This is a genomic window from Eubacterium sp. AF17-7 (assembly GCF_003461285.1).
Lineage (GTDB): Bacteria > Bacillota > Clostridia > Lachnospirales > Lachnospiraceae > Eubacterium_U > Eubacterium_U album.
Genome location: NZ_QTWU01000009.1, coordinates 57,672 through 99,274, shown reverse-complemented (window position 1 = coordinate 99,274; position 41,603 = coordinate 57,672). Strand labels below are relative to the sequence as shown.

The window sequence follows — 41,603 nt, the reverse complement described above, 5'->3', positions numbered from 1 at the left end:
GCTCCATCACTTATCATAGAATGTCTATTTACAGACTTTATTTCACAGACTCTTATTTTTAGATATTTCATCTGTCTACTTGACAGGGAGCATATCACATTTTAGTACTGTCGGATTTTTCTATATTAAACTATCTAAAACTTTACCGGATAATAAAAACCATGGCTTTATCAACCACAGTTTTATTTATTGCATTCAATTTATGTATACTAATTACTCTTTTATATAACCTATGCTTTAGGATGTGCCCTATCATAAGCTTCCCTTATCTGCCTGTTTTCAGCATTCAAATACATATGGGTTGTTGACACATCTGAATGTCCAAGCATAACCTGTACAGACTTTAATGCTGCACCATTATTAATTAAATGCGTTGCAAATGTATGTCTTAACACATGCGGAGTGATTTCCATATCTATTTCCGCTTTATTACCATACTGTTTTATAATTTTCCAAAAGCCCTGTCTGCTCATTGTTTTTCCTGAGCAATTAAGGAACAGGCAATCACTTTCATTATCGCCAAGCAAATAATCTCTTCCATTTCTCAGATACATTACTAATGCTTTTTTTGCATCGCTACCAAATGGAATCATTCTTTCTTTTGTTCTGTCATGACAAACTACATATTCTAACTCAAGATTAACATCTTTTAATTCTAATGTGATAATCTCTGTAACTCTCATTCCTGTAGCATAAAGTAATTCTAGCATTGCTTTATCTCTCAATTCTTTTGGAGTATCTCCACTAGGTGCACTTAAAAGTGCATCAACCTGATTTAAAGTCAATACATTAGGTGCATGTTTTTCTATTTTAGGAGCTACTAATTTTAAGGCATAGTTTTTCTCGACCAATCCCTCGTTAAACAGATAGTTAAAAAAGGATTTTATACTTACTATTGATCTTGTTATAGTAGATGATTTACGTCCTAATTTATGCAAACATTCAACATATCCAACTAAATCACTCTCATTTATCTGTTTAAAATCATCTATTCCTTTATTTTCTAAATAATCCACAAGTTTCTTCAAATCTCTTCTGTATGATAATTCAGTATTTTCAGAAATATCTTTTTCTTTATGCAATTTTATTATAAATTTTTCAATTTCCAAATGCATATTCCGTCTCCTAATTCATCCTAAAACAACATCACACAAAAGATTTTATAGTCGCATATTATGTGTCATTTTATAGTCGATTACTATTAATTATATATTTCTTTTACGATAAAATCAAACACATTTTTGCATCTATTTACATTCAAAATTATATAAATATATTATTTTTGCAATAAATACACTATATATCGTTTGATTCATTTTTAATCAACTACATATTGGTCAAAATATTTTATTAAAAAAATATAATTTTAAATATAAATGCAATAAAGGAACTAAGAATTCCTATAAATCCTATATTTATGAAAAGGAGATTTCCCATAATAACGCATTTATATTTTATGTTTGTTTTTGTTTGTTGTTCATAATTAATCATATATTTTTCGATAAAAAGAACATAAAGCAATTGAAGACTTTTTTCCAATATATATATAAATACTGATACTATGAAAATAAACCCAGGTCTTTTCAACAACATACATAACTGAATCATAAAAGTTAAACCAACATAAACAATATATATATCTATAAAATATTTTCTATATTTCGTTATTCCAATAAAATTTAGAAATATCATTTTTTTCATTTCGTAATATATAGTAAAAAAAATCATACTATCTAATTTTATTTGAACAAACTTTCTATCTATCAACAAACTTTCACAATATTTATTTACAAAATAAGAATCTGTCCATAAATACCTAAACATCATAAATCCTATAATATTTCCGAGTATAAATGCACAGATTCTAAATTTAGTTTTTGAGAACTGCCATCTTACCATATAATCACTCTTCATTAAAGTGTATTATATAATATGCAATTACATTTATTTTATCACTTATTACAACAATACTTATTATAATATGTTAAAATTGCCGAAACAGTTTTGGCATCGTTAATTTCATTTTTCATAATCTTTTCTAATAATTCCTCTACAGAATATATTTCTAATGTAATATCTTCGTCTTCATCGAAATTCTGCTGAGACACTTTTAAATTAAAAGCAACATATACATCTATTTTTTCCTGAGAATATGCTATTGCAGGAATTAATGTCTGTAAAAATTCGATTTTTTCAGATGTATAACCTGTTTCCTCTTCAAGTTCACGGGCTGCACATACTTTAGTAGGTTCATTTGCTCCATCTAAACCTCCTGCCGGAATTTCCAATGAAAACTTGTCTACTGCATTTCTCCACTGTCTCACCATAATTATTCTTCCATCATTCGTTACAGGAATAATTGCTGCAGCACCTTTATGTTTTATCAAATCCCATTTCACAGTATGATTCTTCGGTGTAATAATTGTATCCTTACAAAAATCAATTATGGCACCTTTATAAACAATTTCTCTATTTATTCTATTAAACTCCTTCATATATTTCTCCACTCCATATTTCAAAAATCAAATAGACATTTATAAAAAACGACAAATTATTTTATATTTTCACACTTATCAAAACAAGCTTCTGTTGCTTTCATAATTGCACTTCTAAATCCATTATCTTCTAAAACCTTAACAGCATCTATTGTTGTTCCTGCCGGCGAACAAACCATATCTTTTAAGATTCCCGGATGTGCCTTTGTTTCTAAAACCATCTTTGCTGAGCCGTAAACTGTCTGAGCTGCAAATTCATATGCATCCTGTCTGCTCATACCACATCTTACTGCTCCATCTGCAAGTGCTTCAATAAACATAAATACATATGCTGGTGAACTTCCACTAGCACATGTAACTGCACTCATAAGTTTTTCATTAACAATTTTCATCTTACCAATTGCTTTAAATATCTTTTCAATAATATGTTTTTCCTCCAGATTAAATTCTGTAGGATTATAAGCAACTCCTGTCATACCTTCACCAACTAACGCCGGAGTATTGGGCATTGCTCTAACAATTCTTGCATCAAATCCAATTCTGTCTTTCAATTGTTTAATTGTAATTCCCGGTGCGATGGAAATAACAACATTTTCTTTTTCTATTTCATCTGCTATATCTTTTAAGACATCATTATAAAACTGAGGTTTAACCGCAAGTATTAAATATTTAACACTACGTACAACATGTACATTAGAATCAAGATAATCAACTTTAGTTTCATTAGAAACCTGCTTCATTCTATCTACATTTACATCATAAAATACAATATCCTGTACATCAAATTCACGTAAAGCACCCTTTAACATTGCATATCCCATATTACCCATTCCGATAAATCCAATTTTAGCCATATATATTTACCTCCAACATCTTTTCTGTAAAAGTATATCATAATAAAAAAAAAGTGCAATTAACTTGCACTTTTTTATAATTTTATAAAGTATTATTTCGTATAGCCGAATGATTATGTAATTAAAATCTATTTAGCATAATCTGTTACTCTGCTTTCACGAATTACATTAACTTTAATCTGACCAGGATATTCTAACTCAGCTTCTATCTGTTTAGAAATATCTCTTGCCATGAGTACCATATCAGCATCAGATACTTTCTCAGGTACTACCATAACTCGAATCTCTCTTCCTGCCTGAATAGCAAAAGACTTCTCAACTCCTTCAAATGAGTCCGTAATATCTTCTAACTGTTTTAATCTGTTTGTGTATGTTTCAAGTGTTTCTCTTCTAGCACCCGGTCTTGACGCTGAAATCGCATCAGCTGCCTGAACTACACAGGCAATAAGGCTTTCAGGTTCAACATCACCATGATGTGCTTCAACTGCATTAATTACAATTGCAGATTCTTTGTATTTTCTACAAATATCAACACCTAACTGAATATGTGTTCCTTCCATATCGTGGTCAACAGATTTACCTATATCATGTAATAAACCTGCTCTCTTAGCAACTCGAACATCTAATCCGATTTCAGCTGCTATCAACCCTGATAAATGAGCAACTTCAATTGAATGCTTTAAGGCATTCTGTCCATAACTTGTTCTGAACTTCATTCTTCCTAAGAGTTTTATAAGTTCAGGATGTAATCCATGTACTCCAACTTCTAAGGATGCTGCTTCACCCTCTTCTCTAATCATTGTTTCAACTTCTTTTTGAGCTTTCTCAACCATCTCTTCGATTCTGGCCGGATGAATACGTCCATCTACAATCAGCTTTTCAAGTGCAATTCTTGCAACTTCTCTTCTAATTGGATCAAAACTTGAAAGAATTACTGCTTCAGGTGTATCGTCTATAATCAAATCAACACCAGTGAGAGTTTCTATTGTCCTAATATTTCTTCCCTCTCTACCAATAATTCTACCTTTCATTTCATCATTAGGAAGATTTACAACTGAAATTGTAGTTTCTGAAACATGATCTGTTGAACATTTTTGAATTGCATTAACAATTATGTCCTTAGCTCTCTTTTCAGATTCTTCCTTTACTCTTGCTTCATTTTCCTTGATTAATTTCGCTGTTTCATGTTTTACTTCTTCTTCAACAGTTTTCAATAAATAATCTTTTGCTTGTTCGGAGGTTAATCCAGAGATTCTTTCTAATTCCTGTACACGCTGCTCATTAAGTGATTCAACTTTAGCTTTCATAACAGCTAACTCTTCCTCTTTAACCTTAAGTGCAGCTTCTTTCTTTTCATAGCTATCCATCTTTTTATCAATGGTTTCTTCTTTGTTAAGAACTCTTTTTTCGTAACGTTGAATCTCAGCTCTGCGTTCTCTTACTTCCTTGTCTAACTCATTCTTTGTCTTGAGATTTTCTTCCTTTGCTTCTAATAAAGCTTCTTTCTTCTTAGATTCTGCTGTTTTAATTGCCTCATCTATGATTTCTCTTGCTTTGCTTTCAGCATTTCCAATCTTCTTTTCACTTACATTCTTTCTATATAACGAAGTGATAACTGAGGAAATAATAGAGAATACAACTGCGACTGCAACTACTATAATAGCCACTAATTCTGGTTTCACAGGAGCACCTCCTTATTAAATTTTCATTGTACAAACACAACAAATTAATTTTACTCCCAAATCAATGTTATGTCAAGTAAAAAGGGGTACTTATCCTGTCACATATACCATCATTTCTTACTACATATTGTATAAATATTAATTGAACAAACTAACATTTGTGCATTACCATTCCGTATCATAGTTGGTGTACTTAAATAGTGCTTCCTGTATTTCTCCATAAGAAAATCCTTTTCCTAACAGATATCTGCACATCTTGTTATACTGTGTTTTATCATTCAAATCATATTTTTTTATAATCTTTTCTATTAATTTATTTAATGCCTCTTCATTAGATAAATCCATTTCTAAAAGAACTTTACTGACATTTTCCTTATTAACTCCTTTTTTATATAATTCAAGTTCTATTTGTTTTATACTTTTCGAATTTTGTTTAGAGGATATATAGAGTTTCGCATATCGTATATCATCTACATAACCATATTTCTTTAAAAATTCAATTGCATTATTTATTATATCTTCCGGGTAATCACCTAATTTTAACTTATCTCTTATCTGTTTTTCTGTCTTATCCATATCTTTTAATAAAAATAATGAGCGCTCACGCGCTCTCTTATTTAAGATATTATACATTTCATTATAAGACTCATTCGAAAACTGAGAATCTGCTTTTATTCCCAGTTTTCGAACTTCTCCTTTATATAATTGAACTACGATATCGTCATCGATTATAATTCTACATTTCTTTCCTATATCTTTTATTTCAGTAATATAGTGCATGTTATTCCTCTACCTTACCATTATCCTGCTTTTCTGATTCACTTTCCTCATCATGTGAAGAAAAATGTTCACGAACTTTCTTTTCTATTTCGTTCATAGCAGCTTCATGTTCTCTTAGATATATCTTGGCATTTTCTCTACCCTGACCAATCTTCTCACCATTATATGCATACCATGCGCCACTCTTTACAATAACTCCAATTTTAGATGCTAAATCTAAAATATCTCCTTCTTTAGATATTCCTTTACCAAACATAATATCAAACTCAGCTTCTTTAAACGGAGGAGCTACTTTGTTCTTAACAATCTTTACTTTAGCACGGTTTCCAATCATCTCTCCACCTGCTTTTAATGTTTCAACTCTTCTAACATCAAGTCTTACAGATGAATAGAATTTCAATGCTCTACCACCTGTTGTGGTTTCCGGATTACCAAACATAACCCCAACTTTTTCTCTTAACTGGTTAATGAAAATAACAGAACAATTCGTCTTATTTATAACACCTGTTAATTTTCTTAATGCCTGTGACATAAGTCTTGCCTGAAGTGCTACATGTGTATCACCCATCTCGCCATCAATTTCAGCTTTAGGAACTAATGCCGCAACTGAATCAACAACAATTATATCAACTGCTCCTGAACGAACCATTGTATCGGCAATTTCTAATGCCTGTTCACCAAAATCAGGCTGTGAAATATATAAATTATCTATATCAACACCAATATTCTTAGCATAAACCGGATCAAGTGCATGTTCAGCATCAATAAACCCTGCAACTCCGCCCTGTTTCTGTACTTCAGCAATCATATGTAATGCAACCGTTGTCTTACCACTTGATTCAGGGCCATATATTTCAATAATTCTTCCCTTAGGAATCCCTCCAATTCCAAGTGCTATATCAAGGCTTAATGAACCTGTAGGTGTTGAATCTACATTCATCTGCGCCCTTGAATCCCCAAGTTTCATAATTGATCCTTTACCATGATCTTTCTCAATCTTAGCAATCGCTGCATCGAGTGCTTTTAATTTATCTTCTTTATTCATTTCGTTCCCTTTCTGTTCGAACTTATGTTCGTTATGTTATTATCTTATTATAACATTGAACCAATGTCAACCTTTTTTTATTACGGACGCTATTATAATATCACATTTTATATTTAAATTGCAATATTAAATTTATTGTTTAAATATTTTTATTAAAACTTTATCGTCACAATCAGCATTTTAAATATATATTACAGACAATTAACAATTTAAGTATATATTTGAATAGTTACAAACCAATCCTAATCAAACCATAAGATTAGTCTCTCCAATGCATGACAACTAACGATTCCATCTTCAAACATTCGTCCGGATACAATTAAAGCCGTATGAAAATTATGTTGCATTCTATCGCACTAATTACTCATACGGCTTATTTATATATTTATTTTTAGATTTATTTTTTATCATAAATTATCAAAAATAATAATTGCATAATGACATCAAAAGCAAACTTAATCCTAATATTTCAAAATATTATTATTTTACTTAGTTTCAAGCAATTTTTCAATTGCTGCAATTTTTGTACAAACAATCAATATTTTACTTGCATCGATCAATTCTTCAGGTGAAGGATATGATGGTGCAATTCTAATATTGCTATCTTTAGGATCTATTCCATATGGGAAAGGTGCTCCTGCCCCTGTGAGAACCATTCCTGCTTCTTTGCACATATTTACTACTTTCTTTGCACAGCCTTCCATAACATCAAAAGATATGAAATATCCACCATTTGGCTTTGTCCATGTAGCAATTCCATATCCATCTAATTCAGCATCAAGCATTTTCAATACTGCTTCAAACTTTGGTCTTAATTTAGCTGCATGTTTAGCCATATGTTTTTTTACACCTTCAGCATTCTTGAAATATTTTACATGACGAAGCTGATTCATTTTATCAAATCCGATTGTCTGTACTGACATTCTCTTCTTAATTTCATCAACATTTGCTACAGATGAAGCTATCGCAGCTATCCCTGAACCTGGGAATGTAACTTTCGATGTTGATGCAAATTCGTACACCATATCTTCATTTCCTGCTTTTTTACATTCATCAATAATATTTAATATAGTATCCTGTTTTTCTTCTTCATCGTATAAATGATGAATAGCATATGCATTATCCCAGAAAATTCTAAAGTCTTTAGCTGCCGGTTTAAGTGCTGCCATTCTTTTTACAACTTCATCTGAATAAGACAATCCTGTTGGATTTTCATATTTTGGTACACACCAAATACCTTTTATAGATGCATCTTTAGAAACTAATTCTTCAATCATATCCATATCAGGTCCATCTTCTTTAAGTGGAATATTTATCATTTCAATACCGAAATGTTCTGTAATACCAAAATGTCTGTCATATCCAGGCACCGGACATAACCATTTTACTTTATCTAATTTACACCAAGGAGTTTCACCCATAATTCCATGTGTATATGCTCTCGAAATTGCATCATACATTAAATTAAGACTTGCATTTCCGCCAATAATAACATTTTCCGGATTACACTCCATAATATCAGCCATCATTTTTTTAGCTTCCGGAATTCCGTCTAAAACACCATAATTTCTGCAATCGAAACCGTTTGATGCCTTTAAATCACTTTCTGAATTAAATACATCTAACATATCCATTGACAAATCTAATTGGTCAGGTCCCGGTTTTCCTCTTGACATATCCAAACTAATTCCGGATTCCTTAATCTTATTGTACTCTTTGTAAAGTCCTTCTAATTCTTCCTGCAATTTTTCTTTGCTATATTCATTATAAAACATTAGTGGGCCTCCTATCCTTTTTTCGTCTATAAGATTCTATAATAAAATTAAGTATTATTCAATCATTTTTTATAATATTTTGTTTTGTATAGCATTTACTTAACTTTTTAAAGTCATTTTATTTAAGGCAATTTCCAAAATTTTATCTGCAGCCTGAGTACGTACTTCATATCTATCTCCTTTAAATATATGCTTTTCACAGGAAACTTCTCCATTATAATAGCATCCAAAATAAACTAACCCTACAGGTTTATCAGGTGTTCCTCCTCCCGGTCCCGCAATTCCGGTTGTGGATAATCCAAGCTGGGCATTTGCTGCTTTTGCGCATCCAATTGCCATTTCCATTGCACATTCTTTACTTACAGCTCCTTCATTGTCCAAAATTTCTTTACTTACCCCTAATAATTTTGCTTTTGATTTATTAGCATAAGTTACATATCCTTCGTCAAATACTTCAGATGCTCCTGAAACATTTACAATCTTTCCAGCCACTAAGCCTCCTGTACATGATTCTGCTGTAGAAACTTTTTCGTTTCTATCTAATAACATTTTAACTAATCTTTCCTCTAAATTCATTTTATTCCATCCATTTCAATTATCTTATATATTAATTGAATACTCCTTTCTCCCGGTCAGTTGTGGGATTTTATTATTAGCATACTGCATTAAAACCAGCCAAATATATTTATATAAAAACATAGATGCCTACTTAAGCAGACACCTATCCTTTTATTTTTACTTAATTTATTTTAAGCTTAATGCCTGACTATTTCAGACAACGTATATTTGTTGTACATATAAATATTTTTAAAATATTACCCCTTTAGTACATCTACATTCTTATATACATAATCTACCATTGAAATAATCGTGAGAGCTAATGATATATATATTAAAGCAGTTCCTATAACTCCCATAAATGTATAAGGCAAATCAATAATTAATACAATAATCATAATCATTTGGAATGTTGTTTTAAATTTACCCCACCAACCTGCAGCAAGAACAACTCCTTTATCTGCAGCAAGTGTTCTAAATCCACTGATAAATAATTCTCTACTGATAATTATAATTACAATCCATACTGGAATTTTACTTTCTGATAAACAAATTAAAGCAGCGCTTACCAACAATTTATCTGCTAATGGATCCATAAATTTCCCAAAATTTGTAACAAGATTGTATTTTCTTGCAATCTTTCCATCAAGTAAGTCTGTTAAACTTGCAACAATAAATATTCCAACAGCGATATATTTGTCTATACCTCCAAAAATATCAGCCAACATAAAACATACAAAAAACGGTATTAAAATCACCCTGAAAACCGTTAGTTTATTTGGTAAATTCATCTTTTTATCTCCTTCTCATCTATTTGTATTGAAGTTCACCTATCAAATCATAATCATTTGAGCCTGTAATTAATACATTTACAAAATCACCCGTCATTAATTCTTCATCGGTAATTACAAAAACATTACTGTCGACACCCGGTATGTCCATATATGTTCTTGCAATATATGCGTTTTCTCCTGAAATTTTTCCTTCAATATAAGCCTTCATAACCTTTCCAATCATTTTTTCAGAAAAATCAAAGGCAATTTCCTGTTGAAGTTCCATAATTTCATCTCTACGTTCTTCTTTAACTTCTTCCGGAATCTGATTTTCCATCTTTTCAGCAGGTGTTCCTTCTTCTTTTGAATATGTGAATACACCTAATCTTTCAAATTCCATTTCATCCACAAAATTCATAAGAATTTCATGATCCTTTTGTGTTTCTCCGGGAAATCCAGTAATTAAAGTTGTACGAAGTACTATGTCAGGTATTTCTTTTCTTAGTTTTGCAATAACATCCCTTAATTCCTGATTAGTTGTTCTTCGTCCCATCCGTTTTAATACATTATCACTTGCATGCTGAATAGGAATATCTAAGTAATTACATATCTTATCTTCACTTGCAATGGTATGAATCAATTCATCATATATTTCTTCCGGATAACAGTATAACACTCTAATCCATTCGATGTCTTCAATCTTGCATAATTCCTTTAATAAAATATGAAGTCTTTTTTCTCCATATATATCTTTTCCATACATTGTTGTTTCCTGGGCAACCAAAATCAACTCGCGTATGCCTGACTTAGCTAAATCTTTTGCTTCAGCAATTAAATCTTCCATTGGCACACTTCTATAGTCTCCTCTGATTTTTGGAATAATGCAATATGTGCAATGTTTATCACAACCTTCTGCAATTTTTAAATAAGCATATCTGTCTGTTCCAGCATTACCACGTGGTGCTTTTGTACCGGCTAATAGATTTATATTTTTAATATATTGCTTTTTTTCATTCTTATTAAAATAATCTTCTACTATAGTTACAATATCATCAATAGCCGTAGTACCAACAACAATGTCTATTTCAGGAATTTCATCTTTAATTTCTTCATGATATCTTTGCGCAAGGCATCCTGCTAAAACCAAAGCTTTACAATTTCCTTCTTCTTTCATTCTTGCCATATTAAATATTGTTTCAATGCTTTCTTCTTTTGCATCTTTAATAAAACTACAACTATTTATAATTATAATATCAGCCTCAGTTTCATCAGAAGTAAATTCATAACCTGCTTTTTCTAAAAGTCCTATCATGTGCTCTGAATCAACTAAGTTTTTATCACAACCTAATGAAATAAATAAGATTTTCATTTTATCTCCTACAAAACAAGAGACTTTTGTAAAATGAATCATTCTATATGTCATTCTACAAAAGCCTCCCTTATTTTCTAATTTTCGCTTTCGTCGTCTCCTAAGATTTTAATCTTAGATTTGTATAATTCTTCTACTGCGATAGAAAGTGGTTTCTTATCATCAGCATCATCAATAAGTGGTGCATCACCTGCAATTATCTGTCTTGCTCTCTTTGATGTAGCCATAACAATTGAATATCTGCTTTGTACTACCGGATGTTCACCTTCCTCAACGTCGCTGTTTGCTATTGCCATTAAATCTGAATATGATGGATGTAACATAATTTATTCTCCTTTCGAAAATTTTTTAATATCATTTTTAATTTCTTCAACTTCTTTTTTTGAAGCTGTTCCTGTTGTATCGTTATTCACAACTAAATTGATTTTTTCGACACAACCTTCTATTTCATCGTTAACAACGAAATATTCATAATTATCCATAAATATTGTTTCTTCAGCTGCTTTCATGAGTCTTTTATTTATTACTTCCATAGACTCTGTGTTTCTGCCGACCAAACGTTTTTTTAACTCCTCTGCACTTGGAGGAAGAATAAAAATCATCATTGCTTCAGGCATTATCTCTTTTACCTTCAAAGCGCCCTGAGTTTCAATTTCTAGAATAACATTAATGCCCTCATTTAACTTTTCATTAACAAATTCAAGCGGAGTACCATAATAATTGTCAACATACTGTGCATATTCTAACAATTTATTATTAGCTATCATATCTTCAAATTCTTCTTTACTAACAAAGAAATAATTTACCTTATCAACTTCTCCAACTCTTGGTTTTCTCGTTGTAGCTGAAATTGAAATTGTGTAATCATCGTATTTATCTATTAATTTATTAACTACAGTTCCTTTTCCAACACCTGAGAAACCTGAAATAATTAATAATTTACCCTGTTTACTCATTACTCTTACTCCAAATTCTGTATTTGTTCTCTAATCTTTTCGATTTCAGTCTTTAATTCGATTGCCACATCTGCAATTTCATGATTAGACGTCTTTGATAAAGTAGTATTAGCTTCTCTATTCATTTCCTGAGTAATAAAATCCAATTTTCTACCTATAGCTTTATTGCTATTAAGACTGTCTCTCATAGCCTTAATATGACTAAGCAGTCTTATTATCTCTTCGTCTACACATATCTTATCTGCATAAATTGTTACTTCCTGTGCAATTCGGCCTTCATCTATCTGATTATCCTCAAGTAATTCATGCAATCTTTCATTAATTTTTTCACGATATTCCGCAACAATTAAAGAGGACTTTTCCTGAATAAATAAAACATTTTTTTCTATATTGTCTAACTTATTCATTAAATCAGCTTTAAGTCTTTCGCCTTCTGCATTTCTTGCCTGAACCAACTTATCACATGCCTGTATCATTGCATCTTCAACAATGTGTAATAATTCATCCTCATCTTCACTCTGCTCCTCCATCATTATAACTTCAGGGCAACGTCCTAATTTAGATGTTGTTATATCATTGTCTATTCCTAACTCATCACTCATTTTCTTAAATATATTGTAATATTCAGCTGCAAGTTCAGAATTATACTTCAAGCAGACATTTCCTTCACCTGTGTTTTCATAAGTAATAAAAACATCTACTTTTCCTCTTTCAATCTTAGATTTTAATATTCTTCTAATATCTCCATCTAAATAATTTAATTTTTTTGGAAGTTTTATGCCTGCCTCAAGAAATCTATGATTAACTGATTTAATTTCAACAGTAACCTTTCTCTCTCCTACTGACACTTCACTTCTTCCAAATCCCGTCATACTACATAGCATATCATTCACCATTCATTTCTTTTTAAGCATACAATGCCATAATTCAACTTATTATAATTCATTTGAAATATTCAGTCAAGGTTGACTTGAAATTCATAAAATAATAAAATGAAAAATACATTATTATATTATCAGTAACTTTAAAATTTCGATATACGAAAGGAATTTCAAATTATGGCATTTGACGGAATAACTGTTGCTGCTTTGGCACAGGAATTTAAAAATAAATTTACAGATGGAAGACTGTATAAAATTGCCCAGACAGAAAATGACGAGCTCACATTAACTATTAAAAATGGCAAAGCTCAATACAAACTTTTAATTTCAGCTAATGCAAGCCTTCCATTAACATACATAACTGAAGAATCTAAACCTAGTCCAATGACAGCTCCTAACTTTTGTATGTTACTCAGAAAACATATAAATAATGGACGAATCATAAACATTACACAGCCGGGACTTGAACGAATCCTGGATTTTGAAATACAGCATTTAGATGATTTAGGAGACATAAGACAAAAGCATTTAATTGTCGAACTAATGGGCAAACACAGCAATATTATTTTCTGTGATGAAAATAATATGATATTAGACAGCATAAAACATGTATCAGCCGTTATGAGTTCTGTAAGACAGGTTCTCCCCGGAAAAGACTATTTCATTCCTGATACAATGGATAAATTTGACCCATTATCAGTTTCAAAAGAAGAATTCTTTAACACAGTATTCTCTAAACCGATTAATCTTTCAAAAGCAATTTACACTTCCTTTACCGGAATTAGTCCAACTATTGCTGAAAGCATATGTTATGCTGCAAAATTTGATTCATCAATTCCTGCAAACGTATTAGAACATGGGAATCAAAACTTAATCTGGATTCAATTTTATGAATTAATGAACAAAATTAAAAAAGGTGAATTTACACCTGTTATATATGAAAAAGATGATTTACCTGTAGATTTTTCAGCTGTACGTCTTTCTACTCATTCAGACTGTAATGAAATTATTTACGACGACATGAGTTCTTTGTTAAGGAACTATTATGCCAAGAAAAATTTGCATACACGTATGAGGCAAAAATCTTCTGACTTAAGGCGTGTCGTAACAAACGCATTAGAAAAAGACAGAAAAAAATTTGCTATTCAGGAAAAGCAAATGAAAGATACATTAAAAAAAGATAAATATAAAGTATATGGTGAATTACTTACAACTTATGGTTATTCAATTGAACCCGGCGCCAAGAAATTCGATACAATTAATTTTTATACTAATGAGCCAATATCAATTCCGCTTGACCCTACTATTTCACCAATTGAAAATGCGAAAAAATTCTTTGACAAATACGCAAAATTAAAACGTACTAATGAAGCATTATCAGATATTATTATAGAGACAAAAAAATCTATTGATTACCTTGAAACTGTCAGTGCTTCAATTGATATTGCTACAAGCGAAAATGACTTAAAAGCGATTAAGGATGAATTAATTCAGACCGGATATATTAAATTTAAGCGAACAGGAAAAAAAGAAAAAATAGTAAATAAGCCTTTACATTTCATTTCCTCTGATGGATTTCATATGTATGTTGGAAAAAACAACATTCAAAATGAAAACCTTACATTTAAAGTTGCAAACGGTAATGACTGGTGGTTCCATAGCAAAACCTTCCCGGGTTCTCACGTAATTGTCAAATGTGAGGGTAAGGAATTACCTGACGCTACATTTGAAGAGGCTGCAAGACTTGCTGCTCATTTTTCTAAGGGATGTAATCAGGATAAAGTCGAAATTGATTACATTCAAAGAAAACAGGTAAAAAAAGTTGCCGGTGCTATGCCAGGATTTGTTATTTACCATACAAACTATTCTATGGCAATCACTCCTGATATAACAGGTATACAGGAGATTATTTAATATGTACATTTTCCGCCATCAAAAAAGATGGCGGATTTTTTTAATTTGATAAATTTAATTTAAAACATGTTTTTATTAAAGTATTTTTACTACTTTATTTGTATACTAAATTAACTTTACTACTGAAATATAGATTTTACTGACTGAATTTCCTGTTCTGATGCCTGTGCTGCCGGAACATAATAATTCTTTGCTGTAGCAATTTGTGCTAACTGTTCCTGTGACATTTCACATTTATTTCTCATCTCTTTTAATGTCTGTTTTAATTCTTTATTTTCCGTCTGAGGAATCATATTCCCAAACTTCTCAATCTCAGAATTAATTCCTTCTAATGAATCAATAACCATATATTTTTCCTGCATTTTATTACTTCTCCTATCCTAAAAATTTCATTAATTTTTCTTTATTTTGTGTTGCTGAATTAACGCCATCTTCAAAAAATTTTTTTACTTCAGGATCAGTAGCTTCTTTTGCATAACATGACATCTTTTCACCACATGTTTCATATCCTGTAATTAAATGTCTTAAATTCTGTAAATCAAGTTCTGATAAATTACTCATATTGTACCTCCTAATTATCATTACCTAATTTAGTATTTCTTCTTTTAAATTATTTATTCGTAATTTTTTAACATCAAAAAATTTCCATAAAAACTTGGAGTCCTATGCTTGATATATGTGCAAAATTTTTTATAAATACTCGGATTCCTACACTTGACATAGGCCCAAAAAATTTCTATAAAAATCTGGATTTCCATGCTTAATAAAAAGCAAAAAATTTCTATAAACATTTGGACCACCCATGTTTTAAAAAAATCCAAAAAAAGAAAAGACTGCATAAGCAATCTTTCCTTCTATATCATATATATTCATTAATATCGTTTAAAACTTTTTTGAATATATTATCCTATTAAATTGTCATATAAATTCTTATACTTTTCCGCTGAAGTTTTCCATGAGAAATCGACTTTCATTCCTCTTTCTATAATCTTATTCCAATCTCTCTTTTTATCATAGAATACTTTTTCAGCATATCTTATTGTTCCTAACATCTCATGAGCATTGTAATTTGCAAATGAAAATCCTGTTCCTGTTCCCTCAAATTCATTATATGGTTCAACAGTATCTTTTAATCCACCTGTTTCTCTTACAATAGGTACTGTTCCATATCTTAAACTCATTAACTGACTTAATCCACATGGTTCAAATAATGAAGGCATAAGGAACGCATCACATGCTGCGTATATTTTATGAGACATTGCTTCAGAATAGTAAATATTTGCTGAAACTGACTGTCCGTATTTCCAATCAAAATGTCTGAACATATTTTCGTAACGGTCTTCACCTGTTCCAAGAACAACAAACTGAATTGCATCTGAACAAAGTTCATCCATTATGTATGCAACTAAATCCAAACCTTTCTGATCTGTCAAACGGCTTACTAAACCAATCATCATCTTCTTAGGGTCTACTTCTAATCCTAATTCTTTTTGTAAAGCAACTTTATTCTTTACTTTTTCTTTTCTGAAATTAGCTACACTGTAATTCTTTGCTATATTCTCATCTGTTTCCGGATTATATTCATCATAATCTATACCGTTAACAATACCTGACAGGCAATTAGACCTTGCTCTAAGCAAGCCGTCTAACCCTTCGCCATAGAAAGGCATCTTTATTTCTTCTGCATATGTATCACTTACTGTTGTAACCCAGTCTGCATATACTATTCCACCCTTTAAATAATTACCATTATCATAGTCTTTTAATTTATCCGATGTGAAATAATAATCTGATAGTCCTGCAATATCTTTAATTGTGTTAATATCCCAAACACCTTGGAATTTCAAGTTATGTATTGTCATAATTGACTTAATGCCTTGATAGAACTCGCTATACGCAAAACTATCTTTGAGATATACAGGTATAAGTCCTGTATGCCAGTCATGACAATGTATAATATCAGGTCTAAATCCAATAACAGGAAGTGCTGACAATACTGCTCTTGAGAAAAATGCAAATTTTTCGAGGTCATATCTTACATCTCCATAAGGCTTTGGTCCTGAGAAATAATATTCATTATCAATAAAGTAATATGTTACTCCATCAAGTTCCATCTGCAAAATTCCGACGTATTGACGTCTCCAACATAAGTCCATATAAAAATGGTCTACATACTGCATTTTGCTTTTCCATTTTTCATCAATGCACATATATTTTGGAATAATAACACGTACATCATATTCTTTTTTATCAAACCACTTAGGTAACGAACCTACTACATCTGCAAGCCCGCCAGTCTTAATGAAGGGTACAGATTCCGATGCCGCAAATAATATTTTCTTCATATCTAGAACCTCCTGTACATATAGATTTTCTCTTATTATCTAGTATATAGTATTTTGTGACTATTTTAAAGTACAACTATCTACATTTATATTCAATTCTTATCTTATCAGCAATTAATGCTATAAATTCTGAATTTGTCGGTTTACCTTTTTCTGCATTTATTGTATATCCGAACAATTCATCAATTGTATCCATTTTTCCTCTGTTCCATGCAACTTCAATGGCATGTCTTATTGCTCTTTCAACTCTACTTGGTGTAGTCTGGAATTTCTTTGCAATTGATGGGTAAAGAATTTTTGTTATGGAATTTAACATTTCATTATCGTTAACGGACATTATAATCGCTTCCCTCAAATACTGATACCCTTTAATATGCGCTGGAACTCCAACATCATGAATAATATTAGTAACGTCGCTTTCAATATTTCTCTCCATAAATTTCTGCATATCTTCAAGTGGAGCAATTATCTTTTTATTTTCTGGAATTTTTTTCCCGTTAATTCCTTTTGCACTTTTTACCCTGTCTACAATCATATCCATTTCAAAAGGCTTTAACATATAATATCCCGCTCCATAATTAAATGAATCCTGAATAACCGCTTCATTGCTTATTGCAGAAGTTATTATAAAAAAAGGCATCCTTATCATAGTTCCGTCTTTATGTATCTTATCCATCAAAGAAAGACCGTCCATTTTAGGCATAATCAAATCAAGTAATACTACATCAGGACTGGTCCCCTTAATCAAATCAAATGCTTCTTCTCCATTTTTTGCTCTGCCAATTACATTTATTTCATCATCTGAGCCTAAATACTCATCCATCATTTCAACCATTTTATCGTTATCATCTACTATTGCTACCCTAATCTTATCCATATATATTCTCCTAATACATTATTGTTTAGAATGACTTAATCACAGCGCCACGAATTATCTGTTCATTCAACAAGATAAATTATAATTAGTTATTAAACGCGATTCAACTTAAACAAATCGCAATATTCGACTGTATATGACATTGTGGTTTACATATCTGGATTTAATTTTTATATAACGATTATTTATGTCAATAAACGATAAACAAAATGTCGAAACAGGTTTACAAAAGTCAAAAACTTTATTCGTTTATATAGACTTCAAATTCCTCTTCATCCGCAATAAGTATTTTATATCCGCTGTGTAATACAACAGGTACCTTTGGTTTAAGTAAGATTCCATTTACCTTAGTTCCATTAGTTGAATCGTTGTCAGCAATAATATATTTTCCATCCTTATATACTAAAATAGTGTGAATTTTGGAAATATATGATTCGTTAATTTCAATATCCGTTCCCACTCTACCAATAGTAAACGGCCATTTATTAACTACATATCTTTCGCCATTGTGTACTAAAACAAAGTCATCAATTTCAGCCTTAACTTCTGTTTTTCTTATCGGATTATCATCAACTTTCTTTATTAATGGCATTGATTTTGTAAACGGATTTATAACCAATCCATCGATGTCATCTCTTTCATTCATAAGATTATAACATACTCTTGACTGAACTCTTATCAATGAAAAGTGTTCTGCATAATCATCCGGTATCTGATCAAAAGAAGTAAATATAGGTAACATTCTTTTTCTTTCAGAATCTTTAACTACATCTGTTTTCAGAATTACTTTTTCTAAAAATTCCCCATCTGTTTGAGCTTTCTTAAAATCAACATCTGCAGCTAATATTACTTCTGCACTCTGTAATAACTTAACAATGCTTTTTTTGTAAATTGCCTTATCAGTTTTTCTGTTATACTTCTTTAACAAGTCCTCCATTTCCTTAATTATTTCAAAATTACTCATTTCACTAATATTTTCTGATCGTCTTGAAGCCATTTGTCTCTCCTTTGTAATTTATACTTATGAATAATTATACCATATTTATGACAATTTATATTAAAAAAATGTTTTTTATTCAATGAAATTATTGAATCATGTTACTTATAAGGCTTCCATACCCTTGATGTGGGTCATTTATAAGCACATGAGTAACCGCACCTATTAGTTTATCGTTCTGAATAATTGGTGCTCCACTCATCCCCTGAATTATGCCATTTGTTTTACTTAAAAGTTTCTTGTCTACAACCTCAATCACGAGATTTTTGTTCTGATTTGCCCTCTTTCTAACTCTATTAATATTAATATCATACTCGTTATATCTACCATCCTTATAAATTATAATTTTTGCTTTTCCACATTTTACTTCATCTGTTTTAGCAACTGAAACCTCTTTAAATTTTTCTACATCAATTTTCTTTAAATCAACATTGCCAAACAATCCTGTTTCACAATTTTTTGTAATTGTACCAACCTTATTTTCTTCGTTATAATCTATGCTTCCACAAAATCCTCCCGGTTCTCCTATTTTTCCCTTTTTAATCCCCCATATATTTGCATAATAAAGATTTCCTGAAAATGAAGTAACCATATCTCCTGTATCTAAATCACTTATGCCGTGTCCTAATGCCCCAAAAATTCCATTTGAAGTAACAAAAGTAATAGTTCCTAATCCCTGTGTATCGTCTCTAACCCAAAGTCCAATTTTGTATATTCCATTTTTGTTCTTCACAGGTTTTACTTTTTCTGTTATTTCTTCATCATTTCTTTTTATAGTAAGTTCTATTGTTTCCCCATTGCTTTTTTCGACTAAATCAATTACTTCCTGTTTTGAATCTACTTTTTTTCCATTTACTTTTACAATATAATCGCCTTTTTTTACTTTATTTTTCAATGGTGTAACCTTGTTGCCATCTATGCTTTCAAAACCTGCATAATCTATAATCATTATTCCATCTGTGTGAAGATATAGACCTACAGGCATTCCACATGCATATATTTTAGTATCACTTCCATTTATCTGAGCGCTGGCACTTTTTACATCATACTCATAATTAATTCCACTATCGTAATCTTTTGAAGAATTGTAAGCTGCCGTAAGTTCCTTAGGAATATTTTTTTCTATATATTCTTTACCTGTTACAAACACCATAATCGACCCTATAATTATGGAAACTATCAGATATCTTTTATAAATTTTAGCTCTACGTGTATTTTTATTTATTTGTTTCATACTCATTTATCCTCCTATTCTCCTTCTTTTTAACAAATATAAGAAAGCCTTTATTTGTTACTTTCTGATTATTTTTTGTGATATACACCAATTCAGCATAAAATATACTTTATTATTATTTACACAAATAAAAAAAGAAGGAATATTTTATTCCTTCTTAGTTTATGTAGTAATATAACTTTAAAACTGACCTAATTTTGCACGTTCTGCCATTTCTTTCATTTCTGTAGCATGTTTTATAGCTGTCTCGGTAATTTCTCCTCCACTGCTAATTCTTACCAGCTCTTTTATCGAATCTTCTCTTGATAATCTATATATATTCGTTTCAGTTGACTCATCATCAGTATTTTTTTCAATTAGATAATGTGAATCTGCCATAGCCGCAATCTGAGCCAAATGCGAAATACAAATAACCTGATGTTCCTTACTTATGCCCATCAATTTATCCGCTACCATCTGTGCAGTTTTTCCACTAATTCCTGTATCAATTTCGTCAAAAATCATTGTATCAATTTCATCTTCACCGGCAAGTATTGATTTAATAGCAAGCATTATTCTTGACAACTCACCTCCGGAAGCGACCTTTGCTAAAGATTTTACTTCTTCTCCTGGATTTGTAGAAATTAAAAATTCAACTTCGTCCTGTCCATTAGCTGATACATTTTCTTTTTTCGATACATTAATTTTAAATTTAACAGATAAAAAATTCAAATCTTCAAGAGCCTTAACAACCGTTTCTTCAAGTTTTATAGCATATTTTTTACGAAGAGATGAAAGTTTATCACATAATACAACTAACTCGCTCATCTCTTTATCTAATTTTGTTTTTGTCTCTTCTCTCATCAAATTATAATTATTTAAACTATCCAAATATGCCTGCTTTTCACCTTTATAAGCTAATATTTTTTCAATTGACTGTCCATATTTTAATTTTAAATGATTAATAAGATTCAATCTTTCTTCAACTTCAGCAACTCTTTGAGGCTCATAATTTACTTCATCTATATAATCTGATATTTCTCTGGCAAGTCCTTTGCACATATCATCTATATCATATATCTGTTTTTGTAAATCCGATAATTTAGAATCTATATCTGATATTTCCGATAAATCATATCCAACACGACTTATACACTCACACACACCCTGATTACCTTCATATCCCATAATCTGATATGCATCCGAAAGCGAAGACATAATCTTTTCAGAACCTGATAATTTTTTAAACTCATTCTCTACTTCATCATCTTCACCTAAACTTAAATTGGCTGCTTCAATTTCATTAATTTCAAATTCGGCAAATTCACATTCTCTAAGCCTTTTTGTTTCGTCCATATCGAATTTGTCTAATTCTTTTTTAATTTCAATATATTGACTGTATTTGTCGGAAATAGTATTTTTTAGTTCTTTTACCTCTTCACCTGCATATTTATCTAAAATCTGAAGATGTGTATTTTTATAAAGTAAAGACTGATGATCATGCTGGCCATGTATGTCTATTAGTAAATCCATTACATTTTTTAAAGTTGTAAGGCTAACAGTTTCTCCATTTATTTTAGACACACTTCTACCATAGGTTATTTTTCTGGAAACCACTATTATATTTTCATCTTCCGGATAAACATCGTATTGTTCTAACTTTTCTTTCAATCTTGAATCAATGCAAAACGTTAATTCAACAAGTGCATATTCTGCACCTTTTCTAATAATGTCTTTTTCAACTTTTTTACCTAAAGCAATATTCACTGAACCAAGAATTAACGATTTTCCTGCTCCGGTTTCCCCTGTCAAAACTACAAGACCATTTGTAAAATCAACATCAACTTCTTTTATTAATGCTAAATTTTTTACATGTAAATTAAGTAACATATTTCCTCCTAGCCTGCACATCTCTCCAAATTCACAGGTTAATTAGCCATTATATAATAAAACTTTCTAAATGTTTTTTTACATTTTCAGTATCGTGTGCATCTCTTATCGCACACATAATTGTATCATCTCCAGCAATACATCCTGCAACTTCCTTCATATTAATTGCATCAATAGCAGCAGCTACAGCCATTGCCATCCCTGCAACAGTTCGTACTACCAAAAGATTTCCTGCACATGTCATGGAAAGTATTCCATCTTTTAAAACCCTTATATATTTGCTGTTAATAGTCATGTTTTTACTGTGAGGTAATACATATTTTTGTTTTCCACCATTAATAGATACCTTAGTAAGGTTAAGTTCTCTTATATCTCTTGAAACAGTTGCCTGCGTTACGGCATAACCCTCATCAACAAGACATTTTGCCAATTCTTCCTGTGTTTCAATGTCTTTTTCAGTTATTAACTCTACAATTTTTCGCTGTCTTTGAACTTTCACTATTTATCTCCCATTTTTTTCTTTACTGTCTGTAAAAAACTGCTATCATCAAGCTTCACTAATTTTGTTGAAACCTGTGACTTTTCAATTGCTATAACATCTCCTGATTCAACCTCAACTATATTATCTCCGTCAAAAGAAATTCTTCTAAATTCTCCTTTTGGGTTCTTACATGTACCTATTGTAACTTCTATCTTATCTTCATCTGATAACACTATACTTCTCTGTCCTATTGAGTGAGCACAAATTGGTGTAAGAATAATTAAATTTGAATTAGGTCTTGCAATAGGTCCTCCTGCCGATAAATTATAAGCCGTAGACCCTGTAGGTGTTGATAAAATTATGCCATCAGCCTGAAATTTACCAAGTAACTGATTATTTACATGAACATAAAAATCAGAAATTCTAATGTCTGCACCTCTATGAATTACAATATCATTTAATACAGATGCTGAATATATTTCTTTATCATTTCTTATTATTGTTCCCTTCAACATCATTCGTGATTCAATTTTAAAATCATCCATAAGCAATCTATATAATGCATCTTCTATATCTTCAACACTGACTTCTGCTAAAAAACCTAAAGTTCCTTTATTAATCCCCAAAAACACAATATCTTTTGACATTAAATCCTGTGCTGCCTGTAAAAGCGTTCCATCACCACCAATTGTAATGACACACTCAAGATTTTCAGGCATCTTATCCGGATTTGTGTAATTGTATTTTTCATCTGTTAAATCTGAATTTTCAGAAATAAAGCACGTTCCGCCTTTTTCAGTAATAAAGCCTTCGATTTTTTTTGATAAAACATAATCTTTATCTTTATTATTATTTGTAATTATGCAAAAATTTTTCATTTATTTACTCCAAATTTATTTGTCCAATTCCTTATGGGAATTTTCAACTACATCTTTAACGGTAATTTCGACATCTTCTTCATTTTCATTTAATTTTTTCTTTAAATACAATAAATATTCAATATTTCCTTCCGGTCCTTTTACAGGGGAAAAATCTAAATTTAAAATTTTAAAATTAATACTTTTTGCATACTCTATTACATTATTTATTACTTCGATATGTACATTTTTATCTCGAACAACACCTTTTTTCCCTACTTTTTCTCTTCCTGCTTCAAACTGAGGCTTTATTAAACATACTATTTCACCATCATCAGTTAAAAGCTCTCTTACAGGAAGTAAAACTTTTGTCAAAGATATAAATGATACATCTATCGATGCAAATTCTATGACATCATCTATATCATCTCTTGTAACATATCTGATATTTGTTTTATCCATGCATACAACTCTTTCATCCTGAACAAGTTTCCATGCAAGCTGACCATGTCCAACATCAACAGAATAAACTTTTACAGCCCCATTTTGAAGCATGCAGTCTGTAAAGCCACCTGTAGAAGCCCCTACATCCATACATATTTTTTTATCTAAAGTAACTCCAAACTTGTCCATTGCTTTTTCAAGTTTAAGTCCTCCACGGCTAACATATTTCAATGTTTTACCACGAACTTCAATATTAACTGTATCTTTAAAAAATGTACCGGCTTTATCTTCTCTTTCATTATCGACAAAAACAATTCCACTCATTATAATTGCCTTTGCCTTTTCTCTTGATTCTGCTAAACCTCTTTTAACTAATAAAACATCTAATCTTTCTTTCATTTTATGAAATTTAAAATCCTTTCACATATACTATCTGCATCTAACTGCAATTTTTTTCTCAATTCTTCTACAGTTCCCTGCTCTACAAATTCATCCTCTATAGCTAAATTCATAACATCATTTTTATAGTTTTTGTCAGCCATATAAGATATAACTGCTTCGCCATAACCACCATGTCTTATTCCTTCTTCTATAGTAACTATATATTTATATTTTTTAGCTATAGAATCTATCATTTCTTTATCAAACGGTTTTAAAAACAATGCATTAATGAGAGTTGGATTACATCCTTTATCATTAAGACTCTTTACTGCATTATACGTTTCTTCAATAATATTTCCAACCGCAATTATTGCAACGTGTTTTCCTTCTATTAACGTTTCGCTTTTGCCCATAACAAGTTCATTATTCAAATTTTCAAATACATTACTTGCTTTACCTCTCGAAAATCTAATTGCTATCGGTCCATTATATTTTTGAGCAAATTCCAATGCTTTTTCTAATTCTCTTCCATTTTTAGGAGCAATTATGGTCATGTTAGGAATATTTGAGAAAAATGATATATCAAATATACCCTGATGAGTTTCACCGTCTTTTCCAACCAACCCTGCTCTGTCGATAATGAATGTAACCGGTAAGTTTTGCAAACATACATCATGTATTATCTGATCATATGCCCTTTGATAAAACGATGAATAAATTGATATAAACGGTTTCTTGCCATTTGCTGCTAAACCGGCTGCAAAAGTAACAGCATGTTCTTCTGCTATTCCTACATCAAAAAATTTATCCGGATACTTATCACCAAATTTTTTCAAGCCTGTTCCATCCGGCATTGCAGCAGTTATTGCAACTATATTTTTATTTTCATTGCCTAATTCTAATATCTTATCTGAAAATATATCTGTATATGTTTTTACATTGCTCTCATTAATTTTTTCACCTGTTTTAACATCAAATGAATCAATTCCATGAAATTTAGTAGGATTATTTTCTGCCGGCAAATAGCCTTTTCCTTTTTTGGTAAGTACATGAATTAATACAGGATGTTCAATTTTTAATGCATCCTCTGTAATTCTAATTAGTTCATCTATATTATGTCCATCTACAGGTCCTATATAAGTTACACCCATATCGTCAAAAAATTTGGCATGTACAAAGAACTGTTTAAAGTTATCCTTAACCCTTTTTACTCCGGCACTTAAATTATCACCAATTTTTGGAATACCTTTAAGTAAATGTTCAACGTCAACTTTAAATTCATTATAATGTTCGCCAACTCGTATTTTATTTAAGTATTTTGACATTCCACCTACATTTTCAGCTATAGACATATTATTGTCATTTAAAACAATAACAAAATTTCTTTTTAATGCAGCAACATTATTTAAAGCCTCAAAAGCAAGTCCACCTGTAAGTGCACCGTCTCCGATTACAGCTACTACCTTGTCATCATTACCATTTAATTTATTTGCTGTTGCAATTCCTAATGCAGCTGAAATTGATGTCGAACTATGTCCTGTATCAAATGAATCCGCTTCACTTTCATTTCTCTTTGGAAATCCACTTAACCCTTCAAAGCATCTTAATGTAGTAAAATCATCTTTTCTGCCCGTAAGAATTTTATGTGTATATGCCTGATGTCCTACATCCCACACTATCTTATCCTTAGGAAGATTTAAAACAAGATGCAATGCCATCGTCAACTCTACTACTCCTAAATTAGAAGCTAAATGTCCACCTGTCTTACTTACATTTTCTACAAGAAAATTTCTTATCTCCTGAGCCAAAACCGGATACTTATCGTGTGGTATCTTTTTTATATCATTTATATTGTTTATTTCATCTAAGTATACATATTTGCTCATATCTATTTCTTTCTGTTTATCAATTCATTAATAAGATTATTCAAGAACTCGTTTTTATAATTTAATTCATCTAATAAATTTAATGCATCATTAGAATAATCTTCAACTTTTTTCTTTGCGTCATCAATTCCCATTAAAGTCACATAAGTTGTTTTGTGATTCTTCTCATCGCTAAGAACCGGTTTTCCTAATTCTTCAGTTGTACTTGTAACGTCTAAAATATCATCCTGAATCTGGAATGCAAGTCCCACATTTCTTGCAATCTGTTCCATTTTTTTGATATCATCATCGGTTGCATTTCCAAGTATTGCACCTGTCATCATAGACGCCTCTATTAAAGCTGAAGTTTTCAACTTATATATAAAATTAATAGTATCTATATCCATAGGTCTTTCTTCATTTAAAACATCTACTGTCTGTCCGCCAATCATCCCATAAACACCTGCTTTTTTAGCGATTGTGCTCATGGCTTTTGCCATTTTTCCAGGCTGCTTGCTGTTAACAACAGCTTCAGACATAATTTCAAAAGCATAATTTAACAAGGCATCTCCTGCTAAAATAGCCATATCCTCACCAAACGCTATATGTGTTGTCTTTTTTCCACGTCTGTATTCGTCATTATCCATTGCTGGAAGATCATCATGCACCAATGAATATGTATGAATCATTTCCATTGCAGCCATAAACGGATACGCTTCTTCATCATTTCCACCAAATAGTCTGCATGATTCTAAAATAAGCATTGGACGAAGGCGCTTTCCTCCAGCTTCAACACTATAATTCATTGCTTCAAAAATTATTTTCTGAAGTCCTTCTTCTTTAGGGCAATACTGTTTAATAATATCTTCAATTTTGGAAATTTCAGTTTTTTTCTGTTCAGCATAATTATTCATCTTCACTACCACCTTCAATCACTTTCATTTCCTTTTCAACTTTATCTATCTTATCATTACAGTCTTTTATTAATTTTAATCCTTTTGAATATAAATCAAAAGATGTTTCTAATGTAACATCTTCTGACTCCATTTTTTCAATTATTTCTTCGAGTTTAGTAAAATTTTCTTCGATTGTACTTGCCTTACTCATTTATAAACTCCCTTTTTCTATTTTTTCTACGACACTTGTTACTTTTCCATCTTTAAGATTTAACAATACCTTTTCTCCTACATCAATCTGTCCGACAGAAGTAATAGTATGCAAATTATCATCAGTTATATACGCATATCCATTAGATAATTTATTTAATGGTGATAAACCGTTTAAGCGTTCTGCTAAAATTCCCAAAGTATGTTTATCATTTGTCAATTTATTTTTAAATAAATTCTCCATTTTAGTAAAAAGTTCATCTACGTATTGTTTCTTTGTTAACAGTTGATTTTTAGGACTTGCATAATTTACTCTTGCCTCATAATTTTTAACTAAAATTCTATTCTTTTGAATTTCTCTTTCAAGTTTATTTTCAAGAGTTCTTTTATATTGGAATAACTTATTTTTAAATTCATTATAATCAAAAACAGCTAATTCTGCAGCTGCTGATGGTGTTGGTGCTCGCAAATCAGCTACATAATCAGCTATTGTAGTATCTGTTTCATGCCCAACAGCTGATATTACCGGCGTTTTCATATTAAAAATTGTTCTTGCAACTGCTTCTTCATTAAACGCCCATAAATCTTCTATAGAACCACCACCACGTCCTACAATTATAACATCCATGTCCATTTCATCTAAATACCTAAGTCCTTGTACAATGCTTGCAGCTGCATTCTCGCCTTGTACGATTGCCGGATATAAATATAATTGAACATATGGATTACGTCTTGAAGATATATTTCTTATATCCTGAATAGCTGCTCCTGTACTTGCTGTGCATATTCCGATTTTTGTGGCATATTTAGGAATAGGCTGTTTGTACATAATGTCAAACATGCCCATTTCTTCTAATTCTTTCTTTAATTCTTCGTATTTCTGATAAAGTTGTCCTGCTCCATCTAGCATTATCTGTTTTGCATATACCTGATATGCTCCACTTTTTTCATATACTGAAACACTTCCAAGAACAATAACATCTTGTCCTTCTTTTAATGTAAAATTAAGTCCGCCTCTGTTACCTGCAAACATTACACCGGAAATAACACCACCTTTATCTTTTAGCGAAAAATAAATATGACCTGACGTATGATATTTACAATTACTTACTTCACCTTTTATATATATACTGTTCAAAACAAAATCCTGAGTAAACATATTTTTAATGTAAGAGTTTACCTGAGATACTGAATATACTGATTTCATTATTTACTCCTGAAATAACTTAGCTAAAATTCCATTAATAAATGCAGGTGCATTATCACTTCCATATTTCTTTGCTAATATAACAGCCTGATCAACTGCAACTTTTCCCGGAACTTCATCATCCATAGCCATTTCATAATATGCAAGTCTTAATATAGACAATTCAACTTTTCCCATTCTGTCAGTCTTCCAACCTACTGCGACTTCATCAATTGCTTTATCAATTTCAGGAATTGCATCAATTATTTTGTTAACTCTCTCTACTATATATTCTTTATCTTCAAATGGAATTAATTCTTCTACACTATCTTCACTAATAATCTTGTTAGTCTTTTCTCTTTCTTCATCTTCTAAAGATTCCATGTAAAGTTTATATTGTTCTCCCATTTCTTCCTTACTATGAAATTCTTTACAAAAAAGTAATTTAAATGTGTTTTCTCTTATTTCCGTTCTATTCATATCTGCCTCCTAAGTTTTAATTACTAAGCGAATATTTTCATAACCCAACTAGTATATCTATATAAATCATATCATGTCATACAATCATCAATCTATATCCCAAAAAAGGGTGTCATAAATGACACCCGCTTTTAAGGTATTATTATTTTACTTCTACACTTGCGATGTTGACATTGACTACATCGACATTCAATCCTGTCATATTCTCTACAGAGCTTTTAACCTTACTCTGAACTGCTTTAGAAGCTTCTAAAATATTTGTTCCATATTCCAGGTTTAATGATAAGTCGATAACCATGCTGTTTTCTGATACTGTAACCTTTACTCCCTTTGAAAGTTTCTTCATTCCAAGTTTAGCAACTATATCAGCTGTTATATTGCCTGCCATCGAAGCTACTCCTTCAACTTCCATTGCTGCAACAGCTGCAATCACTGCGATTACATCATCATTGATTTCAACTTCTCCAACTTCTCCACCTTCATATATAGTATAAGTAGTTCTCTTTTCTTCCATTTAAAGCCTCCTAATTATTTCATCTTTGTGCTTGTCACGTATAAGTATATCATTGCGGCAGTATTTTTACAACTTAATTTACTTACTTATGCGCAGGGGTTATTACAATTTTATCTGCGCTAATATCTGTTTTTCTTTTAATCGTTTCCTCTATTTGTGCCCTCTTCTGGTCTGTTATTTCCTGTTCATCTATAATTACATCTACCTGGCTATCCGAAAGCGTTACAATTACATTTGAAAAGCCTTTTGCCTCAAGCAATGTTTCTATTGTATTTTCCAACTCACTACTTTTGGTAATCTCAACCATTGCTTCTACTGCACTTGTTTTTTCTTTTTCACTTACTGTTTCGTCATTTATAACTTTTAACAATGTTTCTTTGTTTTTTGAGCGGATTTGTTCTCTGTCTATACGTGCCTGAATGATAAAATCCGTAAGCTTCGAACTGGTCATTACAGCTTCTCCCGGCTGAAGTGTTGTTTCTTCCACTGCTTCACCTGTTTCATTTTCATCGAGGCTTGCAATTTCTCCATTACTTAATATGTCATCAGTTCCATATGTAGACTCATATATTTCATTTGTGACTTCTTTGTTTTTGTCATTAAAATTTGAATCCGTATACTTAAGGTACCCTGCAATTACAATTAGTATTGCCAAAACTGTTACTATTATCTGATTCTTTTTAAATATTTTTTTCATGATTCCTCCTATCATTTCATTTCTGTTACCGATATTTTATGTGATTCAATATCAAATAATGCCTGAATTATACTAATAATATTATTTTTTATTTCACTATCAAAATTTCCTTTGATACACACTGCCACACCTTCAACCTGCGGATATAATTCTTTGACTACATATGGCTGTTCTCCATTCTCTCCATCTACTATTACTGTGTTGTTTTTTTTACTTTCTTTGCCCGTTTTGTTTGTTTCCCTTTCATCATTTTCAACAACAACTTCATTGTCTTCTTTAACGATTCTTTCTTCTGATGATTTTAAAGTAATCATCACTTTTGCCTTATTCACCCCCTTTATGTTTTTAACAAGTTCTTCAACTTCTTTTTCAATCTCATCTTTATATTCGTATTTCTGATTAAATGTATTTTTTTCTTCATACTGACTATGCCTTGCTTTATTTTCATTTACTTCATCTTTTTTTAAATAAGAACTTGCAATCAATAATACTCCTGCTATTCCAAGCATTATCCATTTTGTAAGTCCTATTTTTTTTATATTTTCATACAACTGCGAAAATAAATCATCTTTCAAAGTTCTCTCCTTCTAGAATTCTTTCATAAATTTTTGTTTCCATTTCATTTATTTTTTCATCAACCTGTAAATCATTATTTAATTCAAATGAAACATCATCCACTTTGTCATTAATTTCATTTAACAAAAAGTCAAAATTTAAAATAGGTTTTAGAATAACTATTATAAGTAATATTCCAATTAAAACTTTTATGTATTTTTTATAGTTTATGTTTGGCATAAAATCTAAAATCAGATTTGCAAAAAGACTAAAAAAAACTATCCCTTTTATATATCCTGCTAATTCTTCAAACATCCTTATCCTCCATTGCCGGTAGAAATACAAATTATTGCAATTGTAATAATAAATAAAAAGCCAACAACACTTATTCCTCTGTTTAATAGTTTTATTCCTTCACTTGTCTGCTTAATACAATTCAATATTCTTTTATCTGCAATTGGTTGTAATACTGCACCACTTATCTGAACTACAGCTGAATATGCAGTCATTTTCACCATTGGAACAATGCACACAAATACAATCAATATTATTGCAAGAACCCCGATACTGTTTTTTATTATTCCTACTGAACTCAATATTATCTGTGCTACTGCGTCAGTCCCATTTCCAACTATCGGTACATTTGAAATAATTTTCTTTGCTATATTATTTTTTGCTAAATCTGTTGTCGGCAGAATCAGACTTTGAATTAAATTAAGTCCGGTAACTGTCCCTAATATAAACTTATAAATAAAATTAATTGCTTTTTTTATCAAATCTGCCATACCTGACAAAAGATCTTCTTTTGAAATTGAATTAACCATGGATATTGCCATATATACTTTAAGCATAGGAAATACAATATTCAATATGACATCCTCTATTACTGCTATAAGTGTCATAATAAGACTATTGAAACCAAGTGCTGTTGCCTGACTTGTAATTCCCACCGCCAGCAAATATGTAGGAATTATTGCACCCATAAGCTGTAATATAAACAAAACAAGTTTTTCTCCAATTTCCATTGCAATTTGAAAAATATACATTAGTGTAGAAATCTGCAAAACATAGCAAGCATAAAATGCCATTTCATTAACGCCATTTTTAGATGATGAATACGAGAAATTAACAATCAATGCCGCAAATACTGTTGTAAATATGATAGTAATTATTACCTGTTTTATATCATTAAACTGATTTTCCAATTTATCTCTTACATTATCGATAATTATATTTACCGCAGCCATTACATTTCCCTTAGAAATTTCCTGTAACAGTTCATCTATATCAATGGAATACTTTTCACTCTGCATAACATTTTGTGTTTCTTTTAAATCGAAATCATCAAGTGTAATATATGTATTTGATTCAAATTCATTTGCATAAACGCTTTTACAGCAAATTATTCCTACAATTATTGAAACTAATATTATTCTTTTCATAACAGCAACCCATTTATACAATTAATTAACGATTCTAATATTGGAACACTTACTACAAGAATTGTAATTTTCCCATAAATTTGGATTTGATTTGACAATGCGCTATATCCGCTATCTTTAGCAATATCTGATACAAACTCGGCAATGTAAGATATTCCCATTATTTTGAGAAGAATTATAATTCGCTCGTCATTTATACCGGTATCATTAATTATTTTTTTCAATATTTCAACAACTTTAATTATTCCTGAAATAGAATAAAAAAATATAATTACACAGCCGACAATCATAATTACAACACTATATTCACTTTTAATATTTTTTAACTGCAGGGTCAGAATAACTATTATTATTCCTAAAACTCCAACGGTAAACATTTATAATTCGAACAGGTTTTTTATAGTATTAAAAAGCTCATATATATAAGGAATTATCCACATAAGAACCAGTATTAATCCTGCAAGACTTGTTAAAAAAGCCTGTTCCTCCCTTCCGCTGTGTTTTAATATTTGTCCTATTACTGAAACAATTATTCCAACTGCAGCAATTTTAAAAATTATACTTATATCCATAGCATCACCATTAAATTATCGTTATAACAATAAGTAAACCAAACATCGTGGCTACTGTTTTATAAAGTCTACATTTCTCATCCTTTTCTTTTTCAAGCTTGTCTATTTGCAATTGGATTTTTTCTAAATATAGATTCAGATTATTTATCTGAGTATCCTTGTCCGTTATTCCAAGCAAATTTCCCATATCCTTCAAATCATTTAAATCAGATGCTTCAAGACTGGTTTTCGTCTTAATTTCTTTTTCTACATTTTCGCACCATACATCTGTTATTTCTCTTTCAGTATTTCCATTCAAATCCTTAACTACACTTTCCAAAAACTCCTTTATAAATTCTTTGGAATTTTTGGATATTTTTGTAAAAACATAATCCAGATTCGAATTGTTATATTTAATTTCTCCACAAATAAAAATAATTGTTTTCTTTATTTCCTCAAGCTGTCTTAGTCGATTTAAATAATTCGAACTAATCTCTTTGCCCGACATGCAACCCGCTACAATTAAAAATGCTGCTCCAATAAACTTTATATACATTCATATTCTCCAATCTCTTCTATATAAATATATTTTTTAAACAAATCCTTATATTTTGTCACTTTTTCATTTACATTACTACCATGTGCTGTAGCAATAACACCAACCCCACTTTGCTTAGCAAAATATAAACCTTCTATATCTTCTTTATTTCCAATCTCATCAACAGCAATTATGTCGGGAGCCATTGCACGTATTGCCATGACTATTCCATCTTTTTTCTCAAATGCAGTCATAACATCTGTTCTTATTCCCAAATCATTTGTAGTCATTCCTTTATAACTTGCCGCAATTTCGCTTCGCTCATCAATTACAGATATATTGAACTTACCTTTATCACTTAAAAGCCTTATAATGTCCCTAAGTAATGTTGTTTTTCCTTTTCCGGGCTCTGATATAATTAAAGTATTTTTAAATATGTTATTTTTATATAATTTTTCATATAAATCGTTTGCACATCCAATAATTTCTTTTGCAGACCTGAAATTTAAATACGATACATTATTTATATATTTAATTTCATTATTTTCATAAACTGCTTCACCACAAATTCCAATTCGATGTCCACCCTTTACGGTAATAAATCCTTTTTTTATTGAATTTTCATATGCGTATGTAGAGAATTCCGTAATTATGTTAAATATCCGATTCATATCTGTATTTTCAATTTTAATTTCATCGATTACATATTCTTTTTTTATTGTCCTAACGCAAATCGGTTTATTTACCCTTATTCTAATTTCCAATATTTGCTCTATATCAGGCACTTTATTTTTTATTTCTGAGGCTATTTTTTGTGGCAAATACTCTAATACATTCTTTCTTTCATTTCCCATATTGAATTATATGAGGACATGCCACAATTATGCTATTTACTTTTTTTAATTTGGACTTTAAAATGGATTTATGTTATATATATATAAATTTATTTTTTGCATCTGATTAGTATAATCCTTTATTAGGATTACATTTATTACTTGCAATGGAATGGAGATTTTTATGAAAAAAAAGTTTTTAAAAACATTATGTTTAACAGCACTTGGAATTTTTATATGTTCCACTATAACAATGGCTGAGGAAATTACTACTTCTGCAGTTATACCTGAAACATCAACAACGGTTATTTCAACTACAGACACTACTGTAGCATCTACTACAAATACACCTACAGACGCTACTATAGTTAAGAAAAAGCCTAAAATTAAATCTACGATAAAAAAGATTTCACTTAACAAAACTGTTTTAAGATTAAACAAAAAGGATTCCCGTAGTCTTAAAGCACTTTATACTGACAAGAAAAAAGAAGGCATAATCTGGGTTAGCAAAAATCCATCTATTGCTAAAGTCAACAAAAAAGGCGTTGTTACAGGAAAGAAAAAGGGCACTACATATGTTTACTGTATGTCTAAGTCCAAAAAAGTTAAAGCCAAATGCAAGGTTGTTGTCGGAAATTTTAAATATATGGCTGTAACATTTGATGACGGTCCAAGTCCATACACAAAAAAATTAGTTGATTCGCTAAAAAAATATAATTATAATTCAACATTTTTTGTTGTTGGTCAGTATGTAACTGCTAAAAAATCTGTTTTAAAAGAATCTTTTAACAACGGAAATGAAATCGGAAGTCATTCATATGACCATGCTAAATTAACCAGTTTATCAGAATCAGATATTAAATCTGAATTTAACAAAACTAAATCTGTGGTTAAATCTGCAATCGGAATCTATCCTACACTTATAAGACCTCCATATGGAAGTTTTAATGACACTGTATCAAAACTTGCAGATGTTCCTATGATTTACTGGTCTGTAGATACTCTGGACTGGAAAAATAGAAATGTTAACTATGTATATAAAGAAATTATTAAAAGCGCTGACAAAGGAGAAATAATTCTTCTTCACGACTCACATCCTACATCTGTAGACGGATTCATTAAAGCTTTGCCTGAATTAAACAAAAAAGGCTATGAACTTGTAACTGTCAGTGAATTATTCAAATTAAATAAAAAGAACTTAAAACCTGGAACAATGTATTATAATTGCTATTAAATTAAATATTGCATCATTTATCTTGTTATATTTTCTAAACTAAACAAGTACCCTCTAGAGATTGTTTCATATTATACGGTTTGAAACGTGCGTCGCAGGGCGTACAATTAACAAAATGCGTAGTGCTTAATTTACACTACGCATTTTTATAATCTATAAATTAATTTGTCTAATCTGAGAGTCTAATCTGATAACAATAAACTTAATTTGTACTGAAATGAATCAATCTGACTATTCTGAATATTTAAAGCTTCATTTATTGAATAGTCTATAAGCTTATCATCTTTTATAGCAACAATTCTGTTCTTATTGCCATTCACCAATATTTCCACGGCATAAGCCCCCATTAATGAACCATACATTCTATCCTTAGCTGATGGTTGTCCACCACGCTGGATATATCCTAATACTGAGACTCTTGATTCAATACCCGTTTTTTTCTTTATTAAATCAGCAAGTTCATTGGCATCTGTTACTCCTTCAGCAACCACAACTAAATAACTGTTTCTTCCATCTTCATGTCGTCTCTTTATCGCATCTGTTACATTATTATAATTGCCATCCCATTTTTCAGGTAAAATAATAGCATCGGCTGATGTTGCCATTCCTGCCCACAAAGCGATATATCCGCGTTTTCTTCCCATTACTTCTACAACGCTACATCTACCATGCGAAATAGATGAATCGCGGATTTTATCAATTGCTTCTGTCGCAGTATTTGCAGCAGTATCAAATCCTAACGTATATTCACTACATGAAACATCTCTATCAATTGTTCCTGGAATACAAGCAATGTTTATTCCTTCTTTTTCAAAATCAATTGCACCCCTTAAAGTTCCATCTCCGCCGATTGCCACAACAGCATCAACATTATTTTTTCTCAAATTATCTGCGGCCTGTTTTCTAAATTTTTCATCTAAAAATCTTTCGCTTCTGCTTGTGTATAAAATTGTGCCTCCACGATTGTTTATATTTCTAACATCATCAGGCTCTAATTTTATAGTTTCCCAATCTATAAGTCCTTCGTATCCTCTAAAAATTCCAACTACTTCTATTCCAAAACGCGCCGCACTAAATACAACTGCTCTTATAGCTGAATTCATTCCCGGTGCATCTCCTCCACTTGTTAAAACTGCAATTTTTTTAATTTCACTCATTTTATTTTTCTCCTCTAAATTAACTATATTACGTATACATTCTCTTCATATATTATCCTATTTTTCACTATCTATTATTAGTACTAAGCATAAAAAAGCTCTTGCATTTTATATCTATTAATGCAAGAGCTTTTATTTTATATTTATTCTTCATATATACTCTGATATATATTCTCAATAAGTTCATCTATCAATGCCTCATCAGCATCCTCAAATTCATGCATCAATATGTTTTTTATTACCTCAGCACGGTTGAAAAATAATATTTCTACATGATCATCCTGTGGTACTTCTTTATCAATTATTTCTTTTGTTATGTTTTCTTTTGCAAATTGATTAATTTTATTTATAAGTTTATCCTCAATGTCAGCCTCAATTTTAACTTTTTTAGCATGCATAAATGATACAATTCCGGCAGCAAGGAATATTATAAACATTCCTCCTAAAACAGAATTAAACAACCATTTAGTCTGACTTGATATTGGAAATTTAATAACATTAATCCATTGAAGAATCATAACAAAAAGTCCAACTCCACCAACTAAAATCAATGTATATGCTGATGACTTTACATCTTCATATTTATCTGATAATTTCTGATATGTCTTTGCAGAACTCATAAATCTGCTTTCTTCATCTTCTTTGTCAACTGATACATTTCCATCCTCTAAAGATTCATATGTTTCGCCTAAATTAGCATTCTCTAATTCAGCATTAATTATATTCTCATTATCCATAATTTCTTCATCAGACTCATTAGTTATATCATCTAAGTTGTCTACTAAATCGCAACCACATTCGTTGCATTTTTTTATTCCATCTACAAATTCGTATTTACATTTTGGGCAAAATGGCATTTACATTTCCTCCGTATACCGTATAATGATATTTACGGATTGTTTCGCACTTCGTGCTTTCTCAATCCTAAAACATTTACTTTTATTGTATAATGATATTTACGGATTGTTTCGCACTTCGTGCTTTCTCAATCCTAAAAACATTCGGATTTCGCCCTATCGGGCTACTTCCTCATGTTTTACGGATACCATAAATGTGAGTTTTTTTGTGCAAGCACAAAAAACTCCCGCTTCGGTATCCTTATATCATTATACTCTATTATTTGTTTTTGAACAAGGTGAAAGGATTTTAAATATGAAAATTACACTCATTACTGTTGGCAAAATTAAAGAAAATTTTTATAAAGATGCAATTGCTGAATATTCTAAACGTCTTTCAAGATATTGTAAATTAAATATTGTTGAAGTTGCCGATGAAAAAACAATCGAAAACAGTTCCGATACAGAAATTAATTTAATTAAGGAAAAAGAAGCTGAACGAATTTTAAAGCACGTTCCAGACAACGCATATGTTATTACTTTAGAAATTTTAGGAAAGCAATTGGATTCCGTTGAATTATCTAAAAAGATTAATTCACTGGGAATAACCGGTGAAAGTCATATTATTTTTATTATTGGCGGTTCTTTAGGCTTACATGAAAGTGTTTCTAAACGTTCTGATTTTAAATTAAGCTTTTCAAAAATGACTTTTCCACACCAACTAATGCGTGTAATTTTATTAGAACAAATATACAGAAGTTACAGAATCATAAATAATGAACCTTATCACAAATAAATCATAAACAAAGTTTGCGACACTTCATTCTTAAATTTGACATTTGAAAACTAAATTTTATAAAAGTAAATTATTCTACACAAAAATATAAAAAGCAGCGAGCCTTAACTCACTGCTTTTTAGTATATATATATCAAAAATTAATCTTAAAATGATTTATATAAAACACTTTTATAATTCCATTAGTCTTTATAACACTTTTGATAAAAAGTCTTTTAATCTCTGGTTCTTTGGATGTTCAAATATTTCTTCCGGAGTACCTTCTTCAATTATTCTTCCCGCATCCATAAATATAACTCTTGTTGCAACTTCTCTAGCAAATGCCATTTCATGTGTAACAACAGCCATTGTCATTCCTCTGCGTGCTAAATCCTTCATAACACTTAAAACTTCACCTACCATTTCAGGATCAAGTGCTGATGTAGGTTCATCAAAAAGCATTACTTCAGGATCCATACACAAAGCTCTTGCAATTGCAATTCTTTGTTTCTGTCCACCTGATAACTGTTTTGGATACGCCTCAGCACGATCAGCTAAATTAACAACTTCAAGAAGTTCCTTTGCCTTAGCCTCGGCTTCTTCTTTGTTTTTAATTTTGAGTTTTGTTGGTGCTATAGTCATATTCTTCATTACAGTCATATGAGGGAAAAGATTAAAATGCTGGAATACCATTCCCATTTTCTGTCTGTGTTTATCTATATTAGTTTTCTTCCCTAAAAGATTTTCACCTTCAAATATAATTTCTCCATCTGTAGGTATCTCTAAAAGGTTTAAACAACGGAGCATTGTACTTTTACCACTACCTGAAGGTCCGATAATAACTACAACTTCTCCTTCGTTAATTGTAAGATTAATACCATCTAAAGCTTTGATAACTTCACCTTTGTAGTATTTCTTTACATCTTTCACAACAATTAAAGGCTGACTATTATCTTTCATCATTTCTTAGTCTCCTTTCTAATCTTCCAACTAAATAAGTAAAGAACATTACCATTACCAAATAAATAACAGCAACTGTTATAAGTGGCATAAACGCACTATATGTTCTACTACGAATAATATCTCCACCCTTTGTTAAATCCTGGAGAGCAACATAACCTGCAACTGATGTTTCCTTTAATAAAACAATAAATTCATTTGCAAGGGCAGGTAAAATATTCTTAAATGCCTGTGGAAGAATAATATAAATCATTGTCTGAATGTAATTAAATCCTAAGCTTCTTCCTGCCTCAAACTGACCTCTGTCAATTGCCATAATACCACTTCTAATTATCTCAGCAACATATGCACCAGAATTAATTCCAAATGACAAAATAGCAATAGGTACTTTATTATTTGATGTTGAAAAAATTACATAATACATAATCATTAACTGAACAACTACCGGTGTTCCTCTGATTACTGTTAAATAAATTTTTGCTACTAAGTTTAAAATCTTTAATACTGCCTTACCGACTTTAGATTTCATACTTTCATAATTTGTATCATAAGTAGAACGGATAATAGCTATTACCGAACCTAAAACAATACCTAAAATAACTGCAAAGAATGTAACTTCGAGAGTTATTTTCAAACCGTCAGTCAAATATTTCCAACGGTTATCCTTTATAAAATTAAGTACAAAATCATCTTTTATGTCAGCCATAGAAAAAGCTTTAATAATAAAATTCTCCATTGTTTCTCCTATAAAATATGTAATGCCCCCGCCCTTCGGTCAGCGGCTATTCATCGGAAACATTTACATAAAATGAACTACGTTCATTTTGTTTCCCCGTTACTAATTATTCAGCATTAATATATTTGTCAAGGATTTCCTGAACCTTTCCTTCATCCTTTAATTCTTTTAATGCTCCATTTATTTTTTCTGTTAATTTATCATTTCCTTTTTTAATAGCAATAGCATAATCTTCTGTTACATACTCTGTATCAAGAATTTTTAATCCTTCGTTTGCAGCTACAAATTCTTTTGCCGGCTGATTATCAATAACTACACAGTCAATCTTTCCTGCGATTAAAGCCTGAACAGCATCTGCACCTTTGTTAAATCTTTCAACTGTTCCTAATTTTTTACCTTCGATATCATCTGTACAATAAATATCACCTGTTGTTCCACTCTGTACACCTATTGAATGATTTGCCCCATCTGCAAATAAGTCATCAACTGTAGTAATATCTGAACCTTCTTTTACAATAACAACCTGAACACCTGTTGCGTAACTGTCCGTAAAGTTAACATTTTTAAGTCTGTCTTCTGTTACTGTCATTCCTGCAATACCAACATCTGCTTTTCCACTCTGTACTGCTGTAATGATTGAATCAAAGTTCATATCTTCAACCTGTAATTTAAGGTCTAATTTGTCAGCAATTGCCTGCGCTATTTCTACATCAATACCTGTAACTTCACCGTCATCTCCATAATATTCATATGGTGGGAATTCTGCGTTTGTTCCCATAATTAACTTGTCTTCATTAACTGTTCCATTAGTTGTTTCTGATTTTTTACTTCCACATGCTGTAAACATTGATACAGCTAAAATTGCTGAAAGTGCTACTACTAATACTTTTTTCATTTGAATTTCCTCCTAAATAATATGTATTGCCCCCGCCCTTCGGTCGATGGCTATTCGTCGGAAACATTTACATAAAATGAACTTGGTTCATTTTGTTTCCTCCTATTTTTACAATAGGTTTATTATACTTAAGACAATATAATTTTGCAACTATATTGAACTTATCATATTAATCTGTTGCTAACTGATTATGTATTCTTTATTGGCAACTGTGCAAGAACAATTGCAGCAAACATACATATACAGCCATATATTTCACGCTGAGTCAACTGCTGATTTAAAATTAAAAGCCCTGCAATTGCAGATACAACTGACTCTAAACTCAAAATTAAAGATGCAACCGTTGGATTAACATTTCTTTGTCCTACAACCTGTAATGTATATCCAATTCCAGTTGAAACAATGCCTGCATACAATATCGGCTGCCATGCAGCTAATATATATTGAACCTGTGGCTGTTCTGCTGTCATCATAAACACACCACTTAAAATGCCACATACAAAAAACTGAACACATGATATTTTTACCGGATCTGCTTTTGTATTGAAATAATCAATTACCAAAATATGAAGGGCAAACATTAATGCACATATAATTTCATATATATCGCCTTTGGCAATTGTAAATGAGTCAGAAGAAATCGACAACAAATAAATTCCTACAACTGCTAATACAA

General features: G+C 30.8%; 47 protein-coding genes (1 of these 47 only partly in view). 3 read left to right on the top strand and 44 right to left on the bottom strand.

Annotated features, from left to right (window positions below; genetic code table 11):
* Positions 1-230 precede the first annotated feature (230 nt).
* The 14 genes from xerD to DWW96_RS09175 form a co-directional block, all read right to left on the bottom strand.
* Positions 231-1,115, bottom strand: coding sequence for a site-specific tyrosine recombinase XerD (gene xerD, locus DWW96_RS09240; RefSeq protein ID WP_117910200.1), 885 nt, complete (start codon positions 1,113-1,115; stop codon positions 231-233).
* A 235-nt stretch (positions 1,116-1,350) separates the two neighbouring features.
* Complete coding sequence (locus tag DWW96_RS09235) at positions 1,351-1,899, bottom strand: hypothetical protein (RefSeq protein WP_117910199.1); 549 nt, start codon at positions 1,897-1,899, stop codon at positions 1,351-1,353.
* A gap of 53 nt (positions 1,900-1,952) precedes the next feature.
* Positions 1,953-2,495 carry an NUDIX hydrolase gene (locus DWW96_RS09230; protein ID WP_117910198.1) on the bottom strand — a complete coding sequence of 181 codons (543 nt, stop codon included), beginning with the start codon at positions 2,493-2,495 and terminating at the stop codon, positions 1,953-1,955.
* A 56-nt stretch (positions 2,496-2,551) separates the two neighbouring features.
* Positions 2,552-3,349, bottom strand: a complete 798-nt coding sequence (proC, locus tag DWW96_RS09225; protein WP_022089048.1) for a pyrroline-5-carboxylate reductase — start codon at positions 3,347-3,349, stop codon at positions 2,552-2,554.
* Positions 3,350-3,477: 128 nt separating this feature from the next.
* Positions 3,478-5,031, bottom strand: a complete 1,554-nt coding sequence (gene rny, locus DWW96_RS09220; protein ID WP_243003058.1) for a ribonuclease Y — start codon at positions 5,029-5,031, stop codon at positions 3,478-3,480.
* 165 nt (positions 5,032-5,196) lie between these two features.
* Complete coding sequence (locus tag DWW96_RS09215; protein ID WP_022089046.1) at positions 5,197-5,811, bottom strand: regulatory protein RecX; 615 nt, start codon at positions 5,809-5,811, stop codon at positions 5,197-5,199.
* A gap of 1 nt (position 5,812) precedes the next feature.
* Positions 5,813-6,856 carry a recombinase RecA gene (gene recA, locus DWW96_RS09210; protein WP_022089045.1) on the bottom strand — a complete coding sequence of 348 codons (1,044 nt, stop codon included), beginning with the start codon at positions 6,854-6,856 and terminating at the stop codon, positions 5,813-5,815.
* A 485-nt stretch (positions 6,857-7,341) separates the two neighbouring features.
* Entirely contained in the window at positions 7,342-8,631 is a 1,290-nt protein-coding gene (locus DWW96_RS09205) for an aminotransferase (protein ID WP_117910197.1), read from the bottom strand.
* Positions 8,632-8,730: 99 nt separating this feature from the next.
* Positions 8,731-9,207: a CinA family protein gene (locus tag DWW96_RS09200; RefSeq protein ID WP_117910196.1), complete on the bottom strand. Its 477-nt coding sequence runs from the start codon at positions 9,205-9,207 to the stop codon at positions 8,731-8,733.
* Positions 9,208-9,446: 239 nt separating this feature from the next.
* Positions 9,447-9,980 carry a CDP-diacylglycerol--glycerol-3-phosphate 3-phosphatidyltransferase gene (gene pgsA / locus DWW96_RS09195; protein ID WP_117910195.1) on the bottom strand — a complete coding sequence of 178 codons (534 nt, stop codon included), beginning with the start codon at positions 9,978-9,980 and terminating at the stop codon, positions 9,447-9,449.
* 19 nt (positions 9,981-9,999) lie between these two features.
* Positions 10,000-11,331 carry a 30S ribosomal protein S12 methylthiotransferase RimO gene (rimO, locus tag DWW96_RS09190; RefSeq protein WP_117910205.1) on the bottom strand — a complete coding sequence of 444 codons (1,332 nt, stop codon included), beginning with the start codon at positions 11,329-11,331 and terminating at the stop codon, positions 10,000-10,002.
* Between the two features lie 77 nt (positions 11,332-11,408).
* The gene (gene rpoZ, locus DWW96_RS09185) at positions 11,409-11,654 is read right to left on the bottom strand and encodes a DNA-directed RNA polymerase subunit omega (RefSeq protein ID WP_022089040.1); all 246 of its coding nucleotides are present in this window, start codon (positions 11,652-11,654) and stop codon (positions 11,409-11,411) included.
* 3 nt (positions 11,655-11,657) lie between these two features.
* Positions 11,658-12,287 carry a guanylate kinase gene (gmk, locus tag DWW96_RS09180; protein ID WP_022089039.1) on the bottom strand — a complete coding sequence of 210 codons (630 nt, stop codon included), beginning with the start codon at positions 12,285-12,287 and terminating at the stop codon, positions 11,658-11,660.
* 5 nt (positions 12,288-12,292) lie between these two features.
* Positions 12,293-13,183, bottom strand: coding sequence for a YicC/YloC family endoribonuclease (locus DWW96_RS09175; protein ID WP_243003057.1), 891 nt, complete (start codon positions 13,181-13,183; stop codon positions 12,293-12,295).
* 162 nt (positions 13,184-13,345) lie between these two features.
* Here DWW96_RS09175 and DWW96_RS09170 point away from each other — a divergent pair, with 162 nt between their 5' ends.
* A complete protein-coding gene (locus DWW96_RS09170; RefSeq protein WP_022089037.1) occupies positions 13,346-15,082 on the top strand; it encodes an NFACT RNA binding domain-containing protein in 1,737 nt (578 codons plus the stop codon).
* A 119-nt stretch (positions 15,083-15,201) separates the two neighbouring features.
* Here the strand turns inward: DWW96_RS09170 and DWW96_RS09165 are convergent, their stop codons facing one another.
* From DWW96_RS09165 to DWW96_RS09045, 24 genes are all read right to left on the bottom strand, one after another.
* The gene (locus DWW96_RS09165; protein ID WP_022089036.1) at positions 15,202-15,444 is read right to left on the bottom strand and encodes a spore coat protein; all 243 of its coding nucleotides are present in this window, start codon (positions 15,442-15,444) and stop codon (positions 15,202-15,204) included.
* Positions 15,445-15,457: 13 nt separating this feature from the next.
* Positions 15,458-15,643: a hypothetical protein gene (locus tag DWW96_RS09160; protein ID WP_022089035.1), complete on the bottom strand. Its 186-nt coding sequence runs from the start codon at positions 15,641-15,643 to the stop codon at positions 15,458-15,460.
* Between the two features lie 341 nt (positions 15,644-15,984).
* Positions 15,985-17,427 (bottom strand): glycogen synthase GlgA, encoded by a 1,443-nt coding sequence (glgA, locus tag DWW96_RS09150; RefSeq protein WP_022089034.1) that lies wholly within the window; start codon positions 17,425-17,427, stop codon positions 15,985-15,987.
* Between the two features lie 76 nt (positions 17,428-17,503).
* The gene (gene spo0A / locus DWW96_RS09145) at positions 17,504-18,304 is read right to left on the bottom strand and encodes a sporulation transcription factor Spo0A (protein WP_022089033.1); all 801 of its coding nucleotides are present in this window, start codon (positions 18,302-18,304) and stop codon (positions 17,504-17,506) included.
* Between the two features lie 241 nt (positions 18,305-18,545).
* Positions 18,546-19,301, bottom strand: coding sequence for an SseB family protein (locus tag DWW96_RS09140; RefSeq protein WP_022089032.1), 756 nt, complete (start codon positions 19,299-19,301; stop codon positions 18,546-18,548).
* A gap of 88 nt (positions 19,302-19,389) precedes the next feature.
* Complete coding sequence (gene spoIVB / locus DWW96_RS09135) at positions 19,390-20,535, bottom strand: SpoIVB peptidase (protein ID WP_022089031.1); 1,146 nt, start codon at positions 20,533-20,535, stop codon at positions 19,390-19,392.
* A gap of 180 nt (positions 20,536-20,715) precedes the next feature.
* Positions 20,716-22,404 carry a DNA repair protein RecN gene (gene recN, locus DWW96_RS09130; protein WP_022089030.1) on the bottom strand — a complete coding sequence of 563 codons (1,689 nt, stop codon included), beginning with the start codon at positions 22,402-22,404 and terminating at the stop codon, positions 20,716-20,718.
* A 49-nt stretch (positions 22,405-22,453) separates the two neighbouring features.
* The gene (argR, locus tag DWW96_RS09125; RefSeq protein ID WP_117910192.1) at positions 22,454-22,903 is read right to left on the bottom strand and encodes an arginine repressor; all 450 of its coding nucleotides are present in this window, start codon (positions 22,901-22,903) and stop codon (positions 22,454-22,456) included.
* Entirely contained in the window at positions 22,903-23,763 is an 861-nt protein-coding gene (locus DWW96_RS09120; RefSeq protein WP_022089028.1) for an NAD(+)/NADH kinase, read from the bottom strand. The genes argR and DWW96_RS09120 overlap by 1 nt, the downstream gene beginning before the upstream one ends.
* 15 nt (positions 23,764-23,778) lie before the next feature.
* Positions 23,779-24,585, bottom strand: a complete 807-nt coding sequence (locus tag DWW96_RS09115; protein WP_022089027.1) for a TlyA family RNA methyltransferase — start codon at positions 24,583-24,585, stop codon at positions 23,779-23,781.
* Positions 24,582-26,453 (bottom strand): 1-deoxy-D-xylulose-5-phosphate synthase, encoded by a 1,872-nt coding sequence (gene dxs, locus DWW96_RS09110; protein WP_022089026.1) that lies wholly within the window; start codon positions 26,451-26,453, stop codon positions 24,582-24,584. Before dxs ends, DWW96_RS09115 begins: the two co-directional genes overlap by 4 nt.
* Positions 26,454-26,455: 2 nt before the next feature.
* Positions 26,456-27,346: a polyprenyl synthetase family protein gene (locus DWW96_RS09105; RefSeq protein WP_022089025.1), complete on the bottom strand. Its 891-nt coding sequence runs from the start codon at positions 27,344-27,346 to the stop codon at positions 26,456-26,458.
* Positions 27,339-27,539, bottom strand: coding sequence for an exodeoxyribonuclease VII small subunit (gene xseB / locus DWW96_RS09100; RefSeq protein ID WP_022089024.1), 201 nt, complete (start codon positions 27,537-27,539; stop codon positions 27,339-27,341). Before xseB ends, DWW96_RS09105 begins: the two co-directional genes overlap by 8 nt.
* Positions 27,540-28,745, bottom strand: coding sequence for an exodeoxyribonuclease VII large subunit (gene xseA / locus DWW96_RS09095; RefSeq protein ID WP_022089023.1), 1,206 nt, complete (start codon positions 28,743-28,745; stop codon positions 27,540-27,542).
* 3 nt (positions 28,746-28,748) lie between these two features.
* A complete protein-coding gene (gene nusB / locus DWW96_RS09090; protein ID WP_022089022.1) occupies positions 28,749-29,204 on the bottom strand; it encodes a transcription antitermination factor NusB in 456 nt (151 codons plus the stop codon).
* Positions 29,205-29,346: 142 nt separating this feature from the next.
* On the bottom strand, positions 29,347-29,718 hold the full coding sequence (locus tag DWW96_RS09085; protein WP_022089021.1) for an Asp23/Gls24 family envelope stress response protein: 372 nt from the start codon (positions 29,716-29,718) through the stop codon (positions 29,347-29,349).
* A gap of 82 nt (positions 29,719-29,800) precedes the next feature.
* Positions 29,801-30,415, bottom strand: coding sequence for a SpoIIIAH-like family protein (locus DWW96_RS09080; RefSeq protein ID WP_022089020.1), 615 nt, complete (start codon positions 30,413-30,415; stop codon positions 29,801-29,803).
* Between the two features lie 11 nt (positions 30,416-30,426).
* Complete coding sequence (locus DWW96_RS09075; RefSeq protein WP_117910190.1) at positions 30,427-30,990, bottom strand: hypothetical protein; 564 nt, start codon at positions 30,988-30,990, stop codon at positions 30,427-30,429.
* A complete protein-coding gene (locus tag DWW96_RS09070; protein WP_022089018.1) occupies positions 30,980-31,285 on the bottom strand; it encodes a stage III sporulation protein AF in 306 nt (101 codons plus the stop codon). The genes DWW96_RS09075 and DWW96_RS09070 overlap by 11 nt, the downstream gene beginning before the upstream one ends.
* 2 nt (positions 31,286-31,287) lie before the next feature.
* Positions 31,288-32,412 carry a stage III sporulation protein AE gene (locus DWW96_RS09065; RefSeq protein WP_117910189.1) on the bottom strand — a complete coding sequence of 375 codons (1,125 nt, stop codon included), beginning with the start codon at positions 32,410-32,412 and terminating at the stop codon, positions 31,288-31,290.
* Positions 32,409-32,789, bottom strand: coding sequence for a SpoIIIAC/SpoIIIAD family protein (locus DWW96_RS09060; RefSeq protein ID WP_117910188.1), 381 nt, complete (start codon positions 32,787-32,789; stop codon positions 32,409-32,411). Before DWW96_RS09060 ends, DWW96_RS09065 begins: the two co-directional genes overlap by 4 nt.
* A complete protein-coding gene (gene spoIIIAC, locus DWW96_RS09055) occupies positions 32,790-32,984 on the bottom strand; it encodes a stage III sporulation protein AC (protein WP_117910187.1) in 195 nt (64 codons plus the stop codon).
* Positions 32,985-32,994: 10 nt separating this feature from the next.
* The gene (locus DWW96_RS09050) at positions 32,995-33,519 is read right to left on the bottom strand and encodes a stage III sporulation protein AB (protein WP_117910186.1); all 525 of its coding nucleotides are present in this window, start codon (positions 33,517-33,519) and stop codon (positions 32,995-32,997) included.
* Entirely contained in the window at positions 33,510-34,355 is an 846-nt protein-coding gene (locus DWW96_RS09045) for an ATPase, T2SS/T4P/T4SS family (protein ID WP_117910185.1), read from the bottom strand. Before DWW96_RS09045 ends, DWW96_RS09050 begins: the two co-directional genes overlap by 10 nt.
* Before the next feature lie 163 nt (positions 34,356-34,518).
* On the opposite strand from DWW96_RS09045, the gene DWW96_RS09040 reads away from it, so the two are divergent.
* Positions 34,519-35,568, top strand: a complete 1,050-nt coding sequence (locus tag DWW96_RS09040; RefSeq protein ID WP_158562677.1) for a polysaccharide deacetylase family protein — start codon at positions 34,519-34,521, stop codon at positions 35,566-35,568.
* Between the two features lie 182 nt (positions 35,569-35,750).
* On the opposite strand, the gene DWW96_RS09035 is transcribed toward DWW96_RS09040, so the two are convergent.
* Positions 35,751-36,725, bottom strand: a complete 975-nt coding sequence (locus tag DWW96_RS09035; protein WP_117910183.1) for an ATP-dependent 6-phosphofructokinase — start codon at positions 36,723-36,725, stop codon at positions 35,751-35,753.
* A gap of 143 nt (positions 36,726-36,868) precedes the next feature.
* A complete protein-coding gene (locus DWW96_RS09030) occupies positions 36,869-37,582 on the bottom strand; it encodes a hypothetical protein (RefSeq protein WP_022089010.1) in 714 nt (237 codons plus the stop codon).
* Between the two features lie 295 nt (positions 37,583-37,877).
* Here DWW96_RS09030 and rlmH point away from each other — a divergent pair, with 295 nt between their 5' ends.
* A complete protein-coding gene (rlmH, locus tag DWW96_RS09025; protein WP_117910182.1) occupies positions 37,878-38,357 on the top strand; it encodes a 23S rRNA (pseudouridine(1915)-N(3))-methyltransferase RlmH in 480 nt (159 codons plus the stop codon).
* Between the two features lie 189 nt (positions 38,358-38,546).
* Here rlmH and DWW96_RS09020 read toward each other — a convergent pair whose 3' ends face one another.
* The 4 genes from DWW96_RS09020 to DWW96_RS09005 all read right to left on the bottom strand — a co-directional run.
* A complete protein-coding gene (locus DWW96_RS09020; protein WP_336306365.1) occupies positions 38,547-39,299 on the bottom strand; it encodes an amino acid ABC transporter ATP-binding protein in 753 nt (250 codons plus the stop codon).
* Positions 39,286-40,002 carry an amino acid ABC transporter permease gene (locus DWW96_RS09015; RefSeq protein ID WP_117910202.1) on the bottom strand — a complete coding sequence of 239 codons (717 nt, stop codon included), beginning with the start codon at positions 40,000-40,002 and terminating at the stop codon, positions 39,286-39,288. The genes DWW96_RS09020 and DWW96_RS09015 overlap by 14 nt, the downstream gene beginning before the upstream one ends.
* Before the next feature lie 136 nt (positions 40,003-40,138).
* Positions 40,139-40,927 carry a transporter substrate-binding domain-containing protein gene (locus tag DWW96_RS09010; RefSeq protein ID WP_117910181.1) on the bottom strand — a complete coding sequence of 263 codons (789 nt, stop codon included), beginning with the start codon at positions 40,925-40,927 and terminating at the stop codon, positions 40,139-40,141.
* A 188-nt stretch (positions 40,928-41,115) separates the two neighbouring features.
* A protein-coding gene (locus tag DWW96_RS09005; protein WP_199522688.1) for a DMT family transporter crosses the window boundary here: on the bottom strand, positions 41,116-41,603 show its 3' portion. It continues 391 nt past the right edge of the window; the window shows 488 of its 879 coding nt (coding positions 392-879); the start codon falls outside the window, past its right edge — the gene reads right to left on this strand; its stop codon occupies positions 41,116-41,118.

Bases quoted from the DNA above. Each gene is read 5' to 3' on its own strand.
- spo0A (WP_022089033.1), bottom strand. From the start codon at position 18,304: ATGGATAAGATTAGGGTAGCAATAGTAGATGATAACGATAAAATGGTT.
- DWW96_RS09085 (WP_022089021.1), bottom strand. From the start codon at position 29,718: ATGGAAGAAAAGAGAACTACTTATACTATATATGAAGGTGGAGAAGTT.
- DWW96_RS09235 (WP_117910199.1), bottom strand. From the start codon at position 1,899: ATGGTAAGATGGCAGTTCTCAAAAACTAAATTTAGAATCTGTGCATTT.
- DWW96_RS09115 (WP_022089027.1), bottom strand. From the start codon at position 24,585: ATGAAAGAAAGATTAGATGTTTTATTAGTTAAAAGAGGTTTAGCAGAA.
- DWW96_RS09175 (WP_243003057.1), bottom strand. From the start codon at position 13,183: ATGGTGAATGATATGCTATGTAGTATGACGGGATTTGGAAGAAGTGAA.
- xseA (WP_022089023.1), bottom strand. From the start codon at position 28,745: ATGAAATCAGTATATTCAGTATCTCAGGTAAACTCTTACATTAAAAAT.
- nusB (WP_022089022.1), bottom strand. From the start codon at position 29,204: ATGAATAGAACGGAAATAAGAGAAAACACATTTAAATTACTTTTTTGT.
- recN (WP_022089030.1), bottom strand. From the start codon at position 22,404: ATGTTACTTAATTTACATGTAAAAAATTTAGCATTAATAAAAGAAGTT.
- pgsA (WP_117910195.1), bottom strand. From the start codon at position 9,980: ATGAATTTACCAAATAAACTAACGGTTTTCAGGGTGATTTTAATACCG.
- proC (WP_022089048.1), bottom strand. From the start codon at position 3,349: ATGGCTAAAATTGGATTTATCGGAATGGGTAATATGGGATATGCAATG.
- DWW96_RS09080 (WP_022089020.1), bottom strand. From the start codon at position 30,415: ATGAAAAAAATATTTAAAAAGAATCAGATAATAGTAACAGTTTTGGCA.
- gmk (WP_022089039.1), bottom strand. From the start codon at position 12,287: ATGAGTAAACAGGGTAAATTATTAATTATTTCAGGTTTCTCAGGTGTT.
- DWW96_RS09010 (WP_117910181.1), bottom strand. From the start codon at position 40,927: ATGAAAAAAGTATTAGTAGTAGCACTTTCAGCAATTTTAGCTGTATCA.
- rlmH (WP_117910182.1), top strand. From the start codon at position 37,878: ATGAAAATTACACTCATTACTGTTGGCAAAATTAAAGAAAATTTTTAT.
- spoIIIAC (WP_117910187.1), bottom strand. From the start codon at position 32,984: ATGGATATAAGTATAATTTTTAAAATTGCTGCAGTTGGAATAATTGTT.
- DWW96_RS09045 (WP_117910185.1), bottom strand. From the start codon at position 34,355: ATGGGAAATGAAAGAAAGAATGTATTAGAGTATTTGCCACAAAAAATA.
- rimO (WP_117910205.1), bottom strand. From the start codon at position 11,331: ATGAAAATCTTATTTATTTCATTAGGTTGTGATAAAAACTTAGTTGAT.
- xerD (WP_117910200.1), bottom strand. From the start codon at position 1,115: ATGCATTTGGAAATTGAAAAATTTATAATAAAATTGCATAAAGAAAAA.
- DWW96_RS09160 (WP_022089035.1), bottom strand. From the start codon at position 15,643: ATGAGTAATTTATCAGAACTTGATTTACAGAATTTAAGACATTTAATT.
- DWW96_RS09040 (WP_158562677.1), top strand. From the start codon at position 34,519: ATGAAAAAAAAGTTTTTAAAAACATTATGTTTAACAGCACTTGGAATT.
- rpoZ (WP_022089040.1), bottom strand. From the start codon at position 11,654: ATGTTACATCCATCATATTCAGATTTAATGGCAATAGCAAACAGCGAC.
- DWW96_RS09030 (WP_022089010.1), bottom strand. From the start codon at position 37,582: ATGCCATTTTGCCCAAAATGTAAATACGAATTTGTAGATGGAATAAAA.
- DWW96_RS09140 (WP_022089032.1), bottom strand. From the start codon at position 19,301: ATGGCTTCAAGACGATCAGAAAATATTAGTGAAATGAGTAATTTTGAA.
- DWW96_RS09205 (WP_117910197.1), bottom strand. From the start codon at position 8,631: ATGTTTTATAATGAATATAGCAAAGAAAAATTGCAGGAAGAATTAGAA.
- DWW96_RS09070 (WP_022089018.1), bottom strand. From the start codon at position 31,285: ATGTTTGAAGAATTAGCAGGATATATAAAAGGGATAGTTTTTTTTAGT.
- DWW96_RS09230 (WP_117910198.1), bottom strand. From the start codon at position 2,495: ATGAAGGAGTTTAATAGAATAAATAGAGAAATTGTTTATAAAGGTGCC.
- DWW96_RS09050 (WP_117910186.1), bottom strand. From the start codon at position 33,519: ATGTATATAAAGTTTATTGGAGCAGCATTTTTAATTGTAGCGGGTTGC.
- spoIVB (WP_022089031.1), bottom strand. From the start codon at position 20,535: ATGAAACAAATAAATAAAAATACACGTAGAGCTAAAATTTATAAAAGA.
- DWW96_RS09215 (WP_022089046.1), bottom strand. From the start codon at position 5,811: ATGCACTATATTACTGAAATAAAAGATATAGGAAAGAAATGTAGAATT.
- DWW96_RS09165 (WP_022089036.1), bottom strand. From the start codon at position 15,444: ATGCAGGAAAAATATATGGTTATTGATTCATTAGAAGGAATTAATTCT.
- DWW96_RS09200 (WP_117910196.1), bottom strand. From the start codon at position 9,207: ATGAATTTAGAGGAAAGATTAGTTAAAATGTTATTAGATAGAAACGAA.
- DWW96_RS09105 (WP_022089025.1), bottom strand. From the start codon at position 27,346: ATGAATAATTATGCTGAACAGAAAAAAACTGAAATTTCCAAAATTGAA.
- DWW96_RS09015 (WP_117910202.1), bottom strand. From the start codon at position 40,002: ATGGCTGACATAAAAGATGATTTTGTACTTAATTTTATAAAGGATAAC.
- DWW96_RS09170 (WP_022089037.1), top strand. From the start codon at position 13,346: ATGGCATTTGACGGAATAACTGTTGCTGCTTTGGCACAGGAATTTAAA.
- recA (WP_022089045.1), bottom strand. From the start codon at position 6,856: ATGAATAAAGAAGATAAATTAAAAGCACTCGATGCAGCGATTGCTAAG.
- DWW96_RS09020 (WP_336306365.1), bottom strand. From the start codon at position 39,299: ATGATGAAAGATAATAGTCAGCCTTTAATTGTTGTGAAAGATGTAAAG.
- DWW96_RS09065 (WP_117910189.1), bottom strand. From the start codon at position 32,412: ATGAAAAGAATAATATTAGTTTCAATAATTGTAGGAATAATTTGCTGT.
- glgA (WP_022089034.1), bottom strand. From the start codon at position 17,427: ATGAAGAAAATATTATTTGCGGCATCGGAATCTGTACCCTTCATTAAG.
- dxs (WP_022089026.1), bottom strand. From the start codon at position 26,453: ATGAGCAAATATGTATACTTAGATGAAATAAACAATATAAATGATATA.
- xseB (WP_022089024.1), bottom strand. From the start codon at position 27,539: ATGAGTAAGGCAAGTACAATCGAAGAAAATTTTACTAAACTCGAAGAA.
- DWW96_RS09120 (WP_022089028.1), bottom strand. From the start codon at position 23,763: ATGAAAAATTTTTGCATAATTACAAATAATAATAAAGATAAAGATTAT.
- DWW96_RS09060 (WP_117910188.1), bottom strand. From the start codon at position 32,789: ATGTTTACCGTTGGAGTTTTAGGAATAATAATAGTTATTCTGACCCTG.
- DWW96_RS09035 (WP_117910183.1), bottom strand. From the start codon at position 36,725: ATGAGTGAAATTAAAAAAATTGCAGTTTTAACAAGTGGAGGAGATGCA.